General features: G+C 37.3%; 34 protein-coding genes, 8 tRNA genes and 12 rRNA genes (2 of these 54 cut by a window edge). 33 read left to right on the forward strand and 21 right to left on the reverse strand.

The genetic code is table 11. The features are described 5' to 3' along the window. Both AB3G36_RS08375 and AB3G36_RS08380 read left to right on the forward strand, forming a co-directional pair. Window positions 1-594 carry the 3' portion of a sensor histidine kinase gene (locus AB3G36_RS08375; protein ID WP_367757830.1) on the forward strand. The gene continues 198 nt to the left of window position 1, outside the view, so the window shows 594 of its 792 coding nt (coding positions 199-792); its start codon lies beyond the left edge, outside the window; it ends in the stop codon at window positions 592-594. Window positions 595-597: 3 nt separating this feature from the next. Continuing rightward, window positions 598-1,263: a response regulator gene (locus tag AB3G36_RS08380; protein ID WP_367757833.1), complete on the forward strand. Its 666-nt coding sequence runs from the start codon at window positions 598-600 to the stop codon at window positions 1,261-1,263. Window positions 1,264-1,282: 19 nt separating this feature from the next. Here the strand turns inward: AB3G36_RS08380 and AB3G36_RS08385 are convergent, their stop codons facing one another. Next, window positions 1,283-1,408 carry a hypothetical protein gene (locus tag AB3G36_RS08385; protein ID WP_367757835.1) on the reverse strand — a complete coding sequence of 42 codons (126 nt, stop codon included), beginning with the start codon at window positions 1,406-1,408 and terminating at the stop codon, window positions 1,283-1,285. A 159-nt stretch (window positions 1,409-1,567) separates the two neighbouring features. Between AB3G36_RS08385 and AB3G36_RS08390 the strand changes: the two genes are divergently transcribed. Then, window positions 1,568-2,830, forward strand: coding sequence for an asparagine synthetase B (locus AB3G36_RS08390; protein WP_367757837.1), 1,263 nt, complete (start codon window positions 1,568-1,570; stop codon window positions 2,828-2,830). A gap of 41 nt (window positions 2,831-2,871) precedes the next feature. Further along, window positions 2,872-3,783, forward strand: a complete 912-nt coding sequence (locus AB3G36_RS08395) for a glutaminase (protein WP_367757839.1) — start codon at window positions 2,872-2,874, stop codon at window positions 3,781-3,783. A gap of 5 nt (window positions 3,784-3,788) precedes the next feature. Here AB3G36_RS08395 and AB3G36_RS08400 read toward each other — a convergent pair whose 3' ends face one another. The 6 genes from AB3G36_RS08400 to AB3G36_RS08425 form a co-directional block, all read right to left on the reverse strand. Then, complete coding sequence (locus AB3G36_RS08400; protein ID WP_367757841.1) at window positions 3,789-4,592, reverse strand: endonuclease/exonuclease/phosphatase family protein; 804 nt, start codon at window positions 4,590-4,592, stop codon at window positions 3,789-3,791. Between the two features lie 78 nt (window positions 4,593-4,670). Beyond that, on the reverse strand, window positions 4,671-5,036 hold the full coding sequence (locus tag AB3G36_RS08405) for a hypothetical protein (RefSeq protein WP_367757843.1): 366 nt from the start codon (window positions 5,034-5,036) through the stop codon (window positions 4,671-4,673). 79 nt (window positions 5,037-5,115) lie between these two features. Next, window positions 5,116-5,418, reverse strand: a complete 303-nt coding sequence (locus AB3G36_RS08410) for a hypothetical protein (protein ID WP_367757844.1) — start codon at window positions 5,416-5,418, stop codon at window positions 5,116-5,118. 99 nt (window positions 5,419-5,517) lie between these two features. Further along, the gene (locus tag AB3G36_RS08415; RefSeq protein WP_367757845.1) at window positions 5,518-6,186 is read right to left on the reverse strand and encodes a response regulator transcription factor; all 669 of its coding nucleotides are present in this window, start codon (window positions 6,184-6,186) and stop codon (window positions 5,518-5,520) included. A gap of 11 nt (window positions 6,187-6,197) precedes the next feature. Then, window positions 6,198-7,922: a hypothetical protein gene (locus AB3G36_RS08420; RefSeq protein ID WP_367757847.1), complete on the reverse strand. Its 1,725-nt coding sequence runs from the start codon at window positions 7,920-7,922 to the stop codon at window positions 6,198-6,200. A gap of 54 nt (window positions 7,923-7,976) precedes the next feature. Further along, entirely contained in the window at window positions 7,977-8,117 is a 141-nt protein-coding gene (locus AB3G36_RS08425; RefSeq protein ID WP_367757849.1) for a hypothetical protein, read from the reverse strand. A gap of 384 nt (window positions 8,118-8,501) precedes the next feature. On the opposite strand from AB3G36_RS08425, the gene AB3G36_RS08430 reads away from it, so the two are divergent. Beyond that, entirely contained in the window at window positions 8,502-9,368 is an 867-nt protein-coding gene (locus AB3G36_RS08430; protein ID WP_367757851.1) for a hypothetical protein, read from the forward strand. 138 nt (window positions 9,369-9,506) lie between these two features. On the opposite strand, the gene AB3G36_RS08435 is transcribed toward AB3G36_RS08430, so the two are convergent. From AB3G36_RS08435 to thrS, 5 genes are all read right to left on the reverse strand, one after another. Further along, window positions 9,507-11,240, reverse strand: coding sequence for an ATP-binding protein (locus AB3G36_RS08435; protein ID WP_367757853.1), 1,734 nt, complete (start codon window positions 11,238-11,240; stop codon window positions 9,507-9,509). A gap of 163 nt (window positions 11,241-11,403) precedes the next feature. Beyond that, window positions 11,404-11,748: a 50S ribosomal protein L20 gene (gene rplT, locus AB3G36_RS08440; RefSeq protein ID WP_187019961.1), complete on the reverse strand. Its 345-nt coding sequence runs from the start codon at window positions 11,746-11,748 to the stop codon at window positions 11,404-11,406. Between the two features lie 179 nt (window positions 11,749-11,927). Continuing rightward, window positions 11,928-12,125, reverse strand: coding sequence for a 50S ribosomal protein L35 (rpmI, locus tag AB3G36_RS08445; protein ID WP_022827375.1), 198 nt, complete (start codon window positions 12,123-12,125; stop codon window positions 11,928-11,930). Window positions 12,126-12,240: 115 nt separating this feature from the next. Continuing rightward, window positions 12,241-12,738, reverse strand: coding sequence for a translation initiation factor IF-3 (gene infC, locus AB3G36_RS08450; protein ID WP_218058910.1), 498 nt, complete (start codon window positions 12,736-12,738; stop codon window positions 12,241-12,243). Window positions 12,739-12,814: 76 nt separating this feature from the next. Next, window positions 12,815-14,761, reverse strand: a complete 1,947-nt coding sequence (gene thrS / locus AB3G36_RS08455) for a threonine--tRNA ligase (protein ID WP_367757857.1) — start codon at window positions 14,759-14,761, stop codon at window positions 12,815-12,817. Between the two features lie 1,101 nt (window positions 14,762-15,862). Between thrS and AB3G36_RS08460 the strand changes: the two genes are divergently transcribed. From AB3G36_RS08460 to rrf (AB3G36_RS08585), 26 genes are all read left to right on the forward strand, one after another. Then, complete coding sequence (locus tag AB3G36_RS08460) at window positions 15,863-16,027, forward strand: hypothetical protein (RefSeq protein ID WP_367753418.1); 165 nt, start codon at window positions 15,863-15,865, stop codon at window positions 16,025-16,027. Window positions 16,028-16,030: 3 nt separating this feature from the next. Continuing rightward, window positions 16,031-17,544, forward strand: a 16S ribosomal RNA gene (locus tag AB3G36_RS08465). 127 nt (window positions 17,545-17,671) lie between these two features. Continuing rightward, a tRNA-Ile gene (locus AB3G36_RS08470) sits at window positions 17,672-17,745 on the forward strand. 93 nt (window positions 17,746-17,838) lie between these two features. Further along, window positions 17,839-17,912, forward strand: a tRNA-Ala gene (locus AB3G36_RS08475). Window positions 17,913-18,097: 185 nt separating this feature from the next. Next, window positions 18,098-20,982 (forward strand): 23S ribosomal RNA (locus AB3G36_RS08480). A 144-nt stretch (window positions 20,983-21,126) separates the two neighbouring features. Continuing rightward, a 5S ribosomal RNA gene (rrf, locus tag AB3G36_RS08485) occupies window positions 21,127-21,236 on the forward strand. The 16S, 23S and 5S rRNA genes sit together here with 2 tRNA genes alongside, the layout of an rRNA operon. Before the next feature lie 150 nt (window positions 21,237-21,386). Then, the gene (locus tag AB3G36_RS08490) at window positions 21,387-21,749 is read left to right on the forward strand and encodes a transposase (protein ID WP_367757859.1); all 363 of its coding nucleotides are present in this window, start codon (window positions 21,387-21,389) and stop codon (window positions 21,747-21,749) included. Between the two features lie 13 nt (window positions 21,750-21,762). Next, entirely contained in the window at window positions 21,763-22,716 is a 954-nt protein-coding gene (locus tag AB3G36_RS08495) for a transposase (RefSeq protein ID WP_367757913.1), read from the forward strand. A 1,201-nt stretch (window positions 22,717-23,917) separates the two neighbouring features. Then, complete coding sequence (locus tag AB3G36_RS08500; protein WP_367757861.1) at window positions 23,918-24,082, forward strand: hypothetical protein; 165 nt, start codon at window positions 23,918-23,920, stop codon at window positions 24,080-24,082. A 3-nt stretch (window positions 24,083-24,085) separates the two neighbouring features. Further along, window positions 24,086-25,599, forward strand: a 16S ribosomal RNA gene (locus AB3G36_RS08505). 127 nt (window positions 25,600-25,726) lie between these two features. Then, window positions 25,727-25,800 (forward strand) — tRNA-Ile (locus AB3G36_RS08510). Window positions 25,801-25,915: 115 nt separating this feature from the next. Next, window positions 25,916-25,989, forward strand: a tRNA-Ala gene (locus AB3G36_RS08515). A gap of 186 nt (window positions 25,990-26,175) precedes the next feature. Further along, window positions 26,176-29,060 (forward strand): 23S ribosomal RNA (locus tag AB3G36_RS08520). A gap of 144 nt (window positions 29,061-29,204) precedes the next feature. Continuing rightward, window positions 29,205-29,314 (forward strand): 5S ribosomal RNA (gene rrf, locus AB3G36_RS08525). A gap of 1,244 nt (window positions 29,315-30,558) precedes the next feature. Next, entirely contained in the window at window positions 30,559-30,723 is a 165-nt protein-coding gene (locus AB3G36_RS08530; protein ID WP_367757861.1) for a hypothetical protein, read from the forward strand. Window positions 30,724-30,726: 3 nt separating this feature from the next. Continuing rightward, window positions 30,727-32,240, forward strand: a 16S ribosomal RNA gene (locus tag AB3G36_RS08535). Window positions 32,241-32,367: 127 nt separating this feature from the next. Beyond that, window positions 32,368-32,441 (forward strand) — tRNA-Ile (locus AB3G36_RS08540). A gap of 115 nt (window positions 32,442-32,556) precedes the next feature. Further along, a tRNA-Ala gene (locus AB3G36_RS08545) sits at window positions 32,557-32,630 on the forward strand. Between the two features lie 186 nt (window positions 32,631-32,816). Continuing rightward, window positions 32,817-35,701 (forward strand): 23S ribosomal RNA (locus AB3G36_RS08550). Window positions 35,702-35,845: 144 nt separating this feature from the next. Continuing rightward, window positions 35,846-35,955: ribosomal RNA gene (rrf, locus tag AB3G36_RS08555) — 5S ribosomal RNA — on the forward strand. A gap of 1,244 nt (window positions 35,956-37,199) precedes the next feature. Beyond that, complete coding sequence (locus AB3G36_RS08560) at window positions 37,200-37,364, forward strand: hypothetical protein (RefSeq protein WP_367757861.1); 165 nt, start codon at window positions 37,200-37,202, stop codon at window positions 37,362-37,364. A gap of 3 nt (window positions 37,365-37,367) precedes the next feature. Next, window positions 37,368-38,881, forward strand: a 16S ribosomal RNA gene (locus AB3G36_RS08565). A gap of 127 nt (window positions 38,882-39,008) precedes the next feature. Beyond that, window positions 39,009-39,082: transfer RNA gene (locus AB3G36_RS08570), tRNA-Ile, on the forward strand. Window positions 39,083-39,197: 115 nt separating this feature from the next. Beyond that, a tRNA-Ala gene (locus AB3G36_RS08575) sits at window positions 39,198-39,271 on the forward strand. A 186-nt stretch (window positions 39,272-39,457) separates the two neighbouring features. After that, window positions 39,458-42,342 (forward strand): 23S ribosomal RNA (locus tag AB3G36_RS08580). A gap of 144 nt (window positions 42,343-42,486) precedes the next feature. Further along, window positions 42,487-42,596: ribosomal RNA gene (rrf, locus tag AB3G36_RS08585) — 5S ribosomal RNA — on the forward strand. Window positions 42,597-42,747: 151 nt separating this feature from the next. Here the strand turns inward: rrf (AB3G36_RS08585) and AB3G36_RS08590 are convergent. From AB3G36_RS08590 to AB3G36_RS08600, 3 genes are read right to left on the reverse strand one after another with little or no spacing between them, the layout of a single operon-like run. Continuing rightward, window positions 42,748-43,701: a transposase gene (locus tag AB3G36_RS08590; protein ID WP_367757913.1), complete on the reverse strand. Its 954-nt coding sequence runs from the start codon at window positions 43,699-43,701 to the stop codon at window positions 42,748-42,750. A 13-nt stretch (window positions 43,702-43,714) separates the two neighbouring features. Beyond that, entirely contained in the window at window positions 43,715-44,077 is a 363-nt protein-coding gene (locus tag AB3G36_RS08595; protein WP_367753414.1) for a transposase, read from the reverse strand. 53 nt (window positions 44,078-44,130) lie between these two features. Beyond that, the gene (locus AB3G36_RS08600) at window positions 44,131-44,871 is read right to left on the reverse strand and encodes a hypothetical protein (RefSeq protein WP_367757863.1); all 741 of its coding nucleotides are present in this window, start codon (window positions 44,869-44,871) and stop codon (window positions 44,131-44,133) included. Window positions 44,872-45,062: 191 nt separating this feature from the next. On the opposite strand from AB3G36_RS08600, the gene pafA reads away from it, so the two are divergent. Then, window positions 45,063-46,676 carry an alkaline phosphatase PafA gene (pafA, locus tag AB3G36_RS08605; RefSeq protein WP_367757865.1) on the forward strand — a complete coding sequence of 538 codons (1,614 nt, stop codon included), beginning with the start codon at window positions 45,063-45,065 and terminating at the stop codon, window positions 46,674-46,676. A 59-nt stretch (window positions 46,677-46,735) separates the two neighbouring features. Here pafA and lysA read toward each other — a convergent pair whose 3' ends face one another. The 3 genes from lysA to gltB form a co-directional block, all read right to left on the reverse strand. Beyond that, entirely contained in the window at window positions 46,736-47,953 is a 1,218-nt protein-coding gene (gene lysA / locus AB3G36_RS08610) for a diaminopimelate decarboxylase (protein WP_367751782.1), read from the reverse strand. A 310-nt stretch (window positions 47,954-48,263) separates the two neighbouring features. Then, window positions 48,264-49,718: a glutamate synthase subunit beta gene (locus AB3G36_RS08615; RefSeq protein ID WP_367751784.1), complete on the reverse strand. Its 1,455-nt coding sequence runs from the start codon at window positions 49,716-49,718 to the stop codon at window positions 48,264-48,266. Window positions 49,719-49,720: 2 nt separating this feature from the next. After that, window positions 49,721-54,241, reverse strand: coding sequence for a glutamate synthase large subunit (gltB, locus tag AB3G36_RS08620; protein WP_367751786.1), 4,521 nt, complete (start codon window positions 54,239-54,241; stop codon window positions 49,721-49,723). Window positions 54,242-54,661: 420 nt separating this feature from the next. Between gltB and sucC the strand changes: the two genes are divergently transcribed. After that, window positions 54,662-55,855, forward strand: coding sequence for an ADP-forming succinate--CoA ligase subunit beta (gene sucC, locus AB3G36_RS08625; RefSeq protein WP_367751788.1), 1,194 nt, complete (start codon window positions 54,662-54,664; stop codon window positions 55,853-55,855). An 85-nt stretch (window positions 55,856-55,940) separates the two neighbouring features. Here sucC and AB3G36_RS08630 read toward each other — a convergent pair whose 3' ends face one another. The 3 genes from AB3G36_RS08630 to AB3G36_RS08640 all read right to left on the reverse strand — a co-directional run. Next, the gene (locus AB3G36_RS08630) at window positions 55,941-56,405 is read right to left on the reverse strand and encodes a DUF1456 family protein (RefSeq protein ID WP_367757915.1); all 465 of its coding nucleotides are present in this window, start codon (window positions 56,403-56,405) and stop codon (window positions 55,941-55,943) included. A 64-nt stretch (window positions 56,406-56,469) separates the two neighbouring features. Further along, window positions 56,470-57,495, reverse strand: coding sequence for an aminotransferase class I/II-fold pyridoxal phosphate-dependent enzyme (locus tag AB3G36_RS08635; RefSeq protein ID WP_367751790.1), 1,026 nt, complete (start codon window positions 57,493-57,495; stop codon window positions 56,470-56,472). Window positions 57,496-57,500: 5 nt separating this feature from the next. After that, on the reverse strand, window positions 57,501-57,671 hold the 3' portion of the coding sequence (locus AB3G36_RS08640) for a dipeptide epimerase (protein WP_367751792.1). 840 nt of this gene lie beyond the right edge of the window; 171 of the gene's 1,011 nt are visible here — the last part of the coding sequence; its start codon lies beyond the right edge, outside the window; its stop codon occupies window positions 57,501-57,503.

Consider the following 57,671-nt stretch of genomic DNA (forward strand, 5'->3'; position numbering starts at 1 on the left):
GAGGAAGAACGGAAACGGATAGCTCAAGATTTGCATGATGATATTAGCTCGAAGCTTAATATTGTTTCTTTAAATAGTCATTTGTTAAAAACCCCAAATTTAACAGTAGATGAATCAGAAGAGATTACGGCTAATATTATAAATCTTACAGCCAAAGCTCTAGAGAATACAAGACGTATTGCTCATGATTTATTACCACCAGTATTAGATAAATTTGGTTTGCATGCTGGAATTGAGGAGTTGTGTTCTGAGTTTAACAGTAGTAAGCAGGTTCAAGTTAATTATGTAAATGTGGTTCAGTTTGACATGGGTGATAATGATAAGCATCTTCATGTTTTTAGAATATTACAAGAGTTGATGAATAATTCTTTGCGCCATGGAAAAGCTACAATTATAGATATCTTATTTGAAGAAAAGAATGGGAAAATAATTTGTTGCTATTTGGATAATGGTTTAGGATTTGAAATGAAAGACAAGAAAAATCAAAGCGGACTTGGGATGAAAAACATTCAAAGTAGAATTGATTTTTTAAATGGTACTATTATAATTGATTCAGCTATTAATAAGGGAGTCAAAGTAGTTGTAAATTTTTAAATTATGAATAGAAATATTAAACTAATTTTAGTTGATGATGAAGTTTTATTCAGAAAAGGAATTTCTTTTTTATTGGATAGAGAAGAAAATATAAAAGTGATTCATGAAGCATCAAATGGAATGGAACTTTTGTCTTTTTTAGAGGAAAGCAAGATTCATCCCGATATCATTATAATGGATTTAAAAATGCCTTTATTAAATGGTGTTGAAGCCACTAAAGTAATTCATAAAGAATACCCAAAAATTAAAATAATTGCTTTATCTAGTTATCGATCTAAATCATTTGTTGCTAATCTAATGAATGTAGGAGCAGTTTCATATTTAATAAAAAATACAACACCTAAAGAATTATTAAAGACCATTCATGAAGTTAACAGTAAAGGTTTTTATTATGATGACTATGTGATGAAAGTAATCAAAGACATTGCGTTAAGTGATAGTATTACTAATAAAGAATTAAAGTCTAATTATTTAACAAGTCGTGAAGTTGAAGTACTACAATTGATATGTGAACAAAAAACTACTTCAGAAATAGCCGAATTACTTTTTATTAGTCCAAGAACTGTTGATGGACATCGTAACAATTTATTGCTTAAAACAGAATCTAAAAATATAGCTGGTTTAGTTTTTTTTGCGATTCAAAATAAAATAGTTTTATTGTATGATTGAGTAAGAATCTATTTAAAATTTAAGCATTTAGATATTTTATCGCCAAAATAAAATATAAGATAATAGTCATTACTAATAAACACAAACCTCCTTTTTTTAAAAAGAATAATGCTCTTGATTGCTTATTGTTCTTATAATCTTCCATTTGTCCTATTTTTATTATTAAATATATCCAAATTTATTAATAATGTTTTATCCATTTATACGTATTAATACCCGTTTTAAAATTGAAATATTTATTAATTAATATGGCTACTAGAATCTTTAAATAAAATACCTTTATACTCTATTTAATATTTTTAAAATGATTTCTAAAAAAAATATATTTATCCTGTTTTTTCTAATTTCATTTGCTTCAAAAGCTTCCTTTATTTTGTTGCCAATGGACGAAAATACACAGCAGAATCATCTAAAAGCGTATGGAGTCACTTTTTGGTGTTTAGAAAAAAGCTACAAAGCGAGTTGGTTACTTAATTATCGTGGTGGTTCTTTTTTATTACCAGATGCATTAGAGATACGTAAAGAATGTCAGATTCGAGGAGTAAGTTTTGAAATATTAACGGATACAGAAGAAGCCAGAATTTTGGATGAAATCTCAAGTCCATCGCAAAATATGGAAACCGTAATTCTTGAAAAAGTCCCAAGAATTGCAGTTTATACACCCAAAGGGAAGCAACCTTGGGATGATGCTGTCACACTTGTTTTGACCTATGCCGAAATTCCTTTTACTCCCATTTATGATGAAGAAGTTTTAAATGATCAATTAGTATTATATGATTGGTTGCATTTGCATCATGAAGATTTTACAGGCCAATATGGGAAATTTTTTGGAGCCTATAGAAATGCACCTTGGTACATTGAACAAAAAAAAGAAGCAGAAGAGTTAGCAACCAAGTTAGGATATGCAAAAGTATCTCAAGAAAAAGGAGCTGTAGCCAAAAAAATTAGAGACTTTGTCATTGGTGGCGGATTTATGTTTGCCATGTGTTCCGCAACAGATAGCTTTGATATTGCTCTGGCAGCAGATGGAGTTGATATATGTGAGCCCATGTTTGACGGTGATGATAGTGAAGCCAATTATCAAGCTAAAATGAATTATGATAATTCATTTGCATTTAAAGATTTTATATTAGAGAGAAAACCAGATAAATATGAGTTCTCCGATATTGACATGACTGAAAAAAGAAGAGTTCCTATGGAAAAGGATTATTTTACATTAATGGAGTTTTCCGCTAAATGGGACCCAATTCCCACAATGTTATGCCAAAATCATACACAGTTAGTAAAAGGATTTATGGGGCAAACAACCTCTTTTGATTCTGACCTTATAAAATCTAATGTTTTAAAAATGGGAGTTTGCGAATTGAATGGTGAAGCAAGATATATTCATGGTGAAAAAGGAAAAGGAATGTTTACTTTTTATGGAGGTCATGATCCTGAAGATTTTCAACATAGAGTAGGGGATTCGCCAACTGTTTTAGATTTACACATGAATTCTCCAGGGTATCGATTAATTTTGAACAATGTATTATTTCCCGCGGCTAGAAAGAAAAAACAAAAGACCTAATACTAGACCTTTCCTATATAAACTACAATTTTATTGAACAAATGAATTATCCAAAAATACTACAAGAAATCCAACAGAATTTATTGGAATATCCAACGATTGGGAATGTTACTACAACAATACCAGAGCTAGCGAAGGTAAACCCAAATAAATTTGGAATACATCTTACAACGATTGACGGAGAAGATTTTGGCATAGGAGATAGTGAAGAACAATTTTCTATTCAAAGTATATCAAAAGCATTGACAGTTGCCTTGGCATTTTCTTTTTTAGATGAAAAAATTTGGAAAAGAGTGGGTGTAGAGCCATCAGGAACGGCTTTTAATTCTTTGATTCAACTTGAATATGAAAAAGGAATTCCAAGAAACCCCTTTATAAATTCAGGAGCAATTGTAATCGCTGATATGTTGGTGTCTTGTTTAAAGAATCCTAAAGATGACTTTTTGAGTTTTATTCGAATGATTTCTGGAAGTCCATCGATTAATTATAATTTTGCTGTAGCACAGTCCGAAAAGGATACCCGCTTTAGAAATGCAGCTTTGGCTAATTTTTTAAAATCATTTGGTAATATTGATAATGATGTTGACGAGGTTTTAGATTTTTATTTTCATCAATGTTCTATTGAAATGACTTGTAAAGAACTATCTCATTCCTTTTTCTTTTTTGCCAATGAAGGGAAAACAAAGGATGGAAAACAAATTTTGACAAAAAGCCAAGTAAAACGTCTGAATGCTTTAATGCAAACTTGTGGTTTTTATGATGAGTCTGGTGAGTTTACCTATAAAGTGGGATTGCCTGGCAAGAGTGGAATAGGTGGGGGAATTGTAGCTTTATTTCCTAAGGTATTTGTAGTGGCTACTTGGTCACCAAAATTGAATAAAAAAGGAAATTCTGAATTAGGGATGCATGCATTAGAGTCTTTGACAACCAAAACAGGTATGTCTGTATTTTAATAGAATCAATTTAAAGAGAATTGAAACCAAATTGGAATGTGATCTGAAATTTTTCTAGCTTCTTTTAATGAGTTAAAATTTTTATAAAAAAGGAGTACTCCAGAATTTATAAAGTTGATTTTGGATGTTTTGTAATACATATTGTCAAACTCCGAGGCAAGACATTTGCTGTTTTTACATTCTTTTTTTAATGATGTTTTTTGATTGATAAAAATACTCTTATAGCCCATTTTTTTCAAAGGATTAAAAACAGAATGAGATTGTGGGCAATTAAAATCTCCTGCAAATATTAAATTTAAATTGGGATATTCTTCAGGTATAAATTTAAAATGTTTAATCTCTCTTTCTGGTTGTTTACTTTTTGTTATGGCATGAAAATTTACTACAGTAAATTGCTTATTATCACATTCAAACGTGCAATAATAAGGTTCTCTATCAATCTCTAGTGCAAATTGTTTCTCAAGCCAAGCTCTTCCGATTTTTTTTAGTTTGCTAGTTTTCCATATGTAAGCGTATCGTTCTGTTTTATAAGCACTGCTACTTGTAGGGTTACTAATAACATAATCCCATTTAGCCCCTTTGCGATTAAGAACATCAACTAATTGAGCAACGGCTTGAGCTCCACCATAGCCAGCGACTACTTCTTGAATGGCAATAATATCATAATCTTGAACGGTTTGTGCCATAAAGGCAATTTCAGAAGTGGATTTTGATTTCCCTAAATTTTCAATATTCCAGGAAACTAGCTTGGTTTGTGAATAGAGTAAAGAACAAAAAAAAAGAAGGAATACCAATACGATATTTTTCATTTGTAAAAAGGGAAAATAGGGTTTAAATATAGTGCAACTTACTGAAATTTTTTATAAATAGTTAGCAACAGCTCGGTTTTAATCCATTTTAAGTTTGTATTTGAATCCTTCAATATCTGTTGCTATTATTTTTTTTCGGTTTAATATCTCAAATACTATTTCTGTTTCATGTCCTTTATTGTCAATTAAAATTCCAATACCATTTTCACCTTCTACAGTGATATGACCTTGAACATTATTTCCATCTTCATCTGTACCGCAAACATGATCTTTATATTTTGAGGGAATAGAAATTAGGTTCTTTTTTATTTTTTTATTTTCCGAATCACTTTTTTTGATAACTATTTGCTTGTCATTTTGGTTTTTTATTTTTTGTTCGCATCCGCCAATAGTTATTGATAAGCATATGATTAGTAGTCGAAATGTTTCAATTTTGGAAATCATGGTGGTATTTTTTTGTAAAATTAATTTATAAAAAAATCGATTCCTTACGGGAAACCTCATTTTGGATTTTTTTTTAACTTTAACAAACAGTTTTCACCAGTTTCATTTTTATTTGAATAAATCGTTCTACCTTTTTTGTAGTTAATGCACTTTGGATTTGTGCTTTGTACAATTTTTCAGCGATAACTTCAGATTTGATTTTCATATAAGGATATATTGATAAAGAAATAGTATTCCCTGTCAATGACTTCTTATAATGCTTGATGTATTTTTTAGTGTAATTATTATAATCTTCTAGGTATTTGTCCCATTCACTGTTTTTTGGAGGTTTGCTCTTTTTTATTGTGAAATCTATTAAAAAAGGAGTGTCTTTGTTTTCCATTTTTGACTGAATGCTTTAAATTAATTTAATTCAAAACTACAACCTGTAAAAGTCTCTTCCTTGAGGGAAAACGTAAAGTAGAAAGAAAAATAATTTAGTTTATACGAGGCCTAAATCTTTAGCAATGGCAATGAGGTGTACATTGTTATTGGCTTTGAAGTATATTTTTAATTTATTGATTCTCTTCTCAATACTGCTGGAACCATTTGGGGAAATGCTAGCTGCTTTAAATTCAATACCTATTTCATCGAGAGTTTGTCCTTTGGATAAAAATTTCAATAAATAAATATCATATGCCTCAATTTCTATTAAAGATTTATCTCTTAAAGCATACGATAATTCAGATGATATGATTTTTTCTTCATTTTGGTAAATACTACGAATGGCTTTTTGGAGTTCGGGTATACTGTTTCGTCCTTTTGATATATACGCATTAATTCCCAAGTCATTAAATAATGATTTTATGCGGTATGTTTTGTCTTCAATTGAAAACACGATTGTTTTAATTTCTGGCTGAATCTTTTTAACGGCTTCTATAAGTTCATCTCCAGAATTTAATATATTTTCTCTATGATCAATTTTAAACGATAAATCACTTATTAATAAATCGTATGGGAGATCGTCATGTAATGCTTTTTTTATTTTCAATAAAGCATCATCACAATATTTTGCATGGTGAATTTCAGAAATCGAAAGTTCTTCCAAAGCTTGTACAATGGCGATACTGATACTATCTAAATCTTCAGCAATTAAAATTTTTTTGAACATAGTTTCATTATTTATATTGGAAAAGTAATCTTTACTTTGAATCCTTTTTCGGATTTAGTGTCAAAAGTAATTGTTCCTTTGATAGCTAGAATACGGTTTTCCACATTGTGGAGTCCATTTTTTATATTTATTTTTTCAAAATTGGCTCCAATACCATTATCAGTGTAATCAAAATAGATAATATTTTTATTTATTTTAAAGGAGAGAACTACTAAGCTGCTTTTACTATGTTTTTTCATGTTAACTAAGAGTTCCTGTATTACACGATAAACAGTTATTTTTTTAGTGTTTTCTATAGAAGACCAGTTGATGGATTCTAATTCATTTATTAAAATAGTAGTTGTGTATGAGTTATAACCTGACATCATCTCTTTTAAATTAGGTATGAAATGAATTCCAGATTCTATAGTACTATTTTCTTTAGAAATATTTCGAGTTCTAGAATATATAGTATCTAAGTTGTTGAGTAAGGTTTCTTTGTTGTTTGGCAAAACAAGGTCTTGCGTTTCGGCAAAAGCCATTGTTTGAAATACATCATTGGCTAGTTCGTCATGTAATTTTTTTGATATTCTAGTTTCGGTATTGTATGTTGCCTCAATTTGTATGCGTTTATTTCTATTTCGAAAGTAAGTTACGATAAAGAATATCCCTATTAGTAAAAGGCTAATTCCAAAATAAGAAAGGTATTTTTGATTTTTTTCTCTTTCAAGGTGTAAATCAGATTCAGCTTTTTGTGCAATAAGACTAAGATTTTCAGCTCTATTTTTATCAGTATCAAATTTAATTTTCACAAATTGATTTTTTGCATTATTACGAACTTTAATAATACTATCATTTAATGCTATAAAGTCAACTGCTAATTGGTTTGATTTTTCATCAAAATTTGTGGTAATTAAAAAAGAAAGCGATTTTAGTCTAGAATCGATATTGTGAATCTTTCTCGAAGTATGATACGCATTTAGAGCATATTCATTTGCTATTTGTGGTTGTTTTTTTTGATAATATTCTGCAAGATGTAAATTGCTTCCTATTATTCCATAAAAATCATTGTTCTTTTTTCTAATGGATAAAGCTTCTAACATCATAGGTAACCCTTTTTGAATTTGATTTTCTTTAAAATAGGAAAAGCCTAAATTGTCTACTATTTTAGCTTTTCTAATTTCATTGCTTTCAAGAATTTTTAATTGTAATAAAGGTTCTAGTAATTGTATGGATTTAGTGTATTTCTTTTGATCTATATAAATGTTGGCTTTATTATTAATCAATATAATTTGAGCTATAGTATCTGTCGTGCTCGTTTTAGCTTTATCATAATAATATATTGCATCTTCATAATTAGAAAGTTCTTTTGAAGATATACCAAGTAAGTTATAGGCTGCCGATTCATATAATGACCCTTTTTGTATAAATGGTAATGCTTCAATTAGGTTTTTTTCGCTTCCCATATAGTCACTTAAAACTTGCTGCATTGTTGCCATCTGAATCAAATTAAAAGCAATTTTCGAACTGTCTTTTTCTAATTCGTAATTAATTTTGGATCGGTTGTAGTAATAGTAAGCACTATCAAAAACCTGTTTTGAATTAAAATCTTCAGCTTTGTCTAATAGCGCTCTTGCAAAAATGCTATTACTATTTTTTGTTTTTTCTGTTTTAGGATTTTTTTTGTTTTTTGAAATATTATCACAAGAATAGATAAAAAAGAGAAGTAGTAAAATAAAAATCGGGGAACGCAACATAATTGAAAGTTTCCCCGAAATTAGTAATTAATACTTAATTATTTATATTATTTATTAAGGTTTAATTGGAATTACATCATCACCTGGACCATTGGTAAATATTTTTTGTTCAGAGGCATTAAGTGTTTTAACACTATCTTTCGCTCTTAAATCGTCTTTTTCTATGGCATCCGTTGTGCATGATATTGTCATCATACTCATAAATGTTAACACGGCTATAAGGACTGTTTTTTTCATAACTTTTAATTAAAATTTGACATAGGAATGGCTGTATGATATTTAAAATCATATTTTGTATTTGACCAATCATGTCATTTGGATTGATTGTTTAGCTCTTGTGGGAAGTGAAGTGTAGCGTAACAGTATAATCTTATTTATACTTCCCGAATAAACGAGTGATACTGTTTAGCGACACTTTTAAAAACTAGTTTTGTACATTTGTTTTAATTACATGTTAAAACAAGAACTAATTCTGAAGCAAAGAAATGCTGTCTTTGGTGGTCTGTTGGCAAAGAATTCCGATGATTCCAATAATTCCGAAGGTTTCTATCGCCTTCTGTTTAATTCCGATAAATGCTTATGAAGAAAATTACTTTTGAAGAATATAAAAGTGCTATTAAAGCACATTACAAAGTATCAAAATTGGAGGACGTTTCGGGAATTTTATTAAATCCTACACCTGCTCAATTGCGAAACTTGTGTTTAATGAAATTTGAAAATGGCTTGACTAGTGCTGATGAAAATATATTTAGTTTATTCTTCCATGTAAAAGAAGGACAAGACTTAAGAAAAGCGATAGATAATTTTGATATTGGAAAATTCAAACCTATAATTTCATTTTTGAAAGCCGAAAAAGATTCTGATAATTCATCTAGGATTGAATTAGCAGCCATACTAGTTGATTTTTGCCCAAGGCCTTATAACAAGTATTTAAACTTGCAAAGTAGTAGTGAGGTAATTAAGCAAGGGGGTGCAACATTAGTTGAAAAGAAAAAGCTAGTTGCAGCTGGTTTTGGAATTGGTAAGGGATTAAGTAAGGAGAGTGGAGTAGTAGTGAATGGAAGCGTAAGAAAGAAAGTTACTATTTTTGTTGCAGTATTCTTATCGTTGTTTTTTATGGGGTATACTATAAAAGGAGTTTTTTTTCCAAATAAGGAGTGTATGCAGTGGATTGAAAATCATTATGAACCAGTGAGTTGTTCTGATGATAAATTAGGAATTGTTCATTCGGAAATAATTGTTCCCATTGATGACAAAGTGATAGGTTTAGTGAAGTTAAATTCAAGTGGGGAGCATGAATTTTTTAAGAATGAAAAAGTGCTGATTTGGTATTATAAAAGAAATGGAGTTATTGAACTTTTTAATGGTCCTGGATTCCATCCAGAGACGGGAAAGTCTTTAAAACCGATTACAAATTATATTATTAAAAAATACAGTTTAAAATAAACTAAAAGTTGTAGGAATATTTATTTAGACTTTTTATGAAAAATACAAGGAGGGGGTGGCTTGAAGTTCATTTTATAAAAAAAAACTTCTTGGTTTATTCATAAAATAAAATGGATAAATATTAAGTCATAATCCGTATTATACTGGAAATTTTATATTAACCGTAAAGCCTCTGCTTGATTTAGAATTGTAATCTATAGTTCCCTCTATGTCTTCAATACGTTTTTCAATATTTTCAAGACCATTTTTCTTATTGATCTTTTGATCTTTAACTCCAATTCCATTATCAGAGTAGTTAAGATCAATCGTATTGTTGTTTAACTTGAAAGAAATGACAACCAAATTGCAATTACTGTGCTTTTTCATGTTAACTAATAGCTCTTGTAGTACTCGATAGACTGTTATTTTTTTTGTGTTTTCAATTGATATCCAATTGATGCTGTCCAAACCACTAATTAATACATTGGCAATATCAGTGTTGAAATCAGTAATCATTTCTTTTAGAGTTGGTATAAAATTTATTCCAGTGTCGATATAACTGTTTTCTTTCGAAATATTGCGCGTTCTTAAATAGATTGTATCTAGGTTATGGAGTAATGTTTCTTTGTTGTTTTCTGTTGAAAGATCTTGTGTTTCAGCAAATGTTATCATTTGGTATAAATCATTAGCAAGTTCATCATGTAGTTTTTTTGCAATTTTGATTTCGGTTGTGTAAGCTGCTTGGATTTTTTCTCTTCTGTTTTTCGATTTTAAATAAAAATAGATTAATCCAGTTAAAATTAATATCATTAAAATTACAAAATAGAGTGCCTGAGTTTTACTCTTCTGCACCTGTAATTTTAAAATATCATTAACTTTTTGTTCTTTGAGTTTTAGGTTTTCGTCTTTTTCTTTCTTTGAATCGTATTTTATTTTTGCAAAATTATTCTTTGCAAGCTCACGTACAGTGGTTATACTGTCATTGATTTTTAAATAAAGTAATGAATATTTTTTTAAATCATTACCTGTGCTATTCTGTATAAGTAGTTTTAAGGATTCTAAACGTGAATCTACATTTTTTAATTTTGTTGATTTTCCATATGCTTTCAGAGCAAATTTACAAGATAGGGTTACATTTTTTGTTTTGTAATATTCAGCAATATGATAGAAACTACCAAGAAGTCCCCAATTGTTTTTATTATTTGCTCGTATTTCTAACCCTTGTTTCAAATAGAATAAAGCTTGATTATTTTTAGTTTTATCATATACATGGCCTAAATTATTTTTTACATTAGCATGTATTTCAGGATTATCAATAATATTTTTTTTCAAAAGTAACGCTTGATAAAGTTCAATAGCTTTTTCGTAATTTCCTTTCTCAGTATAGGCTATACCTATATTATTTAAAATTCCAAATTTTGTTGTCTCATCAGTTTTACTGTTGATTGCTTTTTTAAAATAATAGATTGCATTATCGTTCTCTTTAGTTATTAAGTAGTTATTACCAAGTCCAATGAAAACATTCGTTTCTCCACATGGGAATTTACCTTTATTTCCTATATAAGGTAGCGCTTCAATACTGGTGCTTTCACTTCCAGTATAATCACCTTGATTTCTTTGTATTTGAGCCAGCCAGCTTAAAGAATGTATAATCCTTGAAGTATCTTGTTTTATTTCGGCAGTATTTTTAGCTTTATTGTAATAGTAATAAGAGCTATCAAATTGTTGATTTTCGTAGAAATTGTGAGCAACTGATAAGAGCTTATCTATTTCGGTTAAGTCCTTCTTGTTGGTTATTATATTTTGATTTTTTTTCTCACATGAGGATTGCAATAGTATAAAAACAATTAGCAGTAAATTATAAAGATGAAATTGTAGCTTTTTTAGTGCCATATTGCGAAATTACTAATTTATATTTAATTATAACACTAACTAATCTGTCAATCCGACTATTGTTATCTAGTCAATTTAAGACCCTTTTAAACACAAAAAACCCCAATCTTACGATTGAGGTTTCTATATAAGTAAGTAGTCTTAAATTGAGTTGATAAAACGTTTATTTTACTTTATTAAGTATTGCTTTGAAAGCTACTGGGTGGTTCATAGCCAAATCTGCAAGAACTTTACGGTTCAATTCGATATTGTTCTTTTTCACTTTACCCATGAATTGAGAATAAGACATTCCTTCCAATCTAGCTCCAGCGTTAATACGTTGAATCCATAATGCACGGAAATTTCTTTTATTCACTTTTCTGTCACGGTAAGCGTAGCACATTGCTTTCTCTACCGCATTCTTAGCAACTGTCCAAACGTTTTTACGTCTACCAAAGAAACCTTTGGCTTGCTTCATTATTTTTTTTCTTCTTGCTCTTTTAGCAACTGAATTTACCGATCTTGGCATAATTTTTATGTGTTTTTGTAGCAGGCGGCTTGAATTGAATCAAAAGCACTTAATGGCCATACTCCAAGGTTATTTTAAATTGTTTTAACCTAAAGAATTTCTTTAGTCTAATGTTTTAAAAGTCAAATGTAAAAAGCCAGTAGACTTTAAAATTTTAAGACTTTCTAACTTTCGACTTATTAGATGATTCTTAATTGTTGTTTGATGCTTTTCATATCTGTTTTGTGAACTAACGCTGAATGTGTCAAAGCTAATTTACGTTTTTTAGATTTTTTAGTCAAGATGTGACTTTTAAAAGCATGCTTTCTTTTAATCTTTCCAGAACCAGTAACTTTAAAACGTTTCTTGGCGCTAGATTTGGTTTTCATTTTAGGCATTTTTTCCTAGTGTTTTAATTTATTCTTACTTACTTATCTTCTATTCTTAAAGACGAAAGTCTTAAAGTCATAAAGTAAAGACTTTAGACATTAGAACTTTCGACTTTCGACTTATTTATTTTTTCTTCTTTGGAGCAATGAACATAATCATTCTCTTTCCTTCTAGTACTGGCATCGCTTCTACTTTACCATACTCTTCTAGATCAGTAGCTAGTCTTAACAATAAGATTTGCCCTTGGTCTTTATAGATAATAGAACGTCCTTTAAAGAATACAAAAGCTTTTAGCTTCGCACCTTCTTTTAAGAATTTTTCAGCATTCTTTCTCTTAAACTCATAATCGTGCTCATCTGTTTGAGGACCAAAACGAATTTCTTTTACAGTTACCTGTGTAGATTTTGCTTTTAAGATTTTATCACGTTTCTTTTGCTCGTAAACAAATTTCTTGTAATCCATAATCTTACATACTGGCGGCTCAGCATTTGGTGAAATTTCAACTAAATCTAGTTCAAATTGATCCGCTAAACGTAAAGCTTCAGAAAGTTTAAAAACTCCTGGCTCTATATTTTCACCTACAAGACGTACTTCTTGTATACCACGAATGTTGTTGTTGATTCTGTGGGCATCCTTTTTTTCTACGCGAGGTTGGTAACCTCTGTTGCTTCTTATTGCTATGACTTTATAATTTAAGTTAAACTGTAAATACTTTTAATGTTTTTTTAATCTCTTCATCTACAATAGCAGCAAATTCTTCTATTGTAATGGTAATATTCCCTTTTCCTTCCTGTCCATGACGACGGATAGATATAGTTCCGTTTTTCTCTTCTTCTTCACCTACAATCAACATGAATGGGATCTTCTGCATTTCAGCATCTCTAATTTTCTTCCCAATCGTCTCGTTTCGGTTGTCAATGAGGGCGCGAATTTCGTGATTTTCTAGCAAATCTAAAACTTTTTTGGCATATATTTCATATTTCTCACTCAAAGACAATATTATAGCCTGTTCAGGCATTAACCAGAGTGGGAAATTTCCTGCAGTATGTTCTAGTAAGATGGCTATAAAGCGCTCCATAGATCCAAACGGTGCTCTATGAATCATAACGGGTCTATGTAATTCGTTGTCAGATCCTTTGTAAGTCAAGTCAAAACGTTCGGGAAGGTTATAATCTACCTGAATAGTTCCTAATTGCCATTGTCTGCCAAGAGCATCTTTCACCATGAAATCTAGCTTTGGACCATAGAAAGCGGCTTCGCCATATTCTACTACAGTGGTCAAGCCTTTATCTGCTGCAGCATTGATAATTGCATTTTCTGCTTTCTCCCAGTTTTCATCTGTTCCTATGTATTTTTCTCTATTCTCTTTGTCTCTTAAAGATATCTGAGCAGTAAAGTTTTCGAATCCTAATGAACCAAATACATAAAGTACTAAGTCAATTACTTTTTTAAACTCTTCGTCAAGCTGTTCTGGAGTACAAAAAATATGAGCATCATCCTGAGTAAAACCACGCACACGGGTTAAACCATGCAACTCTCCACTTTGCTCATATCTGTAAACAGTACCAAATTCAGCATAACGCTTTGGTAAATCTTTGTAGGACCATGGTCTCACATTGTAGATCTCACAGTGATGAGGGCAGTTCATTGGTTTCAATAAAAACTCTTCTCCTTCGTGAGGAGTGCTTATTGGTTGAAAACTATCTGCTCCGTACTTAGCATAATGTCCAGATGTAACATACAATTCTTTCTGTCCAATATGCGGTGTAACCACTTGTTCGTAACCTGCTTTCTTTTGTGCTTTCTTCAAGAATTGCTCTAAGCGCTCTCTCAATGCAGCTCCTTTAGGTAGCCATAACGGTAAACCTTGTCCTACTTTTGCTGAGAAAGCAAATAATTCTAATTCCTTACCTAATTTTCTATGGTCACGTCTTTTTGCTTCTTCAAGTAATAATAGGTACTCAGTTAAATCCTTTTGTTTTGGGAATGATGTTCCGTAAACACGAGTTAACTGTTTGTTCTTTTCATCACCACGCCAGTATGCACCAGCAACACTCATGATTTTCATCGCCTTGATTATTCCAGTATTTGGAATATGTCCACCACGGCATAAGTCTGTAAAGGTATCATGATCACAAAACGTAATTGTTCCGTCCTCAAGATTTGTAATCATTTCTGTTTTGTAAACATTGTCTTTGTATAATTCCAAAGCTTCTGCTTTAGTTACTGGACGCAATTTAAATTCATGTTTTCCTCTTGAAATTTCAAGAACACGGTCTTCAATTTTCTTAAAATCTGCTTCTGTGATTTTTTGCTCTTCAAAATCTACATCATAATAAAACCCATTAGCAATTGCAGGTCCAAGAGTTAATTTAATACCAGGGTACATTTCCTCAAGAACTTGTGCCATCACGTGTGAAGTCGAATGCCAAAAAGCTTTCTTTCCTCCTTCGTCATTCCATGTATATAATATAAGGCTACCGTCCGTCGTCAAAGGAGTTGTGGTTTCAATAGTTGTACCATTAAAAGAAGCCGAAATTACATTTCTAGCAAATCCTTCGCTAATGCTTTTAGCAACATCCATAGGAGTTGCGTCTTGCGCATACTCTCTAACTGACCCATCGGGCAAAGTAATCTTAATCATTGTTTATTAATTTAAGAATGCAAATATAAACATTACAAAAATACATACAATATATATATAAGGTTTGTTCCATATAATATAGGTGTAATACTAAAATGGAGTGTTTTGTACTGTTGATCCCTTATGCATATAAAGTAAGGGAGGGTTTTTAGGAGCTATTTCCTGCTATTCGCTACAATCTACCTCGCCGTACAACGGCTCAGTAGGATTTTCACTTCTATCAGGGCTAGGGCAAGGTGCGCTATAAATTTTCGATTTCAAAAATTGTTTTTGTTACCTATATATAAGGATAGGCTGTTTACTAGATATTGTAGCTCAAGGTGCAGCGTTATACCTCTAGTTGATAAAGGCCTTTTAATTATATAAAGTACTAGTGTAGTACTTGTTTCTCATCATATAAGTCATATAAGGTATTTACGAAAAGCTTATATGTTTATAAACAGCAAAGCGTAAAACCAAAAAGCGCCACAATAAACATCCGTAGAGTCTTTTTTTTCTTCGGAGAGGGCCAGGTAGAGGATAATTTCTTCCAGCTTCTATGATCTTCTATAACTTATATGGTTCAAGTCTAACAATCCGAATCAAAACCCATAATCAACAAGGACTAAAACAAAACTTATATGACTTATATGTTAGAGAAAAAACCATGGCAACCGTGCAAACATTACAATCCCTAAAAGATTTGCCCTACAATTTTAAAAAACCGCAAACCAACCCCATATTCAAGTTCTACATTTCCAATGTGTTAAAAATAAATCGCAAATAAAGCAAAGAAAAGAGATTAAAAAGTATTGAATAACGGTTTAAAGAGTCTACTTTTGCACCCGCAACAACGTAGACGTTCTTTCAAATACTGGCAAGCAAACGAAACAAAGCAGAAAATTTATTTTCAAAAAAAGTTTCAAAAAAGCTTGTGAGATTTAAAAGTGATAGTTACTTTTGCACCCCGCTAAACGCGCAACGTTCCTTGATAAGCTGATGAGAGAAGAGAAGAAAAGAAAGATTAATTTTTCTAAAAAAACTTCAAATTTTTCTTGCCAGATAAAAAGAGAAGTTGTACTTTTGCACCCGCTTCAAGCGACACGTTAAGTGTTGCTACGATTGGCAAACAAGATAAGACACGTTCCTAGACATATTGAATTGACAGCCGTTTTTGAGAGAGATTTCAAAGACAAAAGAATAAGAGTAATAGAATTGAGAGATTTGAAAAAACCACTAGACCTTCAGTCAAAAATAAATAGAGAATCATTTATGGTTCTCGCATAATATACGATGAAGAGTTTGATCCTGGCTCAGGATGAACGCTAGCGGCAGGCTTAACACATGCAAGTCGAGGGGTATAGTTCTTCGGAATTAGAGACCGGCGCACGGGTGCGTAACGCGTATGCAATCTACCTTTCACAGAGGGATAGCCCAGAGAAATTTGGATTAATACCTCATAGTATAATTGAATGGCATCATTTAATTATTAAAGATTTATCGGTGAAAGATGAGCATGCGTCCCATTAGCTAGTTGGTATGGTAACGGCATACCAAGGCTACGATGGGTAGGGGTCCTGAGAGGGAGATCCCCCACACTGGTACTGAGACACGGACCAGACTCCTACGGGAGGCAGCAGTGAGGAATATTGGACAATGGGCGCAAGCCTGATCCAGCCATGCCGCGTGCAGGATGACGGTCCTATGGATTGTAAACTGCTTTTATACGAGAAGAAACACTCCTTCGTGAAGGAGCTTGACGGTATCGTAAGAATAAGGATCGGCTAACTCCGTGCCAGCAGCCGCGGTAATACGGAGGATCCAAGCGTTATCCGGAATCATTGGGTTTAAAGGGTCCGTAGGCGGTTTAGTAAGTCAGTGGTGAAAGCCCATCGCTCAACGGTGGAACGGCCATTGATACTGCTAGACTTGAATTATTAGGAAGTAACTAGAATATGTAGTGTAGCGGTGAAATGCTTAGAGATTACATGGAATACCAATTGCGAAGGCAGGTTACTACTAATATATTGACGCTGATGGACGAAAGCGTGGGTAGCGAACAGGATTAGATACCCTGGTAGTCCACGCCGTAAACGATGGATACTAGCTGTTGGGAGCAATCTCAGTGGCTAAGCGAAAGTGATAAGTATCCCACCTGGGGAGTACGAACGCAAGTTTGAAACTCAAAGGAATTGACGGGGGCCCGCACAAGCGGTGGAGCATGTGGTTTAATTCGATGATACGCGAGGAACCTTACCAAGGCTTAAATGTAGTTTGACCGGTTTGGAAACAGACTTTTCGCAAGACAAATTACAAGGTGCTGCATGGTTGTCGTCAGCTCGTGCCGTGAGGTGTCAGGTTAAGTCCTATAACGAGCGCAACCCCTGTTGTTAGTTGCCAGCGAGTCATGTCGGGAACTCTAACGAGACTGCCAGTGCAAACTGTGAGGAAGGTGGGGATGACGTCAAATCATCACGGCCCTTACGCCTTGGGCTACACACGTGCTACAATGGCCGGTACAGAGAGCAGCCACTGGGTGACCAGGAGCGAATCTATAAAACCGGTCACAGTTCGGATCGGAGTCTGCAACTCGACTCCGTGAAGCTGGAATCGCTAGTAATCGGATATCAGCCATGATCCGGTGAATACGTTCCCGGGCCTTGTACACACCGCCCGTCAAGCCATGGAAGCTGGGGGTGCCTGAAGTCGGTGACCGCAAGGAGCTGCCTAGGGTAAAACTGGTAACTAGGGCTAAGTCGTAACAAGGTAGCCGTACCGGAAGGTGCGGCTGGAACACCTCCTTTCTAGAGCCTTAGTGTTAGCTTATTTATAAGCACGGTAGGGAAAGAGACGAAAAGAGAAAGTGGAAACAAAGATTAAGAATTTATTACTCTTGCTGTTAGTTCAAATAATACAATTTAAGAATAAGAGTGTCTCGTAGCTCAGCTGGTTAGAGTACTACACTGATAATGTAGGGGTCGACAGTTCGAGTCTGTCCGAGACAACTATTTACTTAAATACAAAGAAGAAATTCTAGAGTTGAGGGGTTATGAAATATTTCATAATTCATAATTCACAATTCATAATTAAAAAAGATTGGGGGATTAGCTCAGCTGGCTAGAGCGCCTGCCTTGCACGCAGGAGGTCAACGGTTCGACTCCGTTATTCTCCACAAATCAAAAGTTTATGTGTTGATTTGTTAAATCGGTTAAACGATTAAACGAAAAAAAACGATTAAGCGATTGAAAAAAGTTCATTGACATATTGAGATAAGAAAAATATAAAAGTAGAAAGCGTTTTTTACTATTTATAGTAAAAAACAAACAAAAACGGTCTTAATTAATTTTAAGATTGGTACAATAAGCAAAATAAGGGCGTATGGGGGATGCCTTGGCTCTCAGAGGCGATGAAAGGCGTGATAAGCTGCGAAAAGCTACGGGGACGGGCACACACCGATTGATCCGTAGATACCTGAATGGGGCAACCCACTAGATTGAAGATCTAGTACACCGATAGGTGGGCAAACCCGCTGAACTGAAACATCTAAGTAGGCGGAGGAGAAGAAAACAAAAGTGATTCCGTAAGTAGTGGCGAGCGAACGCGGATTAGCCCAAACCAATGTTGTTACGGCAATGTTGGGGTTGTAGGACCACGATATTCAATGTAAAACGAACTAGAATCTACTGGAAAGTAGAACCAAAGAGGGTGATAGTCCTGTATAGGTAAGTGATATAATTGATAGTGGTATCCTGAGTAGGGCGGGACACGAGAAATCCTGTCTGAATTTGGCGGGACCATCCGCTAAGGCTAAATACTCCTGAGAGACCGATAGTGAACCAGTACCGTGAGGGAAAGGTGAAAAGAACCGTGAATAACGGAGTGAAATAGATCCTGAAACCATACGCTTACAAGCGGTCGGAGCCCCTTCGTGGGGTGACGGCGTGCCTTTTGCATAATGAGCCTACGAGTTAACGTTGCTGGCAAGGATAAGTGGTTAAGCCACGGATCCGTAGCGAAAGCGAGTCTGAATAGGGCGCTTTAGTCAGTAGTGTTAGACGCGAAACCGTGTGATCTACCCATGGACAGGTTGAAGCTGTGGTAACACATAGTGGAGGACCGAACCCGTTGACGTTGAAAAGTCTTGGGATGATCTGTGGGTAGGGGTGAAAGGCCAATCAAACTCGGAAATAGCTCGTACTCCCCGAAATGCATTTAGGTGCAGCGTTAGTTATAAAGTTATATAGAGGTAGAGCTACTGATTGGATGCGGGGGCTTCACCGCCTACCAATTCCTGACAAACTCCGAATGCTATATAATGTTCACTAACAGTGAGGGCTTGGGTGCTAAGGTCCAAGTCCGAGAGGGAAAGAACCCAGACCATCAGCTAAGGTCCCCAAATATATACTAAGTTGAAAGAACGAGGTTTGTCTGCATAGACAGCTAGGATGTTGGCTTGGAAGCAGCCATTCATTTAAAGAGTGCGTAACAGCTCACTAGTCGAGCGGACGAGCATGGATAATAATCGGGCATAAGTATATTACCGAAGCTATGGATTTACAATTTATTGTAAGTGGTAGGGGAGCATTCTCACAGGGTAGAAGGTGTATCGTAAGGTATGCTGGACCGGTGAGAAAAGAAAATGTAGGCATAAGTAACGATAATGCGGGCGAGAAACCCGCACACCGAAAGACTAAGGTTTCCACAGCTATGCTAATCAGCTGTGGGTTAGTCGGGACCTAAGGCGAACCCGAAAGGGACAGTCGATGGACAACGGGTTAATATTCCCGTACTACTGTTAACTGTGATGGGGTGACGGAGTGATGAAAGTGCCGCGAACTGACGGAATAGTTCGTTGAAGTACCTACCTATAAGACCCGCAGGCAAATCCACGGGTTTTGGGGAAATACGATAGTACTCGGCGTCTTCGGACAAAGAGATAGTGCACCTAAGGGCTTCCAAGAAAAACCTCTAAACTTCAGGTTAATAGTACCCGTACCGCAAACCGACACAGGTAGTCGAGATGAGAATTCTAAGGTGCTCGAGAGATTCATGGCTAAGGAATTAGGCAAAATAGACCCGTAACTTCGGGAGAAGGGTCGCCAGCAGCAATGCTGGCCGCAGTGAAGAGGTCCAGGCGACTGTTTATCAAAAACACAGGGCTCTGCAAAATCGTAAGATGAAGTATAGGGCCTGACACCTGCCCGGTGCTGGAAGGTTAAGTGGAGATGTTATCTTCGGAGAAGCATTGAAATGAAGCCCCAGTAAACGGCGGCCGTAACTATAACGGTCCTAAGGTAGCGAAATTCCTTGTCGGGTAAGTTCCGACCTGCACGAATGGTGTAACGATCTGGACACTGTCTCAGCCATGAGCTCGGTGAAATTGTAGTAACGGTGAAGATGCCGTTTACCCGCAGTGGGACGAAAAGACCCTGTGCACCTTTACTATAGCTTAGTATTGACCTTGGATAAATGATGTGTAGGATAGGTTGGAGACTGTGAAGTGGCGTCGCTAGGCGTTGTGGAGTCATTGTTGAAATACAACCCTTTGTTTATCTGAGGCCTAACCCCGCGTTTGCGGGGGACATTGCTTGGTGGGTAGTTTGACTGGGGTGGTCGCCTCCAAAAGAGTAACGGAGGCTTCTAAAGGTTCCCTCAGTACGCTTGGTAACCGTGCGTAGAGTGCAATGGCATAAGGGAGCTTGACTGAGAGACATACAGGTCGATCAGGTACGAAAGTAGAGCATAGTGATCCGGTGGTTCCGCATGGAAGGGCCATCGCTCAAAGGATAAAAGGTACGCCGGGGATAACAGGCTGATCTCCCCCAAGAGCTCATATCGACGGGGGGGTTTGGCACCTCGATGTCGGCTCGTCACATCCTGGGGCTGGAGAAGGTCCCAAGGGTTGGGCTGTTCGCCCATTAAAGTGGCACGCGAGCTGGGTTCAGAACGTCGTGAGACAGTTCGGTCTCTATCTACTGTGGGCGCAAGAAATTTGAGTGGATCTGATTCTAGTACGAGAGGACCGAATTGGACAAACCTCTAGTGTATCTGTTGTCACGCCAGTGGCATGGCAGAGTAGCTACGTTTGGAAGGGATAAGCGCTGAAAGCATATAAGCGCGAAACCCACCACAAGATGAGATTTCTTTTAAGGATCGTGGGAGATGACCACGTTGATAGGCTATAGATGTAAAGGCAGTAATGTCATAGTCGAGTAGTACTAATAATCCGTAAGCTTATGTACACCTTTCCAGCCTCGCAAGAGGCTGGGGAAACTTTCTAAAAAAATACTTTTTTCTTTATCTCAGTATGTTAAGATATTGTTCAATTGATTTTTATCATAAGATAAATGATCATTGAAAAATTGCCCAAAGCAATTATAACTTCTTAAGGTGGTTATTGCGGCGGGGCTCACCTCTTCCCATCCCGAACAGAGTAGTTAAGCCCGCCTGCGCAGATGGTACTGCAGTTATGTGGGAGAGTATGTCGTCGCCTTTCTTTTGAGAACCCTATTCATTTATGTGAATAGGGTTTTTTTGTGCGCAAAAAAATCGATTTTTCTTCAAGGAATGGATATTAGAAGGATCAAGTCTAAATGTTGTGGGGAAATATTAAATTAAGATATTTGTATTTATAAATTTAATACAAATGCAAGATTCTTTTGTTGAACTTCTCAAGTTATTGTTACCAGAAATTATAGTTGATTATTTTGAACTTACTTCATATAAAAAAGGGGAAGAAATTCTTCATCTTTATTTAAAAGAGATTAATTCGATTCCAAAAGAATATCGTCAAAACAAATTAAGTTCAAAAGGATTCTTTGATGAGATAACTGTTCAAGATTTTCCAATCCGTGGACATCAAGTTTATCTACATATCACCCGCAGAAGATGGCTTAACGAAGATAGTGGACAAGTTGTATTTAGGGATTGGGATTTAGTAGCAGACGGAACTCGGGTAACACAGGAGTTCGCGTCTTTTTTAAAAGAAATCAATAGATTCCAAGCCTAATGATTGCAATGCTATTGCTTCTTTCTACGGTGTAAGCGGTAAGAATCTGCAACATCATTACAAAGATTTCTTAAGTGATTTTAAAATCTGGAATCAAAAACCACACGCAAAAGAATGGCTTATTTTTCCTGAAAACATTGGAAAAAGACTGTCATTGGACGAAACCTCACTATCCAACGGTGAGCTCTATACAATTCTAACTAATAAAGCAGCAAAAGGTAGAAAAGGAACCATCGTTGCAATGGTTGCTGGAACTAAAGCTGAAACAGTAATCGCTATCATTGAAAAGATACCTCTTAAACAACGAAATCTAGTCACAGAGATAACCCTAGATATGGCAGGAAATATGGGGTTAATTGCCAAGAAATGTTTTCCTAATGCAACTCGTGTCATCGATAGATTCCACGTTCAAAAATTGGCCACAGAGGCCTTACAAGAAATCAGAATCAAATACCGTTGGCAAGCAATAGATCAGGAAAATGAAGCTATAGAAAAAGCCAAGGAAAACAAGAAAAAGTTCGAATCTGTAGTGTTGACTAACGGGGATACACTTAAACAATTACTAGCCAGAAGTCGCTATTTCTTATACAAGAATAAATCAAAATGGTCTGAAAATCAATTACAACGTGCCCATTTATTATTTGAATTATATCCTGATATCAAAGAGGCTTACAATCTATCTCAAGGATTACGCAACATTTTTGAAAGTACAGCCGATAAAATAATCGGTTTTGCTAGACTTGCAAAATGGCATGAAAAGGTAAGTCAATCTGGGTTTAAGTCTTTCAATACAATATCTCGAACCATAATCAATCATTATCAAAACATATTGAACTATTTTGATTATCGAAGCACAAATGCATCAGCTGAATCTTTCAACGCCAAAATAAAAGCGTTTAGATCTCAATTTAGAGGTGTTAGGAACATTGAGTTTTTCCTTTTTAGACTAACAAATATTTATGCTTAATTTTTGTTGCTCCACAGGTTTTGGGATTGATCCTATTAGAAAAGAAATAGTAACTAGAATCCTAATGATTTATGTGTTTTCAGAACAATATATCTAATCCAACCGTAGTTCGGCAGATTTTGCTATGTAAATCACCTTTTTTTCTGAATATAAAAATGTACCAAAGCAGTAAATATTAGATTTTGGTATGGGTAATAGTTTTATTATTTATAGTGACGAAAGCATTTGCTATGTAATGAAGTGGTTTTTGATTGAGATTAAATAAGGGAATATCAACTTAATATATTTTAGTCTGACAATTGACTTTAGTTTAATTTATTCTCTAGTAAATAAGTCAATAGGAACATAAACGAAAATCTCACTCAATTATAACACTAAAGGTTTGGAGTGTATTTTTACTGCAAACAATTTACGGGTATTTTTGAATGATTCGATGACAGTATCCGATTTTCGTGGTCAGACTAAAAAAATCAGACCTCTCAAGGGTTCATCTAATTGTTATTGAAATTTGAATGGAACAGGAGTTGTCTAAAGTGGATTTCTTACTTTCATTTTGCATTCTTTTAAAAGAATATTTTTGGATAAGAGCTACGAGAGTATTGCTTTGTTATGTCAATGAAGCGCGGTTTGGGTAAAGATTGGAACTGGTTGCTGACGATTTTAAGGACTTGCTTTGCTTTAGGGAGTTGCTACTGTCTGTTTTTGGTTTTTGATTTAGGGTTGATCAGACTTTAAAAGGGGCTTGGGCGTATCTCATATGGTCATTCTTTTTTTAGAGAAGCTTTTTTTGGATAAAATACGATTGAAAGAGCGGAGTTAGTCTGTCTTGTTAGGACGATAGAAGTGCTATTGGGAAAGGCTATATTTTGCGGAGGTAGTTCAAACTGCTTTATTAAAGCTTCTCTGTCGATAAGGGAGTATTGGATGGATAAAAAAAAACTTTATTTAAAATACGGGTTTTCAACAACTTAAAAACAAAGTTACGAAAAGGTTAAAAAAAAGGTATTAAAAGTATTGAATAACGGTATAAAGGTGTTATTTTTGCACCCGCAACAACGCAGACGTTCTTTAAAATACTGGCAAGCAAACGAGATTAATCAGGAAATTTATTTTCTAAAAAAGTTTCAAAAAAGCTTGTGAGGTTTAAAAGTAATATCTACTTTTGCACCCGCTTCGAGCGGCACGTTAAGTGTTGCTACGATTGGCAAACAAGATAAGACACGTTCCTAGACATATTGAATTGACAGCCGTTTTTGAGAGAGATTTCAAAGACAAAAGAATAAGAGTAATAGAATCGAGAGATTTGAAAAAACCACTAGACCTTCAGTCAAAAATAAATAGAGAATCATTTATGGTTCTCGCATAATATACGATGAAGAGTTTGATCCTGGCTCAGGATGAACGCTAGCGGCAGGCTTAACACATGCAAGTCGAGGGGTATAGTTCTTCGGAATTAGAGACCGGCGCACGGGTGCGTAACGCGTATGCAATCTACCTTTCACAGAGGGATAGCCCAGAGAAATTTGGATTAATACCTCATAGTATAATTGAATGGCATCATTTAATTATTAAAGATTTATCGGTGAAAGATGAGCATGCGTCCCATTAGCTAGTTGGTATGGTAACGGCATACCAAGGCTACGATGGGTAGGGGTCCTGAGAGGGAGATCCCCCACACTGGTACTGAGACACGGACCAGACTCCTACGGGAGGCAGCAGTGAGGAATATTGGACAATGGGCGCAAGCCTGATCCAGCCATGCCGCGTGCAGGATGACGGTCCTATGGATTGTAAACTGCTTTTATACGAGAAGAAACACTCCTTCGTGAAGGAGCTTGACGGTATCGTAAGAATAAGGATCGGCTAACTCCGTGCCAGCAGCCGCGGTAATACGGAGGATCCAAGCGTTATCCGGAATCATTGGGTTTAAAGGGTCCGTAGGCGGTTTAGTAAGTCAGTGGTGAAAGCCCATCGCTCAACGGTGGAACGGCCATTGATACTGCTAGACTTGAATTATTAGGAAGTAACTAGAATATGTAGTGTAGCGGTGAAATGCTTAGAGATTACATGGAATACCAATTGCGAAGGCAGGTTACTACTAATATATTGACGCTGATGGACGAAAGCGTGGGTAGCGAACAGGATTAGATACCCTGGTAGTCCACGCCGTAAACGATGGATACTAGCTGTTGGGAGCAATCTCAGTGGCTAAGCGAAAGTGATAAGTATCCCACCTGGGGAGTACGAACGCAAGTTTGAAACTCAAAGGAATTGACGGGGGCCCGCACAAGCGGTGGAGCATGTGGTTTAATTCGATGATACGCGAGGAACCTTACCAAGGCTTAAATGTAGTTTGACCGGTTTGGAAACAGACTTTTCGCAAGACAAATTACAAGGTGCTGCATGGTTGTCGTCAGCTCGTGCCGTGAGGTGTCAGGTTAAGTCCTATAACGAGCGCAACCCCTGTTGTTAGTTGCCAGCGAGTCATGTCGGGAACTCTAACGAGACTGCCAGTGCAAACTGTGAGGAAGGTGGGGATGACGTCAAATCATCACGGCCCTTACGCCTTGGGCTACACACGTGCTACAATGGCCGGTACAGAGAGCAGCCACTGGGTGACCAGGAGCGAATCTACAAAACCGGTCACAGTTCGGATCGGAGTCTGCAACTCGACTCCGTGAAGCTGGAATCGCTAGTAATCGGATATCAGCCATGATCCGGTGAATACGTTCCCGGGCCTTGTACACACCGCCCGTCAAGCCATGGAAGCTGGGGGTGCCTGAAGTCGGTGACCGCAAGGAGCTGCCTAGGGTAAAACTGGTAACTAGGGCTAAGTCGTAACAAGGTAGCCGTACCGGAAGGTGCGGCTGGAACACCTCCTTTCTAGAGCCTTAGTGTTAGCTTATTTATAAGCACGGTAGGGAAAGAGACGAAAAGAGAAAGTGGAAACAAAGATTAAGAATTTATTACTCTTGCTGTTAGTTCAAATAATACAATTTAAGAATAAGAGTGTCTCGTAGCTCAGCTGGTTAGAGTACTACACTGATAATGTAGGGGTCGACAGTTCGAGTCTGTCCGAGACAACTATTAAACTTAAATAGATTCTGAAATAAATTCAGAATAAAAGGAAATTTTAGAAGTATGAGTATGAATTATACATTAATTCAAAATTCACCATTCATGATTTAAAATTTGAAACGGGGGATTAGCTCAGCTGGCTAGAGCGCCTGCCTTGCACGCAGGAGGTCAACGGTTCGACTCCGTTATTCTCCACAAATCAAAAGTTTATGTGTTGATTTGTTAAATCGGTTAAACGATTAAACGAAAAAAAACGATTAAGCGATTGAAAAAAGTTCATTGACATATTGAGATAAGAAAAATATAAAAAGTAGAAAGCGTTTTTTACTATTTATAGTAAAAAACAAACAAAAACGGTCTTAATTAATTTTAAGATTGGTACAATAAGCAAAATAAGGGCGTATGGGGGATGCCTTGGCTCTCAGAGGCGATGAAAGGCGTGATAAGCTGCGAAAAGCTACGGGGACGGGCACACACCGATTGATCCGTAGATACCTGAATGGGGCAACCCACTAGATTGAAGATCTAGTACACCGATAGGTGGGCAAACCCGCTGAACTGAAACATCTAAGTAGGCGGAGGAGAAGAAAACAAAAGTGATTCCGTAAGTAGTGGCGAGCGAACGCGGATTAGCCCAAACCAATGTTGTTACGGCAATGTTGGGGTTGTAGGACCACGATATTCAATGTAAAACGAACTAGAATCTACTGGAAAGTAGAACCAAAGAGGGTGATAGTCCTGTATAGGTAAGTGATATAATTGATAGTGGTATCCTGAGTAGGGCGGGACACGAGAAATCCTGTCTGAATTTGGCGGGACCATCCGCTAAGGCTAAATACTCCTGAGAGACCGATAGTGAACCAGTACCGTGAGGGAAAGGTGAAAAGAACCGTGAATAACGGAGTGAAATAGATCCTGAAACCATACGCTTACAAGCGGTCGGAGCCCCTTCGTGGGGTGACGGCGTGCCTTTTGCATAATGAGCCTACGAGTTAACGTTGCTGGCAAGGATAAGTGGTTAAGCCACGGATCCGTAGCGAAAGCGAGTCTGAATAGGGCGCTTTAGTCAGTAGTGTTAGACGCGAAACCGTGTGATCTACCCATGGACAGGTTGAAGCTGTGGTAACACATAGTGGAGGACCGAACCCGTTGACGTTGAAAAGTCTTGGGATGATCTGTGGGTAGGGGTGAAAGGCCAATCAAACTCGGAAATAGCTCGTACTCCCCGAAATGCATTTAGGTGCAGCGTTAGTTATAAAGTTATATAGAGGTAGAGCTACTGATTGGATGCGGGGGCTTCACCGCCTACCAATTCCTGACAAACTCCGAATGCTATATAATGTTCACTAACAGTGAGGGCTTGGGTGCTAAGGTCCAAGTCCGAGAGGGAAAGAACCCAGACCATCAGCTAAGGTCCCCAAATATATACTAAGTTGAAAGAACGAGGTTTGTCTGCATAGACAGCTAGGATGTTGGCTTGGAAGCAGCCATTCATTTAAAGAGTGCGTAACAGCTCACTAGTCGAGCGGACGAGCATGGATAATAATCGGGCATAAGTATATTACCGAAGCTATGGATTTACAATTTATTGTAAGTGGTAGGGGAGCATTCTCACAGGGTAGAAGGTGTATCGTAAGGTATGCTGGACCGGTGAGAAAAGAAAATGTAGGCATAAGTAACGATAATGCGGGCGAGAAACCCGCACACCGAAAGACTAAGGTTTCCACAGCTATGCTAATCAGCTGTGGGTTAGTCGGGACCTAAGGCGAACCCGAAAGGGACAGTCGATGGACAACGGGTTAATATTCCCGTACTACTGTTAACTGTGATGGGGTGACGGAGTGATGAAAGTGCCGCGAACTGACGGAATAGTTCGTTGAAGTACCTACCTATAAGACCCGCAGGCAAATCCACGGGTTTTGGGGAAATACGATAGTACTCGGCGTCTTCGGACAAAGAGATAGTGCACCTAAGGGCTTCCAAGAAAAACCTCTAAACTTCAGGTTAATAGTACCCGTACCGCAAACCGACACAGGTAGTCGAGATGAGAATTCTAAGGTGCTCGAGAGATTCATGGCTAAGGAATTAGGCAAAATAGACCCGTAACTTCGGGAGAAGGGTCGCCAGCAGCAATGCTGGCCGCAGTGAAGAGGTCCAGGCGACTGTTTATCAAAAACACAGGGCTCTGCAAAATCGTAAGATGAAGTATAGGGCCTGACACCTGCCCGGTGCTGGAAGGTTAAGTGGAGATGTTATCTTCGGAGAAGCATTGAAATGAAGCCCCAGTAAACGGCGGCCGTAACTATAACGGTCCTAAGGTAGCGAAATTCCTTGTCGGGTAAGTTCCGACCTGCACGAATGGTGTAACGATCTGGACACTGTCTCAGCCATGAGCTCGGTGAAATTGTAGTAACGGTGAAGATGCCGTTTACCCGCAGTGGGACGAAAAGACCCTGTGCACCTTTACTATAGCTTAGTATTGACCTTGGATAAATGATGTGTAGGATAGGTTGGAGACTGTGAAGTGGCGTCGCTAGGCGTTGTGGAGTCATTGTTGAAATACAACCCTTTGTTTATCTGAGGCCTAACCCCGCGTTTGCGGGGGACATTGCTTGGTGGGTAGTTTGACTGGGGTGGTCGCCTCCAAAAGAGTAACGGAGGCTTCTAAAGGTTCCCTCAGTACGCTTGGTAACCGTGCGTAGAGTGCAATGGCATAAGGGAGCTTGACTGAGAGACATACAGGTCGATCAGGTACGAAAGTAGAGCATAGTGATCCGGTGGTTCCGCATGGAAGGGCCATCGCTCAAAGGATAAAAGGTACGCCGGGGATAACAGGCTGATCTCCCCCAAGAGCTCATATCGACGGGGGGGTTTGGCACCTCGATGTCGGCTCGTCACATCCTGGGGCTGGAGAAGGTCCCAAGGGTTGGGCTGTTCGCCCATTAAAGTGGCACGCGAGCTGGGTTCAGAACGTCGTGAGACAGTTCGGTCTCTATCTACTGTGGGCGCAAGAAATTTGAGTGGATCTGATTCTAGTACGAGAGGACCGAATTGGACAAACCTCTAGTGTATCTGTTGTCACGCCAGTGGCATGGCAGAGTAGCTACGTTTGGAAGGGATAAGCGCTGAAAGCATATAAGCGCGAAACCCACCACAAGATGAGATTTCTTTTAAGGATCGTGGGAGATGACCACGTTGATAGGCTATAGATGTAAAGGCAGTAATGTCATAGTCGAGTAGTACTAATAATCCGTAAGCTTATGTACACCTTTCCAGCCTCGCAAGAGGCTGGGGAAACTTTCTAAAAAAATACTTTTTTCTTTATCTCAGTATGTTAAGATATTGTTCAATTGATTTTTATCATAAGATAAATGATCATTGAAAAATTGCCCAAAGCAATTATAACTTCTTAAGGTGGTTATTGCGGCGGGGCTCACCTCTTCCCATCCCGAACAGAGTAGTTAAGCCCGCCTGCGCAGATGGTACTGCAGTTATGTGGGAGAGTATGTCGTCGCCTTTCTTTTGAGAACCCTATTCATTTATGTGAATAGGGTTTTTTTGTGCGCAAAAAAATCGATTTTTCTTCAAGGAATGGATATTAGAAAAGAAATAGTAACTAGAATCCTAATGATTTATGTGTTTTCAGAACAATATATCTAATCCAACCGTAGTTCGGCAGATTTTGCTATGTAAATCACCTTTTTTTCTGAATATAAAAATGTACCAAAGCAGTAAATATTAGATTTTGGTATGGGTAATAGTTTTATTATTTATAGTGACGAAAGCATTTGCTATGTAATGAAGTGGTTTTTGATTGAGATTAAATAAGGGAATATCAACTTAATATATTTTAGTCTGACAATTGACTTTAGTTTAATTTATTCTCTAGTAAATAAGTCAATAGGAACATAAACGAAATTCTCACTCAATTATAACACTAAAGGTTTGGAGTGTATTTTTACTGCAAACAATTTACGGGTATTTTTGAATGATTCGATGACAGTATCCGATTTTCGTGGTCAGACTAAAAAAATCAGACCTCTCAAGGGTTCATCTAATTGTTATTGAAATTTGAATGGAACAGGAGTTGTCTAAAGTGGATTTCTTACTTTCATTTTGCATTCTTTTAAAAGAATATTTTTGGATAAGAGCTACGAGAGTATTGCTTTGTTATGTCAATGAAGCGCGGTTTGGGTAAAGATTGGAACTGGTTGCTGACGATTTTAAGGACTTGCTTTGCTTTAGGGAGTTGCTACTGTCTGTTTTTGGTTTTTGATTTAGGGTTGATCAGACTTTAAAAGGGGCTTGGGCGTATCTCATATGGTCATTCTTTTTTTAGAGAAGCTTTTTTTGGATAAAATACGATTGAAAGAGCGGAGTTAGTCTGTCTTGTTAGGACGATAGAAGTGCTATTGGGAAAGGCTATATTTTGCGGAGGTAGTTCAAACTGCTTTATTAAAGCTTCTCTGTCGATAAGGGAGTATTGGATGGATAAAAAAAAACTTTATTTAAAATACGGGTTTTCAACAACTTAAAAACAAAGTTACGAAAAGGTTAAAAAAAAGGTATTAAAAGTATTGAATAACGGTATAAAGGTGTTATTTTTGCACCCGCAACAACGCAGACGTTCTTTAAAATACTGGCAAGCAAACGAGATTAATCAGGAAATTTATTTTCTAAAAAAGTTTCAAAAAAGCTTGTGAGGTTTAAAAGTAATATCTACTTTTGCACCCGCTTCGAGCGGCACGTTAAGTGTTGCTACGATTGGCAAACAAGATAAGACACGTTCCTAGACATATTGAATTGACAGCCGTTTTTGAGAGAGATTTCAAAGACAAAAGAATAAGAGTAATAGAATCGAGAGATTTGAAAAAACCACTAGACCTTCAGTCAAAAATAAATAGAGAATCATTTATGGTTCTCGCATAATATACGATGAAGAGTTTGATCCTGGCTCAGGATGAACGCTAGCGGCAGGCTTAACACATGCAAGTCGAGGGGTATAGTTCTTCGGAATTAGAGACCGGCGCACGGGTGCGTAACGCGTATGCAATCTACCTTTCACAGAGGGATAGCCCAGAGAAATTTGGATTAATACCTCATAGTATAATTGAATGGCATCATTTAATTATTAAAGATTTATCGGTGAAAGATGAGCATGCGTCCCATTAGCTAGTTGGTATGGTAACGGCATACCAAGGCTACGATGGGTAGGGGTCCTGAGAGGGAGATCCCCCACACTGGTACTGAGACACGGACCAGACTCCTACGGGAGGCAGCAGTGAGGAATATTGGACAATGGGCGCAAGCCTGATCCAGCCATGCCGCGTGCAGGATGACGGTCCTATGGATTGTAAACTGCTTTTATACGAGAAGAAACACTCCTTCGTGAAGGAGCTTGACGGTATCGTAAGAATAAGGATCGGCTAACTCCGTGCCAGCAGCCGCGGTAATACGGAGGATCCAAGCGTTATCCGGAATCATTGGGTTTAAAGGGTCCGTAGGCGGTTTAGTAAGTCAGTGGTGAAAGCCCATCGCTCAACGGTGGAACGGCCATTGATACTGCTAGACTTGAATTATTAGGAAGTAACTAGAATATGTAGTGTAGCGGTGAAATGCTTAGAGATTACATGGAATACCAATTGCGAAGGCAGGTTACTACTAATATATTGACGCTGATGGACGAAAGCGTGGGTAGCGAACAGGATTAGATACCCTGGTAGTCCACGCCGTAAACGATGGATACTAGCTGTTGGGAGCAATCTCAGTGGCTAAGCGAAAGTGATAAGTATCCCACCTGGGGAGTACGAACGCAAGTTTGAAACTCAAAGGAATTGACGGGGGCCCGCACAAGCGGTGGAGCATGTGGTTTAATTCGATGATACGCGAGGAACCTTACCAAGGCTTAAATGTAGTTTGACCGGTTTGGAAACAGACTTTTCGCAAGACAAATTACAAGGTGCTGCATGGTTGTCGTCAGCTCGTGCCGTGAGGTGTCAGGTTAAGTCCTATAACGAGCGCAACCCCTGTTGTTAGTTGCCAGCGAGTCATGTCGGGAACTCTAACGAGACTGCCAGTGCAAACTGTGAGGAAGGTGGGGATGACGTCAAATCATCACGGCCCTTACGCCTTGGGCTACACACGTGCTACAATGGCCGGTACAGAGAGCAGCCACTGGGTGACCAGGAGCGAATCTACAAAACCGGTCACAGTTCGGATCGGAGTCTGCAACTCGACTCCGTGAAGCTGGAATCGCTAGTAATCGGATATCAGCCATGATCCGGTGAATACGTTCCCGGGCCTTGTACACACCGCCCGTCAAGCCATGGAAGCTGGGGGTGCCTGAAGTCGGTGACCGCAAGGAGCTGCCTAGGGTAAAACTGGTAACTAGGGCTAAGTCGTAACAAGGTAGCCGTACCGGAAGGTGCGGCTGGAACACCTCCTTTCTAGAGCCTTAGTGTTAGCTTATTTATAAGCACGGTAGGGAAAGAGACGAAAAGAGAAAGTGGAAACAAAGATTAAGAATTTATTACTCTTGCTGTTAGTTCAAATAATACAATTTAAGAATAAGAGTGTCTCGTAGCTCAGCTGGTTAGAGTACTACACTGATAATGTAGGGGTCGACAGTTCGAGTCTGTCCGAGACAACTATTAAACTTAAATAGATTCTGAAATAAATTCAGAATAAAAGGAAATTTTAGAAGTATGAGTATGAATTATACATTAATTCAAAATTCACCATTCATGATTTAAAATTTGAAACGGGGGATTAGCTCAGCTGGCTAGAGCGCCTGCCTTGCACGCAGGAGGTCAACGGTTCGACTCCGTTATTCTCCACAAATCAAAAGTTTATGTGTTGATTTGTTAAATCGGTTAAACGATTAAACGAAAAAAAACGATTAAGCGATTGAAAAAAGTTCATTGACATATTGAGATAAGAAAAATATAAAAAGTAGAAAGCGTTTTTTACTATTTATAGTAAAAAACAAACAAAAACGGTCTTAATTAATTTTAAGATTGGTACAATAAGCAAAATAAGGGCGTATGGGGGATGCCTTGGCTCTCAGAGGCGATGAAAGGCGTGATAAGCTGCGAAAAGCTACGGGGACGGGCACACACCGATTGATCCGTAGATACCTGAATGGGGCAACCCACTAGATTGAAGATCTAGTACACCGATAGGTGGGCAAACCCGCTGAACTGAAACATCTAAGTAGGCGGAGGAGAAGAAAACAAAAGTGATTCCGTAAGTAGTGGCGAGCGAACGCGGATTAGCCCAAACCAATGTTGTTACGGCAATGTTGGGGTTGTAGGACCACGATATTCAATGTAAAACGAACTAGAATCTACTGGAAAGTAGAACCAAAGAGGGTGATAGTCCTGTATAGGTAAGTGATATAATTGATAGTGGTATCCTGAGTAGGGCGGGACACGAGAAATCCTGTCTGAATTTGGCGGGACCATCCGCTAAGGCTAAATACTCCTGAGAGACCGATAGTGAACCAGTACCGTGAGGGAAAGGTGAAAAGAACCGTGAATAACGGAGTGAAATAGATCCTGAAACCATACGCTTACAAGCGGTCGGAGCCCCTTCGTGGGGTGACGGCGTGCCTTTTGCATAATGAGCCTACGAGTTAACGTTGCTGGCAAGGATAAGTGGTTAAGCCACGGATCCGTAGCGAAAGCGAGTCTGAATAGGGCGCTTTAGTCAGTAGTGTTAGACGCGAAACCGTGTGATCTACCCATGGACAGGTTGAAGCTGTGGTAACACATAGTGGAGGACCGAACCCGTTGACGTTGAAAAGTCTTGGGATGATCTGTGGGTAGGGGTGAAAGGCCAATCAAACTCGGAAATAGCTCGTACTCCCCGAAATGCATTTAGGTGCAGCGTTAGTTATAAAGTTATATAGAGGTAGAGCTACTGATTGGATGCGGGGGCTTCACCGCCTACCAATTCCTGACAAACTCCGAATGCTATATAATGTTCACTAACAGTGAGGGCTTGGGTGCTAAGGTCCAAGTCCGAGAGGGAAAGAACCCAGACCATCAGCTAAGGTCCCCAAATATATACTAAGTTGAAAGAACGAGGTTTGTCTGCATAGACAGCTAGGATGTTGGCTTGGAAGCAGCCATTCATTTAAAGAGTGCGTAACAGCTCACTAGTCGAGCGGACGAGCATGGATAATAATCGGGCATAAGTATATTACCGAAGCTATGGATTTACAATTTATTGTAAGTGGTAGGGGAGCATTCTCACAGGGTAGAAGGTGTATCGTAAGGTATGCTGGACCGGTGAGAAAAGAAAATGTAGGCATAAGTAACGATAATGCGGGCGAGAAACCCGCACACCGAAAGACTAAGGTTTCCACAGCTATGCTAATCAGCTGTGGGTTAGTCGGGACCTAAGGCGAACCCGAAAGGGACAGTCGATGGACAACGGGTTAATATTCCCGTACTACTGTTAACTGTGATGGGGTGACGGAGTGATGAAAGTGCCGCGAACTGACGGAATAGTTCGTTGAAGTACCTACCTATAAGACCCGCAGGCAAATCCACGGGTTTTGGGGAAATACGATAGTACTCGGCGTCTTCGGACAAAGAGATAGTGCACCTAAGGGCTTCCAAGAAAAACCTCTAAACTTCAGGTTAATAGTACCCGTACCGCAAACCGACACAGGTAGTCGAGATGAGAATTCTAAGGTGCTCGAGAGATTCATGGCTAAGGAATTAGGCAAAATAGACCCGTAACTTCGGGAGAAGGGTCGCCAGCAGCAATGCTGGCCGCAGTGAAGAGGTCCAGGCGACTGTTTATCAAAAACACAGGGCTCTGCAAAATCGTAAGATGAAGTATAGGGCCTGACACCTGCCCGGTGCTGGAAGGTTAAGTGGAGATGTTATCTTCGGAGAAGCATTGAAATGAAGCCCCAGTAAACGGCGGCCGTAACTATAACGGTCCTAAGGTAGCGAAATTCCTTGTCGGGTAAGTTCCGACCTGCACGAATGGTGTAACGATCTGGACACTGTCTCAGCCATGAGCTCGGTGAAATTGTAGTAACGGTGAAGATGCCGTTTACCCGCAGTGGGACGAAAAGACCCTGTGCACCTTTACTATAGCTTAGTATTGACCTTGGATAAATGATGTGTAGGATAGGTTGGAGACTGTGAAGTGGCGTCGCTAGGCGTTGTGGAGTCATTGTTGAAATACAACCCTTTGTTTATCTGAGGCCTAACCCCGCGTTTGCGGGGGACATTGCTTGGTGGGTAGTTTGACTGGGGTGGTCGCCTCCAAAAGAGTAACGGAGGCTTCTAAAGGTTCCCTCAGTACGCTTGGTAACCGTGCGTAGAGTGCAATGGCATAAGGGAGCTTGACTGAGAGACATACAGGTCGATCAGGTACGAAAGTAGAGCATAGTGATCCGGTGGTTCCGCATGGAAGGGCCATCGCTCAAAGGATAAAAGGTACGCCGGGGATAACAGGCTGATCTCCCCCAAGAGCTCATATCGACGGGGGGGTTTGGCACCTCGATGTCGGCTCGTCACATCCTGGGGCTGGAGAAGGTCCCAAGGGTTGGGCTGTTCGCCCATTAAAGTGGCACGCGAGCTGGGTTCAGAACGTCGTGAGACAGTTCGGTCTCTATCTACTGTGGGCGCAAGAAATTTGAGTGGATCTGATTCTAGTACGAGAGGACCGAATTGGACAAACCTCTAGTGTATCTGTTGTCACGCCAGTGGCATGGCAGAGTAGCTACGTTTGGAAGGGATAAGCGCTGAAAGCATATAAGCGCGAAACCCACCACAAGATGAGATTTCTTTTAAGGATCGTGGGAGATGACCACGTTGATAGGCTATAGATGTAAAGGCAGTAATGTCATAGTCGAGTAGTACTAATAATCCGTAAGCTTATGTACACCTTTCCAGCCTCGCAAGAGGCTGGGGAAACTTTCTAAAAAAATACTTTTTTCTTTATCTCAGTATGTTAAGATATTGTTCAATTGATTTTTATCATAAGATAAATGATCATTGAAAAATTGCCCAAAGCAATTATAACTTCTTAAGGTGGTTATTGCGGCGGGGCTCACCTCTTCCCATCCCGAACAGAGTAGTTAAGCCCGCCTGCGCAGATGGTACTGCAGTTATGTGGGAGAGTATGTCGTCGCCTTTCTTTTGAGAACCCTATTCATTTATGTGAATAGGGTTTTTTTGTGCGCAAAAAAATCGATTTTTCTTCAAGGAATGGATATTAGAAAAGAAATAGTAACTAGAATCCTAATGATTTATGTGTTTTCAGAACAATATATCTAATCCAACCGTAGTTCGGCAGATTTTGCTATGTAAATCACCTTTTTTTCTGAATATAAAAATGTACCAAAGCAGTAAATATTAGATTTTGGTATGGGTAATAGTTTTATTATTTATAGTGACGAAAGCATTTGCTATGTAATGAAGTGGTTTTTGATTGAGATTAAATAAGGGAATATCAACTTAATATATTTTAGTCTGACAATTGACTTTAGTTTAATTTATTCTCTAGTAAATAAGTCAATAGGAACATAAACGAAATTCTCACTCAATTATAACACTAAAGGTTTGGAGTGTATTTTTACTGCAAACAATTTACGGGTATTTTTGAATGATTCGATGACAGTATCCGATTTTCGTGGTCAGACTAAAAAAATCAGACCTCTCAAGGGTTCATCTAATTGTTATTGAAATTTGAATGGAACAGGAGTTGTCTAAAGTGGATTTCTTACTTTCATTTTGCATTCTTTTAAAAGAATATTTTTGGATAAGAGCTACGAGAGTATTGCTTTGTTATGTCAATGAAGCGCGGTTTGGGTAAAGATTGGAACTGGTTGCTGACGATTTTAAGGACTTGCTTTGCTTTAGGGAGTTGCTACTGTCTGTTTTTGGTTTTTGATTTAGGGTTGATCAGACTTTAAAAGGGGCTTGGGCGTATCTCATATGGTCATTCTTTTTTTAGAGAAGCTTTTTTTGGATAAAATACGATTGAAAGAGCGGAGTTAGTCTGTCTTGTTAGGACGATAGAAGTGCTATTGGGAAAGGCTATATTTTGCGGAGGTAGTTCAAACTGCTTTATTAAAGCTTCTCTGTCGATAAGGGAGTATTGGATGGATAAAAAAAAACTTTATTTAAAATACGGGTTTTCAACAACTTAAAAACAAAGTTACGAAAAGGTTAAAAAAAAGGTATTAAAAGTATTGAATAACGGTATAAAGGTGTTATTTTTGCACCCGCAACAACGCAGACGTTCTTTAAAATACTGGCAAGCAAACGAGATTAATCAGGAAATTTATTTTCTAAAAAAGTTTCAAAAAAGCTTGTGAGGTTTAAAAGTAATATCTACTTTTGCACCCGCTTCGAGCGGCACGTTAAGTGTTGCTACGATTGGCAAACAAGATAAGACACGTTCCTAGACATATTGAATTGACAGCCGTTTTTGAGAGAGATTTCAAAGACAAAAGAATAAGAGTAATAGAATCGAGAGATTTGAAAAAACCACTAGACCTTCAGTCAAAAATAAATAGAGAATCATTTATGGTTCTCGCATAATATACGATGAAGAGTTTGATCCTGGCTCAGGATGAACGCTAGCGGCAGGCTTAACACATGCAAGTCGAGGGGTATAGTTCTTCGGAATTAGAGACCGGCGCACGGGTGCGTAACGCGTATGCAATCTACCTTTCACAGAGGGATAGCCCAGAGAAATTTGGATTAATACCTCATAGTATAATTGAATGGCATCATTTAATTATTAAAGATTTATCGGTGAAAGATGAGCATGCGTCCCATTAGCTAGTTGGTATGGTAACGGCATACCAAGGCTACGATGGGTAGGGGTCCTGAGAGGGAGATCCCCCACACTGGTACTGAGACACGGACCAGACTCCTACGGGAGGCAGCAGTGAGGAATATTGGACAATGGGCGCAAGCCTGATCCAGCCATGCCGCGTGCAGGATGACGGTCCTATGGATTGTAAACTGCTTTTATACGAGAAGAAACACTCCTTCGTGAAGGAGCTTGACGGTATCGTAAGAATAAGGATCGGCTAACTCCGTGCCAGCAGCCGCGGTAATACGGAGGATCCAAGCGTTATCCGGAATCATTGGGTTTAAAGGGTCCGTAGGCGGTTTAGTAAGTCAGTGGTGAAAGCCCATCGCTCAACGGTGGAACGGCCATTGATACTGCTAGACTTGAATTATTAGGAAGTAACTAGAATATGTAGTGTAGCGGTGAAATGCTTAGAGATTACATGGAATACCAATTGCGAAGGCAGGTTACTACTAATATATTGACGCTGATGGACGAAAGCGTGGGTAGCGAACAGGATTAGATACCCTGGTAGTCCACGCCGTAAACGATGGATACTAGCTGTTGGGAGCAATCTCAGTGGCTAAGCGAAAGTGATAAGTATCCCACCTGGGGAGTACGAACGCAAGTTTGAAACTCAAAGGAATTGACGGGGGCCCGCACAAGCGGTGGAGCATGTGGTTTAATTCGATGATACGCGAGGAACCTTACCAAGGCTTAAATGTAGTTTGACCGGTTTGGAAACAGACTTTTCGCAAGACAAATTACAAGGTGCTGCATGGTTGTCGTCAGCTCGTGCCGTGAGGTGTCAGGTTAAGTCCTATAACGAGCGCAACCCCTGTTGTTAGTTGCCAGCGAGTCATGTCGGGAACTCTAACGAGACTGCCAGTGCAAACTGTGAGGAAGGTGGGGATGACGTCAAATCATCACGGCCCTTACGCCTTGGGCTACACACGTGCTACAATGGCCGGTACAGAGAGCAGCCACTGGGTGACCAGGAGCGAATCTACAAAACCGGTCACAGTTCGGATCGGAGTCTGCAACTCGACTCCGTGAAGCTGGAATCGCTAGTAATCGGATATCAGCCATGATCCGGTGAATACGTTCCCGGGCCTTGTACACACCGCCCGTCAAGCCATGGAAGCTGGGGGTGCCTGAAGTCGGTGACCGCAAGGAGCTGCCTAGGGTAAAACTGGTAACTAGGGCTAAGTCGTAACAAGGTAGCCGTACCGGAAGGTGCGGCTGGAACACCTCCTTTCTAGAGCCTTAGTGTTAGCTTATTTATAAGCACGGTAGGGAAAGAGACGAAAAGAGAAAGTGGAAACAAAGATTAAGAATTTATTACTCTTGCTGTTAGTTCAAATAATACAATTTAAGAATAAGAGTGTCTCGTAGCTCAGCTGGTTAGAGTACTACACTGATAATGTAGGGGTCGACAGTTCGAGTCTGTCCGAGACAACTATTAAACTTAAATAGATTCTGAAATAAATTCAGAATAAAAGGAAATTTTAGAAGTATGAGTATGAATTATACATTAATTCAAAATTCACCATTCATGATTTAAAATTTGAAACGGGGGATTAGCTCAGCTGGCTAGAGCGCCTGCCTTGCACGCAGGAGGTCAACGGTTCGACTCCGTTATTCTCCACAAATCAAAAGTTTATGTGTTGATTTGTTAAATCGGTTAAACGATTAAACGAAAAAAAACGATTAAGCGATTGAAAAAAGTTCATTGACATATTGAGATAAGAAAAATATAAAAAGTAGAAAGCGTTTTTTACTATTTATAGTAAAAAACAAACAAAAACGGTCTTAATTAATTTTAAGATTGGTACAATAAGCAAAATAAGGGCGTATGGGGGATGCCTTGGCTCTCAGAGGCGATGAAAGGCGTGATAAGCTGCGAAAAGCTACGGGGACGGGCACACACCGATTGATCCGTAGATACCTGAATGGGGCAACCCACTAGATTGAAGATCTAGTACACCGATAGGTGGGCAAACCCGCTGAACTGAAACATCTAAGTAGGCGGAGGAGAAGAAAACAAAAGTGATTCCGTAAGTAGTGGCGAGCGAACGCGGATTAGCCCAAACCAATGTTGTTACGGCAATGTTGGGGTTGTAGGACCACGATATTCAATGTAAAACGAACTAGAATCTACTGGAAAGTAGAACCAAAGAGGGTGATAGTCCTGTATAGGTAAGTGATATAATTGATAGTGGTATCCTGAGTAGGGCGGGACACGAGAAATCCTGTCTGAATTTGGCGGGACCATCCGCTAAGGCTAAATACTCCTGAGAGACCGATAGTGAACCAGTACCGTGAGGGAAAGGTGAAAAGAACCGTGAATAACGGAGTGAAATAGATCCTGAAACCATACGCTTACAAGCGGTCGGAGCCCCTTCGTGGGGTGACGGCGTGCCTTTTGCATAATGAGCCTACGAGTTAACGTTGCTGGCAAGGATAAGTGGTTAAGCCACGGATCCGTAGCGAAAGCGAGTCTGAATAGGGCGCTTTAGTCAGTAGTGTTAGACGCGAAACCGTGTGATCTACCCATGGACAGGTTGAAGCTGTGGTAACACATAGTGGAGGACCGAACCCGTTGACGTTGAAAAGTCTTGGGATGATCTGTGGGTAGGGGTGAAAGGCCAATCAAACTCGGAAATAGCTCGTACTCCCCGAAATGCATTTAGGTGCAGCGTTAGTTATAAAGTTATATAGAGGTAGAGCTACTGATTGGATGCGGGGGCTTCACCGCCTACCAATTCCTGACAAACTCCGAATGCTATATAATGTTCACTAACAGTGAGGGCTTGGGTGCTAAGGTCCAAGTCCGAGAGGGAAAGAACCCAGACCATCAGCTAAGGTCCCCAAATATATACTAAGTTGAAAGAACGAGGTTTGTCTGCATAGACAGCTAGGATGTTGGCTTGGAAGCAGCCATTCATTTAAAGAGTGCGTAACAGCTCACTAGTCGAGCGGACGAGCATGGATAATAATCGGGCATAAGTATATTACCGAAGCTATGGATTTACAATTTATTGTAAGTGGTAGGGGAGCATTCTCACAGGGTAGAAGGTGTATCGTAAGGTATGCTGGACCGGTGAGAAAAGAAAATGTAGGCATAAGTAACGATAATGCGGGCGAGAAACCCGCACACCGAAAGACTAAGGTTTCCACAGCTATGCTAATCAGCTGTGGGTTAGTCGGGACCTAAGGCGAACCCGAAAGGGACAGTCGATGGACAACGGGTTAATATTCCCGTACTACTGTTAACTGTGATGGGGTGACGGAGTGATGAAAGTGCCGCGAACTGACGGAATAGTTCGTTGAAGTACCTACCTATAAGACCCGCAGGCAAATCCACGGGTTTTGGGGAAATACGATAGTACTCGGCGTCTTCGGACAAAGAGATAGTGCACCTAAGGGCTTCCAAGAAAAACCTCTAAACTTCAGGTTAATAGTACCCGTACCGCAAACCGACACAGGTAGTCGAGATGAGAATTCTAAGGTGCTCGAGAGATTCATGGCTAAGGAATTAGGCAAAATAGACCCGTAACTTCGGGAGAAGGGTCGCCAGCAGCAATGCTGGCCGCAGTGAAGAGGTCCAGGCGACTGTTTATCAAAAACACAGGGCTCTGCAAAATCGTAAGATGAAGTATAGGGCCTGACACCTGCCCGGTGCTGGAAGGTTAAGTGGAGATGTTATCTTCGGAGAAGCATTGAAATGAAGCCCCAGTAAACGGCGGCCGTAACTATAACGGTCCTAAGGTAGCGAAATTCCTTGTCGGGTAAGTTCCGACCTGCACGAATGGTGTAACGATCTGGACACTGTCTCAGCCATGAGCTCGGTGAAATTGTAGTAACGGTGAAGATGCCGTTTACCCGCAGTGGGACGAAAAGACCCTGTGCACCTTTACTATAGCTTAGTATTGACCTTGGATAAATGATGTGTAGGATAGGTTGGAGACTGTGAAGTGGCGTCGCTAGGCGTTGTGGAGTCATTGTTGAAATACAACCCTTTGTTTATCTGAGGCCTAACCCCGCGTTTGCGGGGGACATTGCTTGGTGGGTAGTTTGACTGGGGTGGTCGCCTCCAAAAGAGTAACGGAGGCTTCTAAAGGTTCCCTCAGTACGCTTGGTAACCGTGCGTAGAGTGCAATGGCATAAGGGAGCTTGACTGAGAGACATACAGGTCGATCAGGTACGAAAGTAGAGCATAGTGATCCGGTGGTTCCGCATGGAAGGGCCATCGCTCAAAGGATAAAAGGTACGCCGGGGATAACAGGCTGATCTCCCCCAAGAGCTCATATCGACGGGGGGGTTTGGCACCTCGATGTCGGCTCGTCACATCCTGGGGCTGGAGAAGGTCCCAAGGGTTGGGCTGTTCGCCCATTAAAGTGGCACGCGAGCTGGGTTCAGAACGTCGTGAGACAGTTCGGTCTCTATCTACTGTGGGCGCAAGAAATTTGAGTGGATCTGATTCTAGTACGAGAGGACCGAATTGGACAAACCTCTAGTGTATCTGTTGTCACGCCAGTGGCATGGCAGAGTAGCTACGTTTGGAAGGGATAAGCGCTGAAAGCATATAAGCGCGAAACCCACCACAAGATGAGATTTCTTTTAAGGATCGTGGGAGATGACCACGTTGATAGGCTATAGATGTAAAGGCAGTAATGTCATAGTCGAGTAGTACTAATAATCCGTAAGCTTATGTACACCTTTCCAGCCTCGCAAGAGGCTGGGGAAACTTTCTAAAAAAATACTTTTTTCTTTATCTCAGTATGTTAAGATATTGTTCAATTGATTTTTATCATAAGATAAATGATCATTGAAAAATTGCCCAAAGCAATTATAACTTCTTAAGGTGGTTATTGCGGCGGGGCTCACCTCTTCCCATCCCGAACAGAGTAGTTAAGCCCGCCTGCGCAGATGGTACTGCAGTTATGTGGGAGAGTATGTCGTCGCCTTTCTTTTGAGAACCCTATTCATTTATGTGAATAGGGTTTTTTGTTTTGAATTTTTGTCTTTATTCTATTTTTTTATTCTTATTTGCATCGCATAATCATAGGTGTCAAGTGCGGTGATTGAGGATCAATCCCAAAACCTGTGGAGCAACAAAAATTAAGCATAAATATTTGTTAGTCTAAAAAGGAAAAACTCAATGTTCCTAACACCTCTAAATTGAGATCTAAACGCTTTTATTTTGGCGTTGAAAGATTCAGCTGATGCATTTGTGCTTCGATAATCAAAATAGTTCAATATGTTTTGATAATGATTGATTATGGTTCGAGATATTGTATTGAAAGACTTAAACCCAGATTGACTTACCTTTTCATGCCATTTTGCAAGTCTAGCAAAACCGATTATTTTATCGGCTGTACTTTCAAAAATGTTGCGTAATCCTTGAGATAGATTGTAAGCCTCTTTGATATCAGGATATAATTCAAATAATAAATGGGCACGTTGTAATTGATTTTCAGACCATTTTGATTTATTCTTGTATAAGAAATAGCGACTTCTGGCTAGTAATTGTTTAAGTGTATCCCCGTTAGTCAACACTACAGATTCGAACTTTTTCTTGTTTTCCTTGGCTTTTTCTATAGCTTCATTTTCCTGATCTATTGCTTGCCAACGGTATTTGATTCTGATTTCTTGTAAGGCCTCTGTGGCCAATTTTTGAACGTGGAATCTATCGATGACACGAGTTGCATTAGGAAAACATTTCTTGGCAATTAACCCCATATTTCCTGCCATATCTAGGGTTATCTCTGTGACTAGATTTCGTTGTTTAAGAGGTATCTTTTCAATGATAGCGATTACTGTTTCAGCTTTAGTTCCAGCAACCATTGCAACGATGGTTCCTTTTCTACCTTTTGCTGCTTTATTAGTTAGAATTGTATAGAGCTCACCGTTGGATAGTGAGGTTTCGTCCAATGACAGTCTTTTTCCAATGTTTTCAGGAAAAATAAGCCATTCTTTTGCGTGTGGTTTTTGATTCCAGATTTTAAAATCACTTAAGAAATCTTTGTAATGATGTTGCAGATTCTTACCGCTTACACCGTAGAAAGAAGCAATAGCATTGCAATCATTAGGCTTGGAATCTATTGATTTCTTTTAAAAAAGACGCGAACTCCTGTGTTACCCGAGTTCCGTCTGCTACTAAATTCCAATCCCTAAATACAACTTGTCCACTATCTTCGTTAAGCCATCTTCTGCGGGTGATATGTAGATAAACTTGATGTCCACGGATTGGAAAATCTTGAACAGTTATCTCATCAAAGAATCCTTTTGAACTTAATTTGTTTTGACGATATTCTTTTGGAATCGAATTAATCTCTTTTAAATAAAGATGAAGAATTTCTTCCCCTTTTTTATATGAAGTAAGTTCAAAATAATCAACTATAATTTCTGGTAACAATAACTTGAGAAGTTCAACAAAAGAATCTTGCATTTGTATTAAATTTATAAATACAAATATCTTAATTTAATATTTCCCCACAACATTTAGACTTGATCCGTGATTGATATTTTCTCGGGTTCAACAAAAGATAAATAGTTCCGTATTTTTTCTTCCGTAAAACGCTGAGACCAGAAACCTTCTTTAGTAGCCGTAAAACTATCTTTTTCATCAGTTATTATCGTCATACCCATCTTAAGATAGGAATGCTCTTGTTTTAATCTAGTTCTATCATTGTCAATATATGAGGCACCAATTACTATTTCACCTCCAGTGTTCAACAACTGATACAAATTTGAAAATATAGTTTCAAATTTTTCATTTTTTGATAGATCAAACCGCTTCTCTGATGGATTATAGCTTTCAAAATTAAAATTATCAGGGTAAAAGTTGCCAGCCGTAAACCAGGTGATAATAATTATATCATATTTTTTCTTCCATTTATCTAAGTTGATGGCGTCTTCAAGATAGACCGCTACTTTATCATCAATTTTTAATTCTTTTGCTGTCTGTCTTGACAGTATTACACATGCTTCGGCATTATCAGTGCCGTCAAAGGAATCCACCATATCCCACATTTCAGGGATACCACTAAGATGCTTTGCTATTCTGGCATTTCCTATTCCGATATCAAGAATAGACAAAGGTGTTTTCTTTCTTTGATACAATTCTGTAATGACCTTTTTAAGTTCTACAAATTCTGCCCATTGTGCTTGAATTAATTCTTCTGACAAGTAATTTTTATCCCAAGAATTCTGAAAAATTTCTTTGTTATCATACATTTCCATTATTTGTGTTTTTAGAAGATAATTCACAATTTAAATTTAAACAATTTTGGATAGTGTGTAGAAATAATTGGATTGTTTTATAATTAAATATAATCATAAAAGTTATTATTATATTAATTCTTTCTCTTATTTGTTTCATATTTTCGGTTTCTGAAATCTATAATGTATTTTTGTTGTTATAAAATTTTATTATGAAGAAAATATTTTTGTTTTTGGCTGTTATTATCATGTCAAATTTACAAGCACAGGAGAGACCTAAATTGGTTGTAGGTATTGTTGTTGATCAAATGAAAATGGAATATTTATTTCGTTTTTCGAATGATTTTTCAAATGATGGTTTCAAAAGATTAATGGGAAATGGATATACTTTTCAAAATATGCATTATAATTATATGCCCACTTATACTGCTCCTGGGCATGCCTCAATTTATACAGGTACAACTCCTGCAATTCATGGTATTGTAAGTAATGAGTGGTTTAGTAGAAAATTGGGTAAAGAGATGTATTGTACAGATGATGCAAGTGTTAACACTGTAGGGGATGGAACTAAAGAAGAAGGTGAGATGTCTCCTAAAAATCTTTTAACGACTACTATTACTGATGAGTTGCGTATGGGGACTAATTTTAAAGGTAAGGTAATCGGTTTGAGTCTTAAAGATCGCGGTGCTATATTGCCAGCTGGTCATTTTGCTAATTGGGCTTTTTGGTACAGTAAAACAGGTTCTTTTATTTCTAGTTCTTTTTATGGTGAAAAATTACCTGATTGGGTTCAAAAATTCAATGATGAGAAACATTATATGCCATATATCAATAATGGATGGGATTTATTAAAGCCAAAGTCAACTTATAATGAAAGTTTGGAGGATAATAATCCGTATGAAGGGAAGTTATATAATAGTGTGGCTCCCGTTTTTCCTTATAATTTAAAGGATATGTATGCTAATAATGATGCAGGTGTATTGCGTTCTACTCCATTTGGAAATAATTTGCTAGCTGAGTTTGCAATGCGAGCTATTGAAAAAGAGGAATTAGGGAAAGATAATATTACTGATTTTTTAACGGTTAGTTTTTCTTCTACTGACTATGTAGGTCATTTATTGGGGCCAAGATCAATGGAACTACAAGATACTTATTTGCGATTAGATCAAACAATTGCTGATTTTTTGAATTATTTGGACAAAACAGTTGGAAAAGATAATTACTTATTGTTTTTGACTGCTGATCATGCAGGTGCTGAAAATGTAAACTATCTTAAAGATCATAAATACAATGTAAGCAGTATAAGTCCTAAAGATATTAGAAATAATTTAAAGGATTTTTCTGTGAAAACTTTTGGAACGGACTTAGTTTTAAATTATTCAAATTTCAATTTATTTTTTAATGAAGAAATTATTAAAACTAAAAACCTTGATTTAAGTGTAGTAAAAGAGGCTTTTAAAGAATTTTTAATGACTCAGGATTATGTTAAAAGAGTGTATACTGAAGATGAAATTTTAAATTCAACAGGGAATGATTATTTCTTGAACTTTATCGCTAAGGGATATGATGTAACTCAAAATGGCGATTTAGTTATTTTAGATAAACCTGGTTATATCGAGTACCTTGGAACAGGAACTTCTCATGGAACTACTTATACTTATGATACTCACGTTCCCGCTATTTTTTACGGTTGGCATATTAAAAAGGGAGAATCATTTGATAAAAAAGTCATTACTCAAATTGCGCCCACAATCGCGCAGAAGATAAAAGTTTCTTTTCCTAATGGAACGGAAGCAAATGTTCTTGAGGAAGTTTTAAAGGACTAGGTTATGATAGAAACGAAAAAAGGTGTATTTTAAAATACACCTTTTTTTTGCTTTTATTTTTAAACAGTAGCTTCTACTGGTAATGGAATTTGATTTTTTAATAAGTCTTCAAATGTTTCATGAGCACGTATTAAGTGACCTTGGCCATTCATCCATAATACTTCAGCTGGTTTGTATCGTGAATTATAGTTGGATGCCATTGAATAACAATAAGCACCTGCATTTCTAAAACTTAATATATCACCTTCTTTAATTTCAGGTATTCTTCTATTGTTTGCAAAAGTATCTGTCTCACAAATATATCCAACAACAGAATAGAAGCGTTCTTTTCCTTTTGGATTAGAAATGTTATCAATATGGTGTTGTGAACCATATAACATCGGACGTATTAAATGGTTGAATCCACTATCAACTCCAGCAAAAACGGTCGATGTTGTTTGTTTGATTACATTTACTTTTACTAAAAAAGACCCAGCTTCACTCACTAGAAATTTACCTGGTTCGAATATTAATGTCAATTCTTTTCCATACTCTGTACAGAAAGCATTGAATCTTTTAGTTAATTTCTTTCCTAATTCTTCAATATCTGTTTCGATATCGTCTTTTTTGTAAGGCACTTTGAATCCGCTTCCAAAATCTAAGAACTCTAAGTTTTTGAAGTTTTTTGCTGCATCAAATAAAATTTCGGCAGCGTATAAGAATACTTCAATATCTAAAATATCTGAACCAGTATGCATGTGAATACCAACAATGTTCATTTTAGTATTTTCAACAATACGCACTAAATGTGGTAATTGGTGCACTGAGATTCCAAATTTACTATCAATATGTCCTACAGAAATATTGGCATTTCCACCTGCCATTACGTGAGGATTGATTCGGATACAAACAGGAACATTTGGGTGTTTAGCACCGAATTGCTCCAATATAGATAAGTTATCAATATTGATTTGAACTCCTAAAGCATGTACTTCTTCAATTTCCTCAAGAGATACACCGTTTGGAGTATAAAATATTTTTTCTGGATCATATCCTGCATGAAGCCCTAATTGTACTTCTTGAATTGATACGGTATCAAGTCCCGATCCCATTTCTTTTAATAGTTGTAAAATAGCAACATTAGATAATGCTTTCATTGCATAATTGATGCGTAACTTCTCAACTTTAGAAAATGCTTTTGTTAATCTGTTGTATTGTGATTTTATTTTATCGGCATCATAAACGTATAATGGACTGCCAAATTGTTCTGCTAGCTGAAGTAAGTCTTTTGATTGCATTGTTATATTATTTTTAGCAAATTTATTATTCTTTATTTGTTCTCACAAGCGATTTTACGAATTCTAACAAATTGTAACAAAAAGTTACAAAATAAACAAAACAACCATTTATTTGTGTTATTTTAATTTTTCGGGTGAGGGATAGTAGCGTATAGCCCACAGTCGCTGTAGTTTTTACGAAAGCGACGAGGACTTGAAGCGTACAGCCCGACCATACAGTAACGATAGTGGATGTATGGACACCTCCTAAAACTAAAAAATGACTGCCCAAAAATAGATTTGGCAGTCATTTTATATTGTTTATTTGAAATTACAAACTTGGTAAATCTCCATTGCCTTTAGTAGGTAAGTTGGTAGACCCCATCAAGTAGAAGTCCACTTCACGTGCCGCTTCGCGACCTTCTGATATTGCCCAAACAATTAACGATTGTCCGCGACGCATATCTCCAGCAGTGAAAATATTAGGTACATTAGTTTGATAGTTAGTTGCTTTGTAATTGCTTCTCATATCTGTTTCTAGCCCTAATTGCTGGCTTAAAGTTTTTTCAGGACCAGTAAATCCTAAAGCAAGTAATGCTAAATCACAAGGCCAAGTTTTTTCGGATCCTTCTTTTTCGATTAATTCTGGTCTTTGTCCTAGAGTTATTTTCCAAGCCACTTCAACAGTTTTTAATCCAACTAATTCACCTTTATCATTTGCGATAAATTCTTTAGTGTTTATTAGCCAGTTTCTATCACATCCTTCTTCATGTGAAGATGAAGTTTTAAGTTGCAAAGGCCAAAATGGCCAAGGTGTAGTCTCGCTTCTTCCTACTGGAGGTTTTGGCATGATTTCAAAATTAGTAACCGATTTTGCACCGTGTCTGTTTGAAGTTCCAACACAGTCAGAACCAGTATCTCCACCACCAATCACGATAACATCTTTACCAGTAGCTTTTATTTGGTTAGGAATATCCTCACCGTAAAGTACTTTAGTTTGTTGTGTTAAAAAGTCCATTGCTTGAACGACTCCTTTTGTTTCAATTCCTTTTGTAGGCAAGCTTCTTCTCTCAGTAGCACCACCACATAAAACAATTGAATCAAATTCATTTAATTGATCAACGCTATAATTTACACCAACATTTACGTTAGTTTTAAAAGTGATTCCTTCAAGTTCTAGAATTTTTACACGTCTGTCGATAATTCCTTTTTCTAATTTAAAATTTGGAATTCCATAACGTAGTAAACCACCTATTGCATTGTCTCTTTCGAAAACAGTTACTGTGTGTCCAGCACGATTTAATTGTTGTGCTGCTGCTAATCCAGCTGGCCCAGACCCAATTACGGCTACTGTTTTTCCAGTTCTTGTTGCAGGAGTTTGTGGTTTTATCCATCCTTCAGCGAAACCTCTTTCGATAATGTTTTTCTCAATATTTTCAATAGCAACTGGCTCTTCAATAATTCCTAATACACATGATTTTTCACATGGAGCAGGGCATAAACGACCTGTGAATTCTGGAAAGTTATTGGTAGATTGTAAAATCTCCAAGGCACTTTGCCATTCTTCTTGATGTACCATGTCGTTAAAATCTGGAATTAAATTTCCTAATGGACATGAACTATGGCAAAATGGGATTCCGCAATCCATACATCTTGAACCTTGCTCTTTTATCTTTTCTTTTGATAACGGAATAGTAAATTCATTGTAATTTACTACTCTTTCTTGTACTGCTATATTACTTTCGTCTGTTCTATCGTATTCTTTAAATCCGCCTATCTTTCCCATAACTATGCTGTTGCTATTAGTTCTTCAATTTTCTTTTCTTCTGCTAATCGTTGTAATGCTATTTTATAATCTCTAGGCATTACTTTGATAAAATGTTTTTGTTGGTTTTCCCAGTCTTCCAAAATTCTTTTTGCTAATGGACTATTGGTATACATGGAATGGTTTTTAATTAAACGTTTTAGTTTAGTTAAATCTTCTTCTTCCAAAGTTTCTAAGGCAACCATTTCCATATTGCATAAGCCATTTTCAAATTGTTTTTGCTCGTCAAAAACATAGGCAACACCACCACTCATTCCAGCAGCAAAATTTCTTCCTGTTCTTCCTAGCACAGCAACTGTACCTCCAGTCATGTATTCACAACCATGATCTCCAATTCCTTCAACAACTGCTGTTGCTCCAGAATTTCTAACGCAGAAACGTTCCCCTGCCATACCATTGATATATGCTTCACCAGTTATAGCACCATAAAGGGCTACGTTACCGATGATGATGTTTTCCTCCGGTTTAAATGTAGCTGTAGGGGGTACTTTGATAATTAATTTACCTCCAGAAAGTCCTTTTCCTAAGTAGTCATTGCAGTTTCCATGAATTTTAAATGATAATCCATTGGTTGCAAATGCACCAAAACTTTGACCTGCAGAACCGGTGAAATCTACTAATATAGTGTCCTCAGGTAAACCTTGTGCGCCATAGATTTTTGAAATTTCATTACTTAATATGGCACCTACAGAACGGTCCGTATTTTTGATATCAAAAGTAACTCTTGTTTTCTCTTTTCTATAAATAGAAGGAATAGCCGCTTTTATGATTTCAAAATCAAGTACATTATCTAGTGCGTGATCTTGAGTTGTTGTATTGTGATTAGGTACTGTCTTCGCTTTTTCTGGTTTGTATAAAATAGTAGATAGATCTAATCCGTTTGCTTTATAATGCTTAATTGCTTTATTAACATTCAGTTTTTGTGATTGTCCTACCATTTCTTTCAAGGTTCTGAAACCTAATTGAGCCATGATTTCTCTTAACTCTTCAGCAATGAAATACATGAAGTTAATGATATGCTCTGGTGTTCCCTTGAAATTTTTTCTTAATTCGGGATCTTGAGTAGCAATACCTACTGGGCAGGTATTTAAATGACAAGCTCTCATCATGATACAACCTGATGCAACTAGTGGTGCTGTAGCAAAACCAAATTCTTCTGCTCCAAGTAATGCTGCAATAGCAACGTCACGACCTGTTTTCAATTGACCATCACATTCTAATACAACACGACTTCTTAAATCATTTAAGATTAAAGTTTGTTGTGCTTCGGCTAAACCAAGTTCCCAAGGAATACCAGTATGTTGTAATGAAGTTAATGGAGCAGCTCCAGTTCCTCCATCATATCCAGAAATTAAAATCACATCGGCTTTCGCTTTTGCAACTCCGGCTGCGATTGTTCCAACACCAACTTCTGATACTAATTTTACGTTTACACGTGCATCACGATTTGCATTTTTTAAATCAAAAATCAATTGTGATAAATCTTCAATAGAATAAATATCATGGTGTGGAGGAGGAGATATAAGTCCTACGTATGGAGTTGAATTTCTTACTTTCGCAATCCACGGCACTACTTTTTCACCAGGTAATTGACCACCTTCTCCAGGCTTAGCACCTTGAGCCATTTTTATTTGAATCTCTTTGGCACTTGTCAAATAATTGATAGATACTCCAAAACGACCACTAGCAACTTGCTTAATAGCACTATTTTTAGAATCTCCATTTAATTCTTTTTGGAAACGTTTTGGATCTTCTCCACCTTCTCCAGAATTACTTTTTCCACCAATTCTATTCATGGCAATTGCCAAGTTTTCATGGGCTTCCTGGCTAATAGATCCATAAGACATCGCTCCAGTTTTGAATTTTTTTACAATTTCAGTCCAAGGTTCTACTTCATCAATAGAAATTGGATCTAAATTATTAAATTCGAATAAACCTCTAATAGTCATTAAATTTGAGCTTTGCTCGTTGACCATTGTAGAATATTCTTTATAACTTTCTGGACTGTTTAAACGTACTGCTTGCTGTAATTTAGCAATTGTAGTTGGATTGAACATGTGTTTTTCACCTGTTCTTCTCCATCTATATATTCCACCAATTTCTAAAGGTAATAAACTTGCAATTTTAGAATTTGGGAAAGCTTTTTGGTGTCTTTTTTTAACTTCTTTTTCAATTTCATTTAACCCAATTCCTTCAATTCTAGAAGGAGTGTATGGGAAATATTTTGTAGAAAAGGTTTTATTAAGACCTAATATTTCAAAAATTTGGGCAGCTCTATACGAATGTAAAGTAGAGATACCAATTTTATTCATGATTTTCAAAATTCCTTTAGCAATCGCTTTGTTGTAGTTTGAAATTGCGTAATCCGCTTTTACATTAGTAATAAAGCCTTTGTCAACTTGGTCACGTATAATTTCATTTACTAAATATGGATTGATAGCGCTTGCTCCATAACCAAATAATAAGGCGAAATGATGTGGTTCACGTGGTTCGGCAGATTCAATGATAATTCCAAATTTTGAACGAACTTGTAATTTATTCAATGAATGATGAATATAAGAACATGCTAATAGCATAGGTATTGGTGCCATTTTTTCAGTAACACCTCTATCAGAAAGTATGATTATATTATGTCCTTCGCTAACTGCTTTATAAGTTGCCTGAACACATTTTTCTAATGCACGCTCTAAACCATTAACTCCTTTTTCTATTTTGTATAGAGTAGAAATAGAAGCAGATTTAAAATCGGCATGGTCAATATTTTTTATTTTATCTAAATCCTCTTTAGAGATAACTGGATTTTGGATTTTTAATTTTTTACATTGTTTAGCTTCAATATCAAAAATATTATAATCACCGCCAATAGCTAAACTAATATCTGTAATTATTTCTTCACGAATACCATCCAAAGGTGGATTAGTAACTTGAGCAAATAATTGTTTAAAATAGTTGTATAATAGTTGTGGTTGTTCTGATAATACAGCCAATGGAGTATCATTACCCATTGAGCTAATTGCCTCAGCTCCATTAGCACCCATTGGGGTTATAATGGTTTTTACATCTTCTATTGAGTATCCAAATAAACGTAATCTCGTTTCAAAGTCAATATTCTCTGTCGGAGTTTCATTATTGGTATAAGGAACTTTAGCTAGTGGAAGAAGATTTTCATTCAACCATTGTCTATAGGGACGTTTAGTAACAACTGCATTTTTTATCTCATCATCTTCAATAATACGACCTTCATTCATGTCCACAAGGAACATTTTTCCTGGCTCCAAACGACCGTGTTGAACAACATCTTCAGGATTTATATCAAGAACTCCAATTTCTGAAGCCATAATTACAAAACCAGTTTTTGTTAATGTATATCGAGAAGGACGAAGTCCATTTCTATCTAATAATGCACCAATCACATTTCCATCGGTAAACGGAATAGAAGCAGGACCATCCCATGGTTCCATGATACAAGAGTTGTATTCATAGAATGCTTTCTTTTCATCCGACATGGTTTGGTGTTTTTCCCAAGCTTCAGGAACTACCATCATCATTGCTTCTGGAAGTGTACGTCCAGTCATCAATAACAATTCTACAACCATATCCATAGAAGCTGAATCTGATTTTCCTTCTAATATAATAGGGAACATTTTTTTAATATCTTCTCCAAAAACCTCACTTTTCATCAATTCTTCACGAGCACGCATTCTACTTACGTTTCCACGAAGTGTATTGATTTCACCATTATGACACATGTGTCTAAACGGTTGTGCTAATTCCCAAGAAGGAAATGTATTGGTAGAAAAACGCTGGTGTACTAATGCCAAACGAGTTACTAAATCAGTATCCGTTAAATCCGTATAATATCTACTGATATCTTCGGGCATTAATAATCCTTTATATATTATAGTCGTTGTTGATAAACTAGAGAAGTAAAACATATGACTTTCTGAAGTTTTTGATTTCAGAATTAAATGTTCTCCTATTTTTCTGGCTGCAAATAATTTAGCATTGAATTGTTGTTCTGTCAATTCTAAACCATTTTTACCTATAAATACTTGCTTAACTGTAGGTTCTTTTTCGGCTGCGATTTGTCCTAGATTTGTAACATCAACAGGAACATCTCTCCAACCTAAAATTTTTAAATTTTGATCTTGTACCGTTTTTTCAAAAGTATCCATGCAAAATTTAGCTTGGTTTTTCTTTTTTGGTAAAAAAACCATTCCAACTGCATACTCTCTTGTTGCTGGGATTTCAAAGTCACATACTTTTTTAAAAAAATCATGAGGAATATCAAAAAGAATTCCTGCTCCATCTCCAGTTCTTCCGTCAGCACTTACTGCACCACGATGTTCTAATTTAATTAGAATGTCAAGTGCTTTATGAATGATATCGTTAGATTTTATTCCGTTTAAATTACAAATAAATCCCGCGCCACAGTTGTCGTGTTCAAATTCAGGCAAATAAAGGCCTTGTTCTTTAACTTTCATGCTTTATAATTTTTTTCTACAAAAATAAAGATTTCATTGAATATAATGTATCCAAAACAAGCAATGCGTCTTATTTTTATAGTAATAATAGAAAAACGTTTAATTAATAATAATAATGGTGTTTAAGCACCTGTGTATTGTTAATTCGTCAATAGCGTTTGTTTTGAATTGTATTAGATAGGCAATTATTGTAGTTCTTATCAAATTTACAAATTATATTTCAAACGTTATAGCAATACCTTTCGCTTGTTTTTATTTTTAATTTATGCGCTAATTATGTTTGTTTCTCTTGTTGTATTTTTTTGTGTAACATTTTTGAAATTTTAAATCGGAAAAAGATTTCTCTGTTTAGATGAATTTTGCTATTTTTGTGCCACTTATATTCTGAAATAACTTCAGAATCCAGACAAATTCTATATTATGAACATACACGAATATCAAGGAAAAGAGATTTTAGCTAGCTACGGAGTTCGCATTCAACGCGGAATTGTTGCTAATAGTCCAGTAGAAGCTGTTGCTGCTGCTAAACAATTAACTACTGAAACGGGAACGAGTTGGTATGTTGTAAAAGCACAAGTTCATGCAGGTGGACGTGGAAAAGGTGGTGGAGTTAAGCTTGCTAAAAATTTACAACAAGTTGAAGAAATTGCAGAACAAATTATTGGAATGCAATTAGTAACACCTCAAACATCTGCTGAAGGTAAAAAAGTACATAAAGTTTTAATCGCTGAAGATGTTTATTATCCTGGTGAATCTGAAACTTCTGAGTTTTATGTTTCTGTTTTGTTGAATAGAGCGACTGGTCGTAACATGATTATGTATTCTACTGAAGGTGGAATGGATATTGAAGAAGTTGCTGAGCACACACCTCATTTAATTTTTACTGAAGAAGTTGATCCTTCTGTTGGATTACAAGGTTTTCAAGCAAGAAGAATTGCCTTTAATTTAGGTCTTTCTGGTAATGCTTTCAAAGAAATGGTGAAATTCATTGACTCATTATATAATGCATATATTGGTTCTGATGCTTCAATGTTTGAAATCAATCCAGTTTTGAAAACATCTGATAATAAAATAATGGCTGTTGATGCTAAAGTAAATATCGATGATAATGCTTTATATAGACAAAAGAAATATGCTGACATGCGTGATATCCGTGAGGAGAATCCAATCGAAGTAGAAGCTAAAGAAGTAGGATTAAATTATGTTGATCTTGATGGTACAGTGGGATGTATGGTTAACGGAGCTGGATTAGCAATGGCAACTATGGATTTAATTAAGTATGCTGGTTTTGAACCTGCAAACTTTCTTGACGTAGGTGGAACTGCTGATGCAAAACGTGTTGAAACTGCTTTCCGTATTATCTTAAAAGATCCAAACGTTAAAGCAATTTTGATTAATATTTTTGGAGGTATTGTTCGTTGTGACCGTGTGGCACAGGGAGTAGTTGATGCTTACAAAAACATGGGTGATGCAATTAAAGTACCAATCATTGTTCGTTTACAAGGTACTAATGCAGCTATTGCAAAAGAATTAATTGATAATTCAGGAATGCCAATTTTATCTGCTGTTGAATTTCAAGAAGCAGCTGATCAAGTTAAAGCAGCACTTTCTTAAATAGAAAAAAGAGTATATATCAAAAAATCCTAAGTGAAAGCTTAGGATTTTTTTGTTATAATTATAAAGAGTGATTTGTCTTTATTTATGATTTTTTGTTCTTTCCGAAATTGTATTTTACTTTTTCTACGACCTGTACTTTTGCATTTCCTTTTGGATATTGTTTTTTGGAAGGTTTTTTAGCTGCGCTAGTTTTTGATGGCGCTTCATCACCTCTAGACTTTTCTTCGTCTCTTGGTTTAGCCTTGAATTCCTTTCTTTCTTTAGTTGGGTCCTTAACAGGAATTTGCGCTTTGTGTTTTGCTAAAACATCATTTGGATTTTTTGGATTTTCTTTTGTTCCGCGTAAATGTATAACTAATCCGTTTAGAAAATTACGCAATACTTGATCGCCACATTCCATATAGTTCTCGTGTTTTTCGTCACGGAAAAATGCACCTAATTCTGATTTAGTAATTCTAAAGTCTACCAATTCTAAAATTTCAACTATTTGGTCGTCACGTAGCATTAAGGCAACACGTAATTTTTTAAAGATATCGTTATTTGTCATCATATTCTATTTTTTTACAAAGGTACGTTTTAAAACGAATTGCGCATCAATTTTAATTTGAGAATTAGAATTGGTTTAAAACTCCAATTATTTTATCTAGATCTTCTTTTTTGTGGTTTGCAGTAATTACAATTCGATTCAAATCTTTAATTTCCGATGCATATTTGAAATTAGCAATTATTATTTTATTTTCTATTAAAATGGGATTAATTGCATCATTTTCGAGGTAAATTAAAGGGTAATCACCGTTGAAATTAAATGTTTTGTTTTCTTTCAAGTTTTTTTTAAGGTAAGCTAAGTTGTCTTTTAGTTTTTGATGTTGTTTGATGTATATTATTTCAGCATCAGCTATTGTTTGAACAAATGCTGGATTCATTCCTGCACTAGAAACAAAACTGTCGTTTTTTCTTATTTGTTGAATAAATTCAGCATCACTAACAATTACGCCTCCTGTTAATCCAAAGGCTTTTCCTAAAGAGGATAACATAATTTTTCGCTTAACATTTGGATAGGCTATAGATGAAAAAATACCACAACCATTAGTTCCCAAAATACCAAGAGAATGGGATTCGTCTAGCACTAAAGTAATCTCTTTATTAGCGGGTATAAAATTTAGAAATGAAAGATCAATTGGTTCTGTATTAAAAGAAGGAACAGCATCAGTAAGAATTGTAATTCTTTCTTTTAAATTGTCTAATAGTCTTGGATTCATTTCGTTTTGAACGAAAAACGGAATACTATTTGCACTTTTTATTGCAGTATGTATGTTGGGATAATGAAAAAATTGATCTGTTTGAGATTGCAATACATCAATTGTAATTTTACCTGCTAACATGCCCGAAGAAACAGTAATTGTTGCTTCGGCTTTGATAAATCTAGCTAGAAATTTTTCGCCTTTTTCGTATGCAGTTAATTTTACATTTGCACTTCTTGAGCTACCATAAGCAGTTCCCCATTGTAAAATATTACTGATAAGTATTTTTTGAAATTTTTTATTTGTTGGTAACCCCAAGTAGGCAGTTCCTCCAAAATAGAGATATTTTTCATTTTCTGTTTTAAGGATTCTATTTGGGAATGAATTAACTTTCATTTTTTTTATTTTAAAATAACTCCGGTACCATTGAGTTTAGAATAATAAATTTCACCCTCATTTATAGTAACACCATCTGCAATGTCTTCTGCTAGGAGTAAGGCACCATCCATATCTACATAATCTAATTGTGGTAATAAATGAGCAATGGCTGAAATTCCTACTGATGATTCAGT

It is taken from the genome of Flavobacterium sp. WC2430 (genome assembly GCF_040822075.1).
Classification (GTDB): Bacteria; Bacteroidota; Bacteroidia; order Flavobacteriales; family Flavobacteriaceae; genus Flavobacterium.

Bases quoted from the DNA above. Each gene is read 5' to 3' on its own strand.
- AB3G36_RS08380 (WP_367757833.1), top strand. From the start codon at position 598: ATGAATAGAAATATTAAACTAATTTTAGTTGATGATGAAGTTTTATTC.
- AB3G36_RS08385 (WP_367757835.1), bottom strand. From the start codon at position 1,408: ATGGAAGATTATAAGAACAATAAGCAATCAAGAGCATTATTCTTTTTA.
- AB3G36_RS08390 (WP_367757837.1), top strand. From the start codon at position 1,568: ATGATTTCTAAAAAAAATATATTTATCCTGTTTTTTCTAATTTCATTT.
- AB3G36_RS08395 (WP_367757839.1), top strand. From the start codon at position 2,872: ATGAATTATCCAAAAATACTACAAGAAATCCAACAGAATTTATTGGAA.
- AB3G36_RS08400 (WP_367757841.1), bottom strand. From the start codon at position 4,592: ATGAAAAATATCGTATTGGTATTCCTTCTTTTTTTTTGTTCTTTACTC.
- AB3G36_RS08405 (WP_367757843.1), bottom strand. From the start codon at position 5,036: ATGATTTCCAAAATTGAAACATTTCGACTACTAATCATATGCTTATCA.
- AB3G36_RS08410 (WP_367757844.1), bottom strand. From the start codon at position 5,418: ATGGAAAACAAAGACACTCCTTTTTTAATAGATTTCACAATAAAAAAG.
- AB3G36_RS08415 (WP_367757845.1), bottom strand. From the start codon at position 6,186: ATGTTCAAAAAAATTTTAATTGCTGAAGATTTAGATAGTATCAGTATC.
- AB3G36_RS08420 (WP_367757847.1), bottom strand. From the start codon at position 7,922: ATGTTGCGTTCCCCGATTTTTATTTTACTACTTCTCTTTTTTATCTAT.
- AB3G36_RS08425 (WP_367757849.1), bottom strand. From the start codon at position 8,117: ATGATGACAATATCATGCACAACGGATGCCATAGAAAAAGACGATTTA.
- AB3G36_RS08430 (WP_367757851.1), top strand. From the start codon at position 8,502: ATGAAGAAAATTACTTTTGAAGAATATAAAAGTGCTATTAAAGCACAT.
- AB3G36_RS08435 (WP_367757853.1), bottom strand. From the start codon at position 11,240: ATGGCACTAAAAAAGCTACAATTTCATCTTTATAATTTACTGCTAATT.
- rplT (WP_187019961.1), bottom strand. From the start codon at position 11,748: ATGCCAAGATCGGTAAATTCAGTTGCTAAAAGAGCAAGAAGAAAAAAA.
- rpmI (WP_022827375.1), bottom strand. From the start codon at position 12,125: ATGCCTAAAATGAAAACCAAATCTAGCGCCAAGAAACGTTTTAAAGTT.
- thrS (WP_367757857.1), bottom strand. From the start codon at position 14,761: ATGATTAAGATTACTTTGCCCGATGGGTCAGTTAGAGAGTATGCGCAA.
- AB3G36_RS08490 (WP_367757859.1), top strand. From the start codon at position 21,387: ATGCAAGATTCTTTTGTTGAACTTCTCAAGTTATTGTTACCAGAAATT.
- AB3G36_RS08595 (WP_367753414.1), bottom strand. From the start codon at position 44,077: ATGCAAGATTCTTTTGTTGAACTTCTCAAGTTATTGTTACCAGAAATT.
- AB3G36_RS08600 (WP_367757863.1), bottom strand. From the start codon at position 44,871: ATGGAAATGTATGATAACAAAGAAATTTTTCAGAATTCTTGGGATAAA.
- pafA (WP_367757865.1), top strand. From the start codon at position 45,063: ATGAAGAAAATATTTTTGTTTTTGGCTGTTATTATCATGTCAAATTTA.
- lysA (WP_367751782.1), bottom strand. From the start codon at position 47,953: ATGCAATCAAAAGACTTACTTCAGCTAGCAGAACAATTTGGCAGTCCA.
- AB3G36_RS08615 (WP_367751784.1), bottom strand. From the start codon at position 49,718: ATGGGAAAGATAGGCGGATTTAAAGAATACGATAGAACAGACGAAAGT.
- gltB (WP_367751786.1), bottom strand. From the start codon at position 54,241: ATGAAAGTTAAAGAACAAGGCCTTTATTTGCCTGAATTTGAACACGAC.
- sucC (WP_367751788.1), top strand. From the start codon at position 54,662: ATGAACATACACGAATATCAAGGAAAAGAGATTTTAGCTAGCTACGGA.
- AB3G36_RS08630 (WP_367757915.1), bottom strand. From the start codon at position 56,405: ATGACAAATAACGATATCTTTAAAAAATTACGTGTTGCCTTAATGCTA.
- AB3G36_RS08635 (WP_367751790.1), bottom strand. From the start codon at position 57,495: ATGAAAGTTAATTCATTCCCAAATAGAATCCTTAAAACAGAAAATGAA.